At 57.9% G+C, this 57,671-nt stretch carries 30 protein-coding genes, 8 pseudogenes and 1 other annotated feature (2 of these 39 cut by a window edge); of the genes and pseudogenes, 22 read left to right on the top strand and 16 right to left on the bottom strand.

Features of this window, described 5'->3' with window-relative positions; genetic code table 11:
• The 12 genes from ACX3M4_RS12405 to ACX3M4_RS12460 all read left to right on the top strand — a co-directional run.
• A protein-coding gene (locus tag ACX3M4_RS12405) for a right-handed parallel beta-helix repeat-containing protein (RefSeq protein WP_459358890.1) crosses the window boundary here: on the top strand, positions 1 to 1,777 show its 3' end. 2,189 nt of this gene lie to the left of the window's left edge; the window shows 1,777 of its 3,966 coding nt (coding positions 2,190-3,966); the start codon falls outside the window, past its left edge; its stop codon occupies positions 1,775 to 1,777.
• 18 nt (positions 1,778 to 1,795) lie between these two features.
• Positions 1,796 to 4,852, top strand: a complete 3,057-nt coding sequence (locus ACX3M4_RS12410; RefSeq protein ID WP_459358891.1) for a tetratricopeptide repeat protein — start codon at positions 1,796 to 1,798, stop codon at positions 4,850 to 4,852.
• Between the two features lie 59 nt (positions 4,853 to 4,911).
• Positions 4,912 to 6,345: an MBOAT family O-acyltransferase gene (locus ACX3M4_RS12415; RefSeq protein ID WP_459358892.1), complete on the top strand. Its 1,434-nt coding sequence runs from the start codon at positions 4,912 to 4,914 to the stop codon at positions 6,343 to 6,345.
• 21 nt (positions 6,346 to 6,366) lie between these two features.
• The gene (locus ACX3M4_RS12420) at positions 6,367 to 7,476 is read left to right on the top strand and encodes an alginate O-acetyltransferase AlgX-related protein (RefSeq protein WP_459358893.1); all 1,110 of its coding nucleotides are present in this window, start codon (positions 6,367 to 6,369) and stop codon (positions 7,474 to 7,476) included.
• Positions 7,477 to 7,888: 412 nt separating this feature from the next.
• A complete protein-coding gene (locus ACX3M4_RS12425; RefSeq protein WP_459358894.1) occupies positions 7,889 to 9,385 on the top strand; it encodes a glycosyltransferase in 1,497 nt (498 codons plus the stop codon).
• A gap of 54 nt (positions 9,386 to 9,439) precedes the next feature.
• Positions 9,440 to 10,501: a PilZ domain-containing protein gene (locus tag ACX3M4_RS12430; RefSeq protein ID WP_459358895.1), complete on the top strand. Its 1,062-nt coding sequence runs from the start codon at positions 9,440 to 9,442 to the stop codon at positions 10,499 to 10,501.
• A 104-nt stretch (positions 10,502 to 10,605) separates the two neighbouring features.
• Positions 10,606 to 12,057, top strand: coding sequence for a mannose-1-phosphate guanylyltransferase/mannose-6-phosphate isomerase (locus ACX3M4_RS12435; RefSeq protein WP_459358896.1), 1,452 nt, complete (start codon positions 10,606 to 10,608; stop codon positions 12,055 to 12,057).
• A gap of 24 nt (positions 12,058 to 12,081) precedes the next feature.
• A complete protein-coding gene (locus ACX3M4_RS12440; RefSeq protein ID WP_459358897.1) occupies positions 12,082 to 13,173 on the top strand; it encodes a hypothetical protein in 1,092 nt (363 codons plus the stop codon).
• A gap of 58 nt (positions 13,174 to 13,231) precedes the next feature.
• The gene (locus ACX3M4_RS12445; RefSeq protein ID WP_459358898.1) at positions 13,232 to 14,641 is read left to right on the top strand and encodes an alginate O-acetyltransferase AlgX-related protein; all 1,410 of its coding nucleotides are present in this window, start codon (positions 13,232 to 13,234) and stop codon (positions 14,639 to 14,641) included.
• Positions 14,642 to 14,649: 8 nt separating this feature from the next.
• Positions 14,650 to 15,321 carry an alginate O-acetyltransferase AlgF gene (locus ACX3M4_RS12450; protein ID WP_459358899.1) on the top strand — a complete coding sequence of 224 codons (672 nt, stop codon included), beginning with the start codon at positions 14,650 to 14,652 and terminating at the stop codon, positions 15,319 to 15,321.
• Positions 15,322 to 15,457: 136 nt separating this feature from the next.
• Positions 15,458 to 18,286, top strand: a complete 2,829-nt coding sequence (locus ACX3M4_RS12455; protein ID WP_459358900.1) for a tetratricopeptide repeat protein — start codon at positions 15,458 to 15,460, stop codon at positions 18,284 to 18,286.
• A gap of 71 nt (positions 18,287 to 18,357) precedes the next feature.
• Positions 18,358 to 19,506 carry an alginate lyase family protein gene (locus ACX3M4_RS12460; protein WP_459358901.1) on the top strand — a complete coding sequence of 383 codons (1,149 nt, stop codon included), beginning with the start codon at positions 18,358 to 18,360 and terminating at the stop codon, positions 19,504 to 19,506.
• A gap of 68 nt (positions 19,507 to 19,574) precedes the next feature.
• Here ACX3M4_RS12460 and ACX3M4_RS12465 read toward each other — a convergent pair whose 3' ends face one another.
• Entirely contained in the window at positions 19,575 to 22,676 is a 3,102-nt protein-coding gene (locus ACX3M4_RS12465) for a calcium-binding protein (RefSeq protein WP_459358902.1), read from the bottom strand.
• A 285-nt stretch (positions 22,677 to 22,961) separates the two neighbouring features.
• Positions 22,962 to 23,057 (bottom strand): annotated as a pseudogene (locus ACX3M4_RS12470) (ATP-binding protein); the annotation flags it as partial.
• Positions 23,058 to 23,543: 486 nt separating this feature from the next.
• On the opposite strand from ACX3M4_RS12470, the pseudogene ACX3M4_RS12475 reads away from it, so the two are divergent.
• Both ACX3M4_RS12475 and ACX3M4_RS12480 read left to right on the top strand, forming a co-directional pair.
• Positions 23,544 to 24,722, top strand: a pseudogene (locus ACX3M4_RS12475) (IS481 family transposase).
• Positions 24,723 to 25,009: 287 nt separating this feature from the next.
• A complete protein-coding gene (locus ACX3M4_RS12480) occupies positions 25,010 to 26,236 on the top strand; it encodes a tyrosine-type recombinase/integrase (RefSeq protein WP_459358903.1) in 1,227 nt (408 codons plus the stop codon).
• Between the two features lie 260 nt (positions 26,237 to 26,496).
• Here the strand turns inward: ACX3M4_RS12480 and ACX3M4_RS12485 are convergent.
• The 3 genes and pseudogenes from ACX3M4_RS12485 to ACX3M4_RS12495 form a co-directional block, all read right to left on the bottom strand.
• Positions 26,497 to 26,988 (bottom strand): annotated as a pseudogene (locus tag ACX3M4_RS12485) (IS3 family transposase); the annotation flags it as partial.
• A gap of 67 nt (positions 26,989 to 27,055) precedes the next feature.
• Positions 27,056 to 28,597 carry a group II intron reverse transcriptase/maturase gene (gene ltrA, locus ACX3M4_RS12490; protein WP_459358904.1) on the bottom strand — a complete coding sequence of 514 codons (1,542 nt, stop codon included), beginning with the start codon at positions 28,595 to 28,597 and terminating at the stop codon, positions 27,056 to 27,058.
• Between the two features lie 630 nt (positions 28,598 to 29,227).
• Positions 29,228 to 30,035, bottom strand: a pseudogene (locus ACX3M4_RS12495) (IS3 family transposase); the annotation flags it as partial.
• Positions 29,594 to 29,703 (bottom strand) — a sequence feature (AL1L pseudoknot). It overlaps the preceding pseudogene by 110 nt.
• A gap of 775 nt (positions 30,036 to 30,810) precedes the next feature.
• Here ACX3M4_RS12495 and cysQ point away from each other — a divergent pair.
• The 4 genes from cysQ (at position 30,811) to ACX3M4_RS12515 (ending at position 35,263) form a co-directional block, all read left to right on the top strand.
• Complete coding sequence (cysQ, locus tag ACX3M4_RS12500; protein ID WP_459358905.1) at positions 30,811 to 31,653, top strand: 3'(2'),5'-bisphosphate nucleotidase CysQ; 843 nt, start codon at positions 30,811 to 30,813, stop codon at positions 31,651 to 31,653.
• 66 nt (positions 31,654 to 31,719) lie between these two features.
• On the top strand, positions 31,720 to 32,649 hold the full coding sequence (cysD, locus tag ACX3M4_RS12505; protein ID WP_459358175.1) for a sulfate adenylyltransferase subunit CysD: 930 nt from the start codon (positions 31,720 to 31,722) through the stop codon (positions 32,647 to 32,649).
• 1 nt (position 32,650) lies between these two features.
• Positions 32,651 to 34,573 carry a sulfate adenylyltransferase subunit CysN gene (gene cysN, locus ACX3M4_RS12510; protein WP_459358906.1) on the top strand — a complete coding sequence of 641 codons (1,923 nt, stop codon included), beginning with the start codon at positions 32,651 to 32,653 and terminating at the stop codon, positions 34,571 to 34,573.
• 435 nt (positions 34,574 to 35,008) lie between these two features.
• A complete protein-coding gene (locus ACX3M4_RS12515; protein WP_459359528.1) occupies positions 35,009 to 35,263 on the top strand; it encodes a hypothetical protein in 255 nt (84 codons plus the stop codon).
• 408 nt (positions 35,264 to 35,671) lie between these two features.
• Here ACX3M4_RS12515 and ACX3M4_RS12520 read toward each other — a convergent pair.
• Positions 35,672 to 35,818 (bottom strand): annotated as a pseudogene (locus ACX3M4_RS12520) (transposase); the annotation flags it as partial.
• A gap of 238 nt (positions 35,819 to 36,056) precedes the next feature.
• Between ACX3M4_RS12520 and ACX3M4_RS12525 the strand changes: the two are divergent.
• Both ACX3M4_RS12525 and ACX3M4_RS12530 read left to right on the top strand, forming a co-directional pair.
• Positions 36,057 to 36,506 (top strand): annotated as a pseudogene (locus ACX3M4_RS12525) (IS630 family transposase); the annotation flags it as partial.
• Between the two features lie 109 nt (positions 36,507 to 36,615).
• Positions 36,616 to 37,742, top strand: a protein-coding gene (locus ACX3M4_RS12530; RefSeq protein WP_459359420.1) for an IS630 family transposase whose coding sequence is annotated in 2 segments (ribosomal slippage) — positions 36,616 to 37,045 and positions 37,045 to 37,742 — 1,128 coding nt in all. Because the reading frame shifts where the segments join, the coding sequence is not laid out codon by codon here.
• A gap of 13 nt (positions 37,743 to 37,755) precedes the next feature.
• On the opposite strand, the gene ACX3M4_RS12535 is transcribed toward ACX3M4_RS12530, so the two are convergent.
• The 7 genes and pseudogenes from ACX3M4_RS12535 to ltrA (ACX3M4_RS12565) form a co-directional block, all read right to left on the bottom strand.
• Positions 37,756 to 38,787: a GDP-mannose 4,6-dehydratase gene (locus ACX3M4_RS12535; RefSeq protein WP_459358907.1), complete on the bottom strand. Its 1,032-nt coding sequence runs from the start codon at positions 38,785 to 38,787 to the stop codon at positions 37,756 to 37,758.
• Between the two features lie 217 nt (positions 38,788 to 39,004).
• Positions 39,005 to 39,163 (bottom strand): annotated as a pseudogene (locus tag ACX3M4_RS12540) (IS630 family transposase); the annotation flags it as partial.
• 65 nt (positions 39,164 to 39,228) lie between these two features.
• Positions 39,229 to 39,603 (bottom strand): annotated as a pseudogene (locus ACX3M4_RS12545) (helix-turn-helix domain-containing protein); the annotation flags it as partial.
• A gap of 193 nt (positions 39,604 to 39,796) precedes the next feature.
• Positions 39,797 to 40,390 (bottom strand): NUDIX hydrolase, encoded by a 594-nt coding sequence (locus ACX3M4_RS12550; protein WP_459358908.1) that lies wholly within the window; start codon positions 40,388 to 40,390, stop codon positions 39,797 to 39,799.
• A gap of 11 nt (positions 40,391 to 40,401) precedes the next feature.
• A complete protein-coding gene (locus ACX3M4_RS12555) occupies positions 40,402 to 40,632 on the bottom strand; it encodes a hypothetical protein (protein WP_459358909.1) in 231 nt (76 codons plus the stop codon).
• A gap of 206 nt (positions 40,633 to 40,838) precedes the next feature.
• A complete protein-coding gene (locus ACX3M4_RS12560; protein WP_459358910.1) occupies positions 40,839 to 41,210 on the bottom strand; it encodes a DDE-type integrase/transposase/recombinase in 372 nt (123 codons plus the stop codon).
• Positions 41,211 to 41,361: 151 nt separating this feature from the next.
• The gene (ltrA, locus tag ACX3M4_RS12565) at positions 41,362 to 42,903 is read right to left on the bottom strand and encodes a group II intron reverse transcriptase/maturase (RefSeq protein ID WP_459358904.1); all 1,542 of its coding nucleotides are present in this window, start codon (positions 42,901 to 42,903) and stop codon (positions 41,362 to 41,364) included.
• 1,035 nt (positions 42,904 to 43,938) lie between these two features.
• Between ltrA (ACX3M4_RS12565) and ACX3M4_RS12570 the strand changes: the two genes are divergently transcribed.
• Positions 43,939 to 45,065, top strand: a protein-coding gene (locus tag ACX3M4_RS12570; RefSeq protein WP_459359420.1) for an IS630 family transposase whose coding sequence is annotated in 2 segments (ribosomal slippage) — positions 43,939 to 44,368 and positions 44,368 to 45,065 — 1,128 coding nt in all. Because the reading frame shifts where the segments join, the coding sequence is not laid out codon by codon here.
• Positions 45,066 to 45,458: 393 nt separating this feature from the next.
• Here the strand turns inward: ACX3M4_RS12570 and ACX3M4_RS12575 are convergent.
• The 3 genes from ACX3M4_RS12575 to ACX3M4_RS12585 all read right to left on the bottom strand — a co-directional run bounded on the left by ACX3M4_RS12575 (position 45,459) and on the right by ACX3M4_RS12585 (position 54,189).
• Complete coding sequence (locus ACX3M4_RS12575) at positions 45,459 to 48,296, bottom strand: LysM peptidoglycan-binding domain-containing protein (RefSeq protein WP_459358911.1); 2,838 nt, start codon at positions 48,294 to 48,296, stop codon at positions 45,459 to 45,461.
• A gap of 264 nt (positions 48,297 to 48,560) precedes the next feature.
• On the bottom strand, positions 48,561 to 51,656 hold the full coding sequence (locus ACX3M4_RS12580; protein ID WP_459358912.1) for a LysM peptidoglycan-binding domain-containing protein: 3,096 nt from the start codon (positions 51,654 to 51,656) through the stop codon (positions 48,561 to 48,563).
• Between the two features lie 448 nt (positions 51,657 to 52,104).
• A complete protein-coding gene (locus tag ACX3M4_RS12585) occupies positions 52,105 to 54,189 on the bottom strand; it encodes a calcium-binding protein (RefSeq protein ID WP_459358913.1) in 2,085 nt (694 codons plus the stop codon).
• Positions 54,190 to 54,673: 484 nt separating this feature from the next.
• Between ACX3M4_RS12585 and ACX3M4_RS12590 the strand changes: the two genes are divergently transcribed.
• Positions 54,674 to 57,671, top strand: partial view of a beta strand repeat-containing protein gene (locus tag ACX3M4_RS12590; RefSeq protein ID WP_459358914.1) — the 5' portion only. The gene runs 230 nt beyond the window's last position; only the first 2,998 of its 3,228 coding nucleotides appear in the window; its start codon is at positions 54,674 to 54,676; its stop codon lies beyond the right edge, outside the window.

Here is a 57,671-nt window from a genome sequence, read left to right on the forward strand (position 1 = left end):
GGATGGCCTGCTGTCGCGAAACCATCCGCCCGCGATGGCACTCGTTCAGGCCGAAAACGTTTCGGCCCCGGGGGACCGGATCGCCGGCACCGAAGTCGCACCGCCATCTTTTCAGATCGATGACGCAAACACCTTGCGCGCCGGAGCCGGGGTCAGGCTCGTACACCAGGATGCCTTGCTTCCGGACTACGGCTACCCGGACCTCATCGCTGGCCTCGACACTACCGCCGACGATGTGCGAGCCATCGTGCCCCTGCTGCCGCGCGCAGGGCCGAGCGGGCTTTCCGTGGCTGGTCTAAATCGGTTTGCACGCCTGAACCGTTTCTCGTCCAAATTCTTTGAAGAAGTCGTCGGCATGAGTGCGCGCGACTATCTTTACAAGCGTCAGGGGACGATCAACCCGATATTCCTGTACCTCACCGAGGGCGTCTTTACGGCCGAAAAGCTGCTCTATCTGTCTGTCTCGGGCCGTTTCCGCACGGTCGACCGGGTGGAAGACGGCTTCATCTTCCGGGCACCGATCGTGGTTGGCCCGAATGCCACCCTTGTGCTTTCCGGTCAGGAGGCAAAAGCCTTTTACCTCAGCCAGAGCTACGGCTCCTTCATCGTCAATGCCGGCAAACTGTTCGTCGTCGACACAACGCTTGGCGCTTATGACGAAGACAAGCAGGATTTCGCTTTCTCCGACTACAATAACCGCAAGAATTTCCGTCCGTTCATTCTCTCGTGGAGCAACAGCGAAACCTATATCGGCGGCTCGAGAGTTGTCGGGCTGGGCTACTCCGCGGGCAAGTCCTATGGCCTTTCGCTGTCCTCCGGTCCGAAGGATTCCATCGACGAGAAGCGAAAGGATCGCAGGCCGTTCGGTATCGTGGCTGACAACAGCTTCGACAACATGCTCTACGGCTTCTATTCCTACGAGGCGGATGACGTCGCCGTCGTCGGCAACGAATATCGCAACAACATTACCTACGGCCTCGATCCTCACGACAGGTCCCAGCGGCTGACGCTGTCCTACAACACCGGCTACGATACCGAGAAAAAGCACGGCGGCATCATCTCGCGTGAGGTCGATGACAGCTTCCTTGTCGGAAACCTCATGTTCGACAATGCCGGTTCCGGGTTGATGGTCGACCGCGATTCCATGGCGACGACAGTCTATGCAAACACGGCTTTCGGCAACGAACAGGACGGCCTGACCTATTTCGAGAGCCCCTGTGCCCTTATCGACTCGAACCACTTCTTCAACAACAAGCGAGCCGGCATCAAGGCACGCAATTCCTGGGATCTCTCGATCACCCGCAACCGGATCAACGGCAACGCGGAGGCAGCGATCGACGGCTACATCTCGATCCTGGAAGACGGCGAAGCCGCCCGCACCCGCGACTTCGACATGGATCCCTACATTCCCTTCGGAAGTTTCTTTGCAGCAGGCAACGAACTCAGGGACAACAATATCGGCATCAAGGCCAACGGCCTGAGCGCGGTCACACTGAGCGACAACCAGTTCCTCTTCCAGCGAGAGGGCCTATACGGCGGCGATCTGAAGGAACAGTCGCTCTGGTTGCTGAAATACGGCTCCGAAGGCCAGGCGGTCACCATGGCATCGGCCTGCCTTCCGAAGATAAGCCATCACAAGGGATGCACACTGCAGCACAGGGGCCTGCTGGCCTCCCATGCGACGGCCTCCGCGTTCGACAGCTCACCGGTTACCGATTTCTGCCTCGGCGACAAGACGAGCGTGCAGGCCGGCGCTGTCAATCCGGTGACCCACTAGACCTTCATGAGCGCAAACATGTCAGTACCTCGTTCAGTCAAACCGGAACACCACGCCCGCTCCCGCAAGAGAGCATTGATCGGGTCCTGTGCAATCCTCGCAGCCTGCAGCGTCCTGGTCCTGCTGCCGTCGGCGTCTCCCGCCCTGGCTCAAGCTGCACCTGCAACGATTGCGGCAAAGCCGAACGCCGGCAGCACGCCGGTGATGCAGGTGAACAAACTTGAGATCACCGAGGACTACATCGCAACTTTGTCGCCGGAAGACAGGATTGAATTGGCCGACAGACTGCTTCGCGGCCTCCCCTATTCACCGACCAACCCGCTGCGCGTGAGCGATGTCGCGACCGGGACACGCTTGTTCGAGGAAGCGATCGCGGCCGCGACGGGTGAGGAACGGGCGCTGCTCGAATTTCAATACGGCAAGGCCCTGCTTGCAACATCGGAACCGGACAAGGGTCCAAGAGCGACGGAGCAACTTGAAAACGCCCTTCTGGCCGGCCGGAAGGATGCCGGCCTGAGACTGGCCATGGAATTCGTCTCCAACCCGGAAAACGTCAAGGGCTTCGTTGGACCGGACAGGGCACGAGAACTGTTTCAACCATTCCTCTCCGGCGGCGATCCAGAGACGCTGCTGGCCTATGCCAACCTGATCGCGACTGTCTCGCCCGAGGAAGCACGCTCTCTGCGCCTGCTTGCCCTTACCCAGTTGGCCGTCGAAGCGTCAAACGATGCACGCGCGGCCATCTTGGTCGGCAATGCATATCTCGATGGCACGATCGGTGAAGAAAACCTCCAGAAGGCAATTGAGCACTACGCGCAAGCCTTGACAGCGGGTTCTGCAGACGGGGGCTACCAGATCTATTCGGCGCTCCGCAACCAGCTTGATGACCGGAATATCGCAGGCCAGGTAAAGAACGCACTGGTCGCCTCCGTCACGCTCGGCTCGACAAAGGCGACCTTGCGCCTTCTGGACGACTACTCGGAAAAGGATCGGCTTGGCGTCACGCGTGCGGAAGCGGAACAGCTTGCAGGCCTGCTGGCGGAAACAGGCCATTCCGAAGGGCTCTACCATCAGATCCGGATCTTCGAGAAGTTGCTCAGAGACGGCCAGAAATTCTCCACCAGCGAAATGGACGCGACTGTGGCGAAGCTGCTGGCGAGCGGCACGAACCTTTCGGTGGAAGATGCGGAAAAACTCGGTGGACGGATCCTGCGCTCGACACTGCCTCAGGACATGCGTTTCGGCTATTCACTCCATTTCTTTGAATACGCTCTCGAGCTGGGATCGGTCACTGCCGCTTACGAATTAGGCGATCTGGTGCTCGGCCGTCTCTCCAGTTCGCAGTATTTCGCCAGGACCGGTAACACGGACCTGCAGAAAAAAGCGTTGAGCGCGCTCCAATATGCGGCTCAGCGGGACAACCAACTCGCAATGGTTCGCCTGGGCGATGTCTATCGCACCAATGAGTTCGTAGAGCTTTCGCTTGAAAAGGCCGAGGAGTGGTACACGAAGGCCGTAGAACTCGATCCGACACCGCGCGCCCTTGAGCGCCTGGCGTCCTTCATCAATGCGACCCGCGAAGATGCACAGTCGCTTGACGAAGCACTTTCGTTGCTTCAGAGCGCGGCAGCGCAGGACAGCGCGTCGGCCATGACGACGCTCGGTACCATCTATCTTCGCGGACGCCGAACGTTGACACCGGATGTACCGCGCGCGCTCACCTGGTTGAGCAGGGCGGTCGATGCAGGATCCACTCAGGCCCTTATCGTCCTGGGAGAATACTATCGCGACAGCGAAAAAGAATTCGTGAAGGCCCGGGACTCGTTTGAAGCGGCGGTCAAGGCTGGTAACGGCAAAGCCTGGATCGGCATCGCCTCGCTGTACGAACTTGCCGGCGAGCCGGAAAAGATGATGGCCGCGCTGAAATCGGGTTCCGACACGGAAAATCCGGAAGCGATGGTGGCCTACGCTTTCGCTCTTCTTCAGCGTTCGCCAACGGACCGGGAAGCATTTTTGCTGCTCCAGCGAGCCCAGTTGCTGGGCATCGACAGTTCGGGCACGAACCTGCGCATTGCCGAGACCTATATCGCGACCGGTGAAGCGGCAAATATCGGCATCGGCCTGGACATCCTCAACGTGTTGGTCGATCGCGGCTACGGACCCGCCGTCTCGCGCGCCGTCAGGATCTATCTCAGCTCTGAAGCCGGCACGCCGAATGTCGAACAGGCCCTTTCGATCGCTTCGGTCGGCCTGGCCCAAGGTTACACCGCGCCGATGATACAGGTCGCACTCGCAATTTCGGAAGGTGCTCCGGGGATTGAGGCAGCACCGCAAAAGGCGATCCTGCTCCTCAAGCAGATCTACCAGAAATCCCCGCAGACGCTCGATGTCGCGGTAAGACTCGGACAAGCCTATACGGAGGGCGCTTATGTCGAACGGGATCTCGACCTTGCCTTGCAATATTTCGAGGAAGCCGCGACCCAGGGCAGCGTGCGCGCCCAGCTTCGAACCGCAAAGGCCTATCTAGACGGGATCGGGACCGAACGGAACTCGACCAAGGCCATCGCCTGGTACCAGCAGGCAGCTGACGCCGGCTCGACGACGGCGCTGTTGCAACTGGGGCGGATCTTCGCCTCCGGGGGCATCACCGAAATCAACCCGGAATTGGCCTTTGTCTATTTCTACCGGGCTGCCGAGGCCGATTCCACTGAAGCCAAGGCGGAAGTCGGACGCTCGCTGCTTGCCGGATTTGGCATCGACCAGAACGTCAATCTGGGCGTGAAATGGCTCGAGGATGCCGGCGAAGACGGCAGCGCGCGGGCCATGTACGACCTGTTTTTCCACTTCATCTACCAGGACAGCCCTGACGCGCGGCAGGTCGCGATCAATTGGCTGCACCGGGCCGCGGAACACGGCAGCGCTGAGGCCATGTTCCGCTATGCGGCTCATTTGCGAGCGGAGGCCCGGGATGACAATGCCGAGGGCGTCAAGGAATGGCTCACCCGCGCCAGCGCGGCCGGCCATCAGTATTCGGCGGCAATTTTGAATTCGGGCTGGAAAGAATACGTCGAATGACTTGTTCATTCCTGAGCATTCACACAGGGCTAACCTGATCAACGGAAGAAATTGATAAAATGGTTTTCTCCTCTGCCTTCTTCATTCTGGCCTTCCTGCCGATTTTTCTGGTTCTCTATTTCCTGACACCGTTCCGTTACAAGTCAGCGATCATTCTCGCCGGGTCGTATTTTTTCTACGCCTGGTGGCGTGTCGACTATCTCGCCCTGTTGATCCTGGTGACGATCTGGAGCTATTTCGTCGGCCACCGGATCCATTCCTCGCAGCTGCAGGGGGATGCCAGGGCAGCGCAGCGCTATTGCACCATCGGCGTTGCCGGGAACCTGTCCGTTCTGCTCTATTTCAAGTACTTCAATTTCTTCGTCGACAGCGTCTCCCTCACCTTCTTTGCTGGCGAACCGCTGTCGCCCCTTTTCGGTCAGGTCATCCTGCCGATCGGGATATCCTTCTACGTGTTCCAAGCGATCAGCTATGTCGTCGACGTCGCCCGCAAGGATGCGCCGCCCGCGACAAACCTCTTTGACTTCGCTGCGTTCATCGCCCTCTTCCCGCAGCTCATTGCCGGCCCGGTTCTGCGCTACAAGGACCTCGCGGACCAGTTCGTGGAACGTGAACATTCCTGGGAGAAGTTCGGCGAAGGATCGCGCATGTTCATGCTTGGGCTCGCCAAGAAGGTCTTGATCGCCGACTCCGTCGCCCCGATCGCGGACACGATGTTCGGTCTTGATGCGCCGACCCTTTCGGAAAGCTGGCTCGGCATCACCGCCTATACCATCCAGCTGTATTTCGACTTCTCCGGCTACAGCGACATGGCCATCGGTCTTGGCCTGATGCTCGGCTTCCATTTCATCCGCAATTTCCACTTCCCCTATATTTCGCGGTCGATCACGGAGTTCTGGCGCCGCTGGCACCTGAGTCTCTCGGCCTGGCTACGTGACTATCTCTACATTCCGCTCGGGGGTAACCGCGTCGGTTTCGCACGGACCTATGTAAACCTGTTCCTGACGATGTTTCTTGGCGGGCTCTGGCATGGCGCGAACTGGACGTTCGCAATCTGGGGCGCCTGGCATGGCCTGCTGCTCGGGATCGAAAGGTATTTCGGCGTTTCGAGCACACGGAACAGATCGATCGTCTATCTGCCCATGACACTTGTGTTCGTGATGATAGGCTGGGTCTTCTTCCGTGCCGAGAACGTTCATTCTGCCTTCGCCATGCTTTCCGGCATGGCCGGCATGAACGGGTTCGGCATGACCGACATCGTCGCCTGGCAGATCACACGGTTCTCGCTGGCGATGCTCGCAGTCTCCATCGTCATCGTTTACCTCGAACCGTACCTGTCGCAATTCGGATCAAAACCCGCGAAGGGCGACACCTTCGTTAGCCCGGAGTTCATCTCCGTCCGCCAGGGGCTGCTGGTTTCGAGCCTGGGCGTCCTGTCGCTTGTCAAACTGACCGCCGACAACGATTCCCCTTTTCTCTATTTCCAGTTTTGACCGGGCAAAGGAACAAACGTCATGAGCAGCACGGGTTCCAAAATCATCTCCGCTTCGATGATCGGCATGTTCGCCGTCGGCTTCGCCTTCACCACCAGCTTTGCCATGTTCAGTGACATCGACTGGAAGAACAACGACGGGACACCGTCTGCGTTTCTGAAAGGCAAGGTCGCGCTCGATCTTGAAAACTCCTACAAGGACGAACTCTTCTTCCGCGATATTTCCATCAACCTTTACAACGTCGTTTCGCTGGGACTTTTCGGCGAAGCCAAGAAGGGTGCCCTGGTGGGCGATGACGGCTGGCTTTATTCGACCGAAGAGTTCTCATGGACGAAGGACTCGCCGCAGAACCTGAAGGCAGCCCTCGCGGCGGTCGAAACGACGAATGAAACTTTCGCACAGCATGGCACGAAGCTTGTCGTTGCCCTGCTCCCGACCAAGGCTGAGATTTACAGCGAACACCTCGGCTCGCTGCGTTGGCCGAAGGTTCACCACCCCCTTTATGACGAAGTTCGCGGGGAGCTTCAGGATCATTCCGTCCTGACCCCCGAGTTGAGGGCTCCGCTGATGGACGCCAAGGCAAAGGAACAGGTTTTCCTCAAGACCGACACGCACTGGACTGTCGAGGGCGCCGAGGTGGTTGCCAGGAACCTTGTGCCGGTGACGCTTGCGGAAACCCTCCCCTCTGCCGAATTGACGATGGAGCCCCAGAAGAAGACCAGCCACAGCGGAGATCTCCTGAAGTTCGTCAAACTCGGATCGATCATGCCATCGCTGGCCTATCCGGATGAAACTGTCCAGCCGATCCTCGTGCGGGCTGCGGTGGGAGATGTCGACAGCCTGCTTGACGAGAGCGACGAAGAACCCGTTCCCGTCGCGCTGGCCGGCACCAGCTACAGCGCCAACACGCTTTGGAGCTTCGAAAGCCACCTGCGCAACACGTTGCAGACCGACGTCCTCAATGTTGCGGAGGAAGGCAAGGGGCCGTTCGATCCCATGTCCGCCTACTTGAAGAAGCTCGAAGATGGCGAACTCGAATATCCGAAGCTGGTCATCTGGGAAATGCCGATCCGATACCTGGATGACTACAGCCCGCAAGCCCTCGAAAGCCTGAATTTCGAGGTCGATTGACGCTGCCGTGTAAGTTTGTCCAGCCAGACAAACACCGATCTCGCTCTAATCAGACAAATAGACGTTGAGTAAAATTTGGAACAATGGATAAAAAATAGGCATTAGAAAAATATTATGAATTTCAATTTTCAGAAAAATCGCGAAAATTTCAACAAGTTAGCCAATTTTTTATTGGCACAGGAATTGCAAAACCTTTTTGCAAAAGTGAAATTTCTGAAATCCAACGTGTCATATCCGCATTGACTGAGAAAATGTGACGATGAGATCAGGAAAAGTCGATGAGTAGGACGCAACAAAATCACCGTGACGGTTACGGCAGTGTATTGGACTCAAACCGAATGCAACGACAGGGTCGCAAGTTCACTTGCGCGGATCTGCAGGCCGAAAAGCTCATGAGCTCTCGGGGGACGGCATGATTTACCACGTCCTCTACATGCTCGTGATCGCGATCGTCGTGGTGCTGCTGCCGGACGAAGCCTTTTCGCACAAGACGCAGCAGGTTTTGCTGGTGCTCGGCCTGCTTGGCATCTGGCGCTACACCTGGGGTGTTATCCATCTGCTCCGCAGCCTTTGGTACAGGAAAATTGCGTTCCCGCGCATCCGCCGCGAAGCCGGGACGAAGGCCGCGGAAGCCGGGTACGGCCACGCCTTCTTCCTGATCACCAGCTTTCGCATCGACGCGCCGACAACGTTGAAGGTCTATCGCGGTGCGTTCGAGGCCGCCATGCGCGCTCCCGCCGGGGCGACCGTAATCGCGTCCATCGTAGAACTGGGCGACCAGAGGCTGATCGAACAGCTTTACCAGAGCATGTTCGGTGAAGAACGGCCATTCATCCTCGATTTCGTTCGCATTGCAGGCACCGGCAAGCGCGACGCGCTGACCTACGGCTTTGAAGCGATTTCGCGCTACAACCCAGGCCCCAACGACACCGCGTCGGTCATTGACGGTGACAGCATCGTACCGCCGGACCTCGTCGAGAAATGCGCCAATATATTCCTGATCAACCCGCGTATCGGCGCATTGACGACCGACGAGACCTGCACGGTCGAGGGCCGCGACATCTTCCGCAAGTGGTACTCTCTGCGCTTTGCACAGCGGCAGATCCTGATGAGTTCGAACGGGCTTGCCAAACGCGTGCTGACTTTGACGGGACGCATGTCCATGTTCCGGGCGCAGATCGTCTGCCGGCCGGAGTTCTACCGCCATATCAACGAGGACTTCATCGAACACTGGCGCCTCGGCCGCATCAAGATGCTGACCGGCGACGACAAGTCGTCCTGGTACTGGCTGCTGAAAAACGGCTACCTGATGTACTATGTGCCCGACGTCGTCGTCGAAACGATCGAACAGCCGCCCGTGGACGATTTCATCGCTTCGGCCAAGGTGCTGATGACGCGCTGGTTCGGGAACATGTTGCGGACCAACACGCGTGCGCTCGCACTTGGTCCGCATAGGGTCGGCCTCTTCACATGGTGGTCGGTCCTGGATCAGCGCATCAGCATGTGGACGTGTCTCTCCGGTTTGACGATCGCGTTCCTCGCCTCGATCTTCGTCTCACCCTTCGCCTTTGTGCTTTACCTGCTTTGGGTGGCGATCTCCCGGTATCTGGTGATGCTGACTTTCCTGACCGTTCGCAAGGAAGTCTCCATCTCCTATCCGTTCCTGCTCTACTTCAACCAGATCTTCGGCTCGTTCATCAAGGTCTACATCTTCTTCCGCATGGACCGGCAGAGATGGACCCGGCAGAACACGACGCTCGGCGGATCGGAGAGCCGGTTCAGGCACTACTACAAACTTGTCTCGTCCAACCTCGTCCACGCCTCGGCCATCCTCGTCTATGTCGCCGTGCTGGCCTACGTGATGGACATCTTTTCAACGAGCGATGCGATCGATGCCTTCTACCGCTGATCACGAGCCTCGCTCCGTAAACCTTTCGACCAACCTCTGGCTGGGAAATTGAACATGAGTACCGTAGCTTCAGAAGTCCAAGTCCAGCGGCAGCACCCCCGCTTCAAACTGCCCCTGATGGTCGTCATCAAGGACAGGAAGTACATGGCGGCCGATTGGTCCGTGGGGGGAGTGGCGCTTCAGAATGCGGATCAGGCGTTCAAGGCCGGGGAGCCGGTCGATCTGACCATGAGTTTCAATCTGCAGGGCTATGCCGTTAATCTGAAAATGAACGGCATCGTGCGCTACAACCGCCGCGACATCGGCCGGTGCGGCATCGAGTTCACCGATGTCACGCAGCGCCAGTTGACGCTGATCCGGTACATGATCGATTGCTACATCTCCGGTCAGCTCGTCGAAGCCGGCGATGTTCTGGAATTCATGAGCCGTGACAGTTCTGCAAAAGCGCGCAAGAAGGAACTGGACAAGGCCGCGAACGACGATCGCAGCCGCTCGTTGCTCGGCATCGTTCAGCAGGTCTTCGGGTTTACCCTGACGTTCGGCCTTGCCTTCCTTGCACTTGCATATCTCGGCGTCTCCGCGTTCAACCGTATCTTCGTGTTCGACGCCAATTCGGCAACGGTGGAATCCGAGCTCGTCTCACTGCCTGCACCTTCCAGCGGGTTCGTGACGTCCTTCGCCGACAAGACCTCGTTCAAGGCTGGAGAACAGGTCTACGTTTTCGTCGATATCAAGACCCAGGAACAGACGCCGGTCTTCAGCCCGTGCAATTGCGACGTTGTCGGCGAGGTCCCCGCGGAAGGCGACTATGTCGCCCGTGGACAATCGCCAGTCAAATTCTTCGACAGTTTCGCACCGAGTTTCGTGAAAGCGAAGATTTCCTTCGAGGACATTTCCAGGCTCGGCACGGATACGAACACCGCCATCAGCTTCATGGACGGTACCGAAATCAGGCTCGGCTATCTGCCCGAGAAGGTTCTGAAGAACATCGTCAATCCGGATGTACTCGATGACAACGTCTATCTCAGCATCCCGGTCGACAGGGAATTTTCTGCCGAAGATGTCGGGCTTCCTGTCCGGGTGCGTTTCAACACCTTCTCACTTCCAGGCATGTGAGCCCGGCCCCCTAGGTCCGAAGGCGCGCGAAATTACGAAACAAGCCACTGAATTTACTTTTAAAAATCTTGGTTGCCCAGTTACCCCGAAGATGAGGTTATGAGATGGCACAGATTATTCCTACGATCATGATCGGCGGCTCCGGGACCCGCCTCTGGCCGTTGTCGCGCAAAAACAGTCCAAAACAGTTTCTGCGGCTTTTTGGCGAAAAGAGCCTCTTTCAGGAAACGGTTGCCCGGTTTCCGGATAGCGAGTTCGCAAGCCCCTGGCTGATGACGAATGTCGACGTCCTCAATTTTGCCGTCGAGCAGTCAGAGGAGATTGGCATAAAGCCGGCCGGCATCTTCGTCGAACCGTTGATGCGCGGCACCGCTGCAGCGATCGCCGCCATGGCTGTGGCAGCCGAACAGCTCGATCCGCAATCGCTGATCCTGGCAGCTCCCGCCGACCACGTGATCGAGAATCCCGAAGAATTCCGCAGACAGATACAGCTCGCCAAGCCGCTTGCCGAGGACGGCGCCATCATCACGTTCGGAATTGTACCGACGGCGCCGGAAACGGGCTTCGGTTACATCAAGGGTGGCAAGACCGTCTCGACATCCTCGGGCGATGTCGGTTTCCGCGTGTCGAAAGGCGGTTTTCTGGAAAAGCCGGACCTTGCCACGGCACAGGGTTTCCTGGCGGCGGGCACATACTACTGGAACGCGGGTATCTTCCTCTTCTCCGCCAAGACAATCATCCGGGAGATGAAGACCTACGCCCCGGGCATCATGCAGGCTGCCGGTGAAGCCGTTGCGGCATCGCAGTCGGAACTGAGATCCGACATCCCGGTCTATTACCTGAACAAGGAATCGTTCGCCCAGGCACCGGAAATGTCGATCGACAATGCGGTGATGGAACATTCAGACAAGATTGTGGTCGTGCCCAGCGACATAGGCTGGAGCGATGTCGGTTCCCTTTCCGCCATCTGGGATATCAGTCCGAAGGATACGGATTCGAACGTCACCTCGGGCAAGGTTCTCACGATCGATTCACACGATTGCCTTCTGAAAGCCACCGCAGACCGCCGGATTGTGGCGCTGGGGATCGAAAACATCATGATCGTAGACACGGTCGACAGCGTTCTCGTCATGCCCCGCAGCCGCGCGCAGGACGTCAAGCAGATCGTCTCCGAGCTGAAGGCCATCGGCGCGAGGGAAGCGGTTTCCATGCCGGTCATCAATCACGATTGGGGTGATGCCGAGCAGAAATTCACCGACGAGGATCACAGCGTCACGCAACTCAAGATCCGTCCGGGAAATGTCATCCCGAACCGGCGGGTGACCGCCGAGCGCGAGATCTGGCTGGTCGTCAAGGGCACAGTCGACGTGATCGTCAACTACCAGCGACTTCGCAGGTCGAAGGGGGAAACCTTCACGTTGAAGAACAACGACACGATCACCGTCATCAATCCCGACGAAGACAAGAATGCCAAATGCATGATGATGGTTCAGGAAAACCGTGAATTCGAGCGGATATTCGAAGCCCTCAAACCCGCTGCAGTAGCAGCGGAGTGATCCAGGTTGATCGGGAACCACGCCATGAAACTCGGTGACCACGGATATTTCGTCGAATTCCCGGGACAATCAGTCTTCAAGATCACGGCTGTCGAGGGAACGACACTTTTCGTCACGCCGCTTGGAGAGGACGGCGAAACCGCAGCCGCCCCCCTCGACCAAATCAACGGCTCGATGCGCCCGGCAAGACTTCACGCCGTTACCGAAGAAATGTCCTGTACGCTCGACATTCCATGTTCCGTGACGGGAGCCAAGCTCGCGTTCACGGAAGCAGACGGTCGACTTTACAAGCTGATCGCGGACCAGCACCTGAAAGGCTCTGTCTCGGTCCCTGCCTTTTTCGACCACGCGATGAAGAAGCAACTTGCTGCTGTTGCTGCTCGTGAAACCGGCGAGATGCCACCCTATTACACCAACGCTGCGTCAGCGGACCTGGCGGCAACGAACCGACCGCTGAGACGGTTCGGTGCAGCTCTTTGTGTGATGATACTTGCCGTCACCTTCGGCTTTCTTTGGCTTCATCAGCACCTGACGATTTCCGAAACTTCGAGCCTGATCACGTCCGACTACAAGCTCGTCGCGAGCCCGGTGACGGGGACGGTCGTCTATGTCAACGACGACAAGTCCATCACCGCCGGCGAACCGATATTCGGTATCGAAGGGACATCCGGCCGGCCCGTGATCGTGAATGCCCCGATCGACACCACCAGTTTCGAGGCGGTTGCTTCGCCGGGGGCGCGGGTTGAAAGGGGCAAGGCACTCGGCTGGATCGCGGATGAGGCTGCCGCACCGCAACTGGTCACCTACGTCACCTTCAGTGAAGCGCTTGAAATCGCGAAGGGAGCGGTCGCAAAAGTCAACTTCCGGGATAACAGCGTTTCCTTCCTGCCACTCGGCCTTGGTGACATCCGCTATTCGGTCAGGGACCAGGACACGAGAGATCCCGTGATGAAAATCCAGGTGCAGTTGCCTGACAGGTACCGGGATCAGGTAGGAGCAACCGCCTCCATCCAGATCCGGCGTGAAGGCGACGTTTACAGGAAACTGTGCCGGTTCGCGGGCGGGCTCCCTCCGGTATCCGCATGGTGCAGCACGGCAAAAGATAACGCGACATGAGCAGGGTTGCCTTGCAGGGATCATTTGCGGGCACACACATGCAAAAGTGAGATGAATGATGGTTCAAGCTCAAATTTTGGCGAAGGCCGCACGGTTGTTGCCGGCCGCCGTCTTTTCAATCCTGGCAACCTTGTCCGCGGCCAATGCTCAAGGACCGGCAGCAAAACAGCGTGACCTATTCGCTTGCCCCGACCTTGCGGAGCGCAGCCTTGCCCAGGGGCTCACCCATCCGCTGGTCCAGGGGTATGGCGGCGCCTTCTATCGCGTCAACGCCGACCTGAGGGACTTCTATCTCTATTCCCGGTCGAACATTCAATATTTCGCTCGCCTGAACGAAGTTCTCAAAGAGAGGGACATTGACCTCACCCTGGTCTTCGTTCCTCCCAAATCCTTCATGGATGCGGCCTTCGTTCCGGACGACGTGTGGAAGGAATACGATTTCGACCGGGAGCTGGCGACGGAGACCTACAGACTGCTGAACGAAGACCTGATCGCAGCGGGGCTGCGCAGCGTCGATTTCCTGAAGCTGCGCGAACAGCTCGCTTCCGAAGGCGATGAAAGGTTCTTCTTCCTGCGCGATTTCCACTGGACGCCAAGGGGATCGCGCGCAACCGCCGGAGTGGTCGCCGAAGCACTGAAACAAACCGATGCCTATAGCGATCTGAACACCAAGGAATTCGAGACCGGGATCGTCGATCCGGAGCTGTTGCACCTTGCCGGAATGCACAAGATTGTCGACACTTTGTGCACCGGTCCCGTCGTCCAGGAATACATGGTCAAATACGAGACGACGGAAGCCTTGAACGACCTGGATTCCCTGCTCGACGACGACGCTACGCCCGTCGCGCTGATCGGCACCAGCTTCAGCGACGAGATCAACCCCTACAACTTCGCCGGTTTCCTGCGCGAATTCATGGACGTGGAAATCGCCAGCTACGCCATCAGCGGCGGCGGCATGGACTCCTCGGTCATCGACTGGACCCACAATGCCCTTCCGGAGAGCGAGGGAACGCGCTTTCTGATCTGGGAGTTGCCGATGACGGCAGGGATCGCCCGCTTCCCCGAGGTCACTTTCCGCCAGATCATTCCGGCGGTGGCGGGTTTCTGCGGGGCCGAAAGAATGATCGCGGAAGTCGACTACGACATCGAAGCCGGCGGCGCTGTAACGCTCGACCTGGCTGAGCTCGCACCGGGGCAGGATCATCTTCCGGGCTCCGACTATTACCTGGCCATGAGCCTGTCGGAGACGGATGTGCGCAGTTTCGCTCTTGATATTTCCCAGCGTGACGGCTCGAACGAAAACATCCTGATCAACCGGCCGGAACGCGTCACCAGTTTCAGTTCTCTGTTTTTCGAAATGTCCCAGACACAGATTTCCCCGCTGCGCTCCATCACGGTGAAGCCCGGTGGCGAAAAGGCCTTATCAGGCACACTCAGCCTCTGTCGATACGGCTCGTCCAACTCGTGAGAGAAAGCATGACCATGTTCAAGTACCTGTCCATACAGCCAAATCCCCTGGCACTCGCGACCCTCTTCTTCTCGCTGACCTTCGCGGTGCTCACGCCAGCCAGTGCCGGTGGTGACGAAGGGCTTTACGACAGCCCGCCGCCTCCTGGCTCCTCGTTCGTGCGCATCATCGACGGACAGCGTGCGTCCGGCGTCGCGAATGTCGGCTCGGTGGAATATCTGCTGAGCGAGGAGGGCCTGACCCCCTACAAGATTGTTCACGCGGGAACCTATGACCTGTCGATGCGCGACGCTTCTCCCAGCTTCAGCTTCGACGCGGGCAAGTTCTATACAATCGTGGCAGCCGCAGGGACTGATCCGGTACTTGTGGAAGACGAACCCATCAGCAACCCTTCCCGGGCGGGTCTTTATTTCTACAACGCTACCGGTGCGTCTGAGGTCGACCTTGCCCTTGTTCTGGGCGGCAAAGCCGTAAAGGCATTCGAAAAAGTTTCCGCAGACAGCGAAGCCTTCCGGCAATTGAAAGCGGCAACCGTGGGCTTCGAAGCCCAGCAGGCGGGTAACGCACTGGCGATCGCAGACGAATTCAGCCTGAAACGCAAGATCGGCACGACCGTCGTTCTTTTTCAGGACTCTGGAAACTACAAGCTGCTGGTCAGCAACAATTCCCTTGAACCATGACCTGCCCCCGGGCGGAGAGCTTTACTCCCTCCGCCCGTCTAATCCCCTGTTCAGTTGACGTGGTGACAGACAAATGGAATTTCTCTGGCGCGCAATGACGGTTTCACCCCGCCCCGGACCAGTATCCGGTGGTTCCTTGAGAAGGCTTGTGCTGACGGCCGCCTGTGTCGTCGCGCTTGATGCGGCGGGCATGTCCTCCTCCATTGCGGCAGCGAAAACCGAGAATCTGGTCGACGTGATCGGTATCATGCCGCCGGACGCGGACTACGAGACGGTTTGCGCACGCGAAGGTGAACGGGTCGCCCTGATCACTGACTGGGCGAAATGGGATGGTCTCCAGACTGATCGCAAGAGCGACGATCTTTTCAAGATAGCCCGCGAATACAGCAAGGGAAGCGATCGTTTGTTCGCAAATCCCGACACTGCCAGCCGGATCCTGGCCTACCTTGAGGCAAACCGGCACGATTTCGACGTCGAGGAGTTGCGCCTCGCCCAGGCGGAGAATGTTCTGAATGCCCAGCAGGACGCCTTCGGCACGGAAGCAATCGAAAGCCTGCAACAGGCCATCGACGCCGGTTCCGTGAAGGCTGCCACACTGATGGCCCGCTATATCGGTCCGGAAGCGCCCGCCAACCGGCAGGACCTTCAAAAGGCCGCCCAGCTTTATGCAGCTGCCGCGCGTGCGGGCAACCTGGAGGCCGAGCAGGGACTGGTCACGCTCGCAAATACCGGCAGGCCCGAATTCGCGATGACGGATGCCGAAAAGCGGCTGCGCCTGACGAATGTGCTCAACCGCATGATCCAGGAGATCATGAACGAGGGCACGTGCTCCTACCTTTCCCAGATCGGCAACCTCTATCTGCTGGAAAAATACATCACCAAGCAGAATGACGTCGCCCTTGCATGGTTGCGGGTACAGGCCGAACTTGGCGACGGTGTCCTTGCCGAGCTGCTCGGTCGGCGCCTGAAACTCGGCCGCTTCTTCGACTACCATCAGGAAAAGTCGATCGAGCTGTTCAAAATCGCCGCTGAAAAGGGGCGTCCAAAGGCGATGCTGGAAGTCGGACAGGCCCACATCAAGCGCCTGATCGCCAATCCCTCCGAACAGCTTGGCGAGGACTACCTTCTGCGCGCGGCCGACGCCAAGCTTCCGAAGGCCTACGAGTTGCTGGCGAAGTACTATCGTGGCTCTTACGGTCATCAATTCAGACCGGAACGATCGGCCGAGTTCTACGAAAAAGCTGCGGCCGCGGGCGAGAAACGGGAAGATATGCTGTTCGGCCTCGGCAAGCTGTTGATGCTGGATACGCCGGTTCACGATCCCAAGCGCGCGCTTGCGGCCTTCGAGGGTGCAGCCGATCTCGGGCACGAGGGTGCTGCCCGTGAAGCCGCAAACCTCTATTTGCAGGAGCTGATCCCGGGTCAATCTGCCGATTACGTGAAAGCGGTGCGCCTATTCCGGTTCGCCGCCATAAGCGGAGATTCTGCCGCTGCGAGAACACTGTCGAAGCTCTACCGCTGCGGCGAAGGCCTGCCCTACGAGCACCAGGTGTCGGAAACCTGGATGGACAAGGCCGCCTTTCTCGGTTCTTCGGAAAGCATGTATGAGCTGTCTCTGCAGATGTTGCGGAATGGCATGATTGAGCACGATGAGGAACAGTCGATGCGCGGCACAATGCTGTTGCGCAGGGCTGCCCATGACGGCTCTGCGAAAGCGATTGCAACGCTCGCTCTGGCTTATGAAAAGGGCACGAATGCCATTTCCGCCGACCCCGAGCGATACGGCCAGCTCATGGCCTATACTCTTCGCAATCCGTTCAACCATCAGAAAATCTTTCGGGAACTGGCTGTACGCCGTTTCACAGATGGCATGGACACGTCCGCGCGGGCCGAGATCATCAGAAAGACCGCGGAAGAGCTCAGGATTACGGATCTTGACCCCGTATTTGTCGAAGCGTTTGCTGAAAGAGCCTCGACCGCGAATGAAGCAAGCGATCAGTTCCAGCTCGCCCACACGCTGCTGACTTCAGGATCGAACCGTGCGACCACGCTTGAAGCGATCGATCTCCTGGAAGAGGCTGCGGACGATGGTTACGTGAAGGCAAAGATCGACCTGGTACGGTTTTCCACCAACGGGTATTCGGTCGACGCCCTTGAAGAGATCGGTCAGGAAGGTGTTTGCAGCGTCAGGGACGCACTGGCCCTTGCATCGGCCTTTGCCGAAATGGGAACGGAAGAAGCCGCTCCTCACCAGGACCGCTGGCTTGACAGAGCCGGCGAGATCGCAAAAGACGATCCCTTTTCCGCACTCGATATAGCCTTGGCCTACTGGAAGGGTGCCTTCGGCGAGATCAAACGAGCAGAAGCGGAGTCCTTTCTGCTCAAGTCACTTGAACTCGGTCAGGAAAAACCGCTGCTGATCCTGGCGGAGGGTCATATCAAGCATGTCTGGGAGAACGCCACCCCTGAAAAGGGAGCGAAGATTTACAGGGATCTGGCTGCTTCCGGACAAAGCGACGCCGCCCATTATCTTCTGCGCTTCATATCGCAGGGTAAGGTGAAGTCGGATTTCAGCGAGATAGAACAGCTTCTGTCACAAGTGAGAACCGTTCCCGACCTGAAATCCGAACTGGCACCCATCTATCTCAAGCTTGCCGACCTCTCCGGCAAGGGAGCGTTCGGCGATATCAACGGTCCTCAGACACTGTCCTGGCTTCAGGATGCCGCTGACGGCAACAGCGATCCCGTTTTGCTGCGGCGCATTGCCGAAATCTATCTGAACGGACAGATGGGTGTCTCGAGGGACCTTCAGGGCGGCATGCAATGGATGCTGAAGGCTGCGCAATCCGGTGACCGGATTGCGGCGGAACGTGTTGCCCGGTCGTACGAGTTCGGCTTCGTTTTCGAGAAGAATGCCTCCCTGGCTGCCGAATGGGACCAGAAAGCAGAAATCCTTCAAGAGTGAATGAAAGTCGGAAAATGCCAGATAAAGCAAACGCACCGCGTTCCCGGAATGTCCGGTGCGCGGCGCTCGTCGTGAGCCTCGCCGCAGTTTCGTGGGTCACTCTCAAAGCTGGGGCGGCAGCCGGCGAAATCGTCGTTGCGATTGGCAACGCGACTTCCGTCGCGGCGGGACAGACGACGGCCTCGAAGACCCAGGCAACAATGCTCGACTTCCCTTTCAAGGTGCGCACCGACGGCCCGTACCGGACACAAGAGCTGGTTTGTGCGAAACCAAGTCCGGAACCGGTCATCGATCTTGATGTCGGCAGCATCTACGACCCTGACGACGATACGCATTCGAAAGTCGATCCGAAGGCGCAGAAAATCTATCTGGAGAAGATGAATGCAGTGCGCAGCTATGCATCCGAAGTCGTTCGGATGGCCAACCGCTTCCATGCCAAAGGTGACCTTGAAGCCGCGGCGTGTGCGTTGACCTGGCTACAGGACTGGGCACGCGCAGATGCGCTATCCAGCATGAAGACACGCCAGGCCTACCTCACGTTGACACGGGTGCTGTCCGGGCTCGCCCTCGGCATGATGCAGGTGATGCCTGTCGCCGGCGAAATGGACGTCGACGTCAAGCTTGTCCAGGACTGGTTCGTAAGACGGGCAGAGCCGCTTATCGGCGAAGTCTACGGCGACCCCATGGACCGTGCGTCGAACCGGCAGAACCACCGCTACTGGGGAGGGCTGGCCGTCGCCTCGATAGGAGTGGTGACCGGGCGCAAGGATTTTCTCGATTGGGGCGTGGAAAGCTACCGTCTGGGCGTCTGCGAAATTGACGAAGATGGGACGCTTCCCCTGGAACTGGCACGCGGCAAGCGGGCGCGCCAGTATCACAACCATGCCCTTGCCCCGTTGATCCTGATTGCGGAAATCGCGGAAAGCAACGGCATCGATGCCTACGGGTTCTGCAATTCGGCGATCCACCGTCTTGTCGGCTTCCTGATGACGTCCGTGTTCGACGAGACGGAAATCGAACAGATGACCGGCCACAAGCAGCTACCGATCCCCACACGCCCCGGTGGCTATTACAGGGGGGACAGGTTCGCCTGGGCAGAACCCTATCGGGCCCGGTTTCCGGACAAGGCGGCAGAGTTCCGCATAGACGACCTGAAACTGCGCAGACCGCTCTATTCGACGAACCTCGGCGGCGCCACCAGCACACTTTTCCCGAACTGAAGTTCGACCCGACGGAAATGGCGCCGGCAAATTGCCGGCGCCTTCACGGTTTTGTTTTGCCGTCATTCTCAGAAAATAAAATCGCTCTGGTGAAGATCCGCCAGCCTGAAATCGTCGAGCACAATCGACGCCCCGTTGTCGAAGGAAATCTTGACCCCATCGCCATAGGTCGCGATCATCAGGTCCTGCAACCCGTCGAGGCCCATTCCGGAGATATCGATCACGTCGAGACCGCTCTGGAAATCCAGAATGCGATCGGCCTCATTTTTGGCCATGGCGGCAAAGACGAACTGATCGGCTCCCTCGCCGCCAACAAGCCTGTCATTGCCAAGGCCGCCGATCAGAACGTCATTGTCGTCGCCGCCGTCCAACCGGTCGTTGCCGGTTCCACCGTCGAGATAGTCGTTACCGGTTGCGCCGTAGAGACGGTCGTCACCGCTGTCGCCGAAGAGCTTGTCCGATCCGACTTCACCACACAGCGTATCGTCACCCGATCCGCCGTGCAGCCGGTCATGGCCGGTGTCGCCGTAGAGGAAGTCGTTACCGGCATCGCCGTACATCTCGTCTCCGGCCGCCCCGCCATAGAGCTTGTCGTTGCCGTTGCCGCCGGACATGTAGTCGGCCCCGGAATTGCCTTTCAGAATGTCATTGCCGTCGCCGCCGTCGAGGCGATCATCGCTGTAGCCGCCCGAAATCAGGTCGTCGCCAGCACCGCCTCTCAGGTCGTCCTCACCGGCACTTCCGTAGATCGTGTCGTTGCCGTCGCCACCTTCGATAAGGTCATTACCTGAACCGCCATTGATCCAGTCGTTCCCCTCGTCACCGAAGAGTTCGTCATCCCCACCGCTTCCATCGATCGTGTCGGCATCCGCGCCACCATGGACCACGTCGTTGCCGCTTCCTGAGTTGATATTGTCCTTGCCTCTTCCGCCACTGACGAAGTCCTGCCCCATCCCTGAAGAAATGGTGTCGTTACCATCGTTGCCGTAGAGGACGTCATGACCATGGTCATCGATGATGGTGTCGTTGCCGTTTCCCCCGGCAACATGGTCGCAGCCATTTCCGGCATAGATCACGTCATCGCCGTCCTCGCCGAGGATGTAATTGTCTCGAGCGTTCCCGTGCAGTTCGTCGTTCCCACCGCCACCGGCCATGAAGTAGAGCGTGTCGGAAGCGCAAAGGTAATCGTCCGCGTCGTGGCCCACCACATAGTTGAGAATAATCTTGTTCTCACCATAGATGTCGGTCTCGACATGGGCCTTGCCACCCGGCGAGATCGCGGTCCAGTAACCGCGCAGATCGCTGGTGTTCTGGTCCGGCTGATATTCCAGCACCAGCTTGTCGACGATTACGGTGTTGGAATGATCGAAACTGCCGTGGAAGTTGATGTCGCGGTTGGTTTCCGAGATGTGGATCGTGTTGTTGTCTTCAGCGTGCCACGATGAAAACAGGAAGGCGTGCCTGTTGTTGAAGAGTTCAAGATTTGAAAAGCTGCTGTGGAAGGTTTCGTAAAGCTGGACGCCGTATCCGTTGCCTGCCGTGCCCTTGTTGTAGCTGCCGTTGGTGTAAAGATCGTCCGCCCGCAGGGACAGGCTGTTCTGGATCCAGAAACCATGGCTTGCCGCATTGACGACTGAAACACCGCTCATGTCGAAACCGTAGGTGCTGAGTACATGCACTCCGGCCGCGTTCAGAAACTCCGGCAGAACATTTTCGAAGTCATTGTGATTGGGATTGTCCCGCAGGCTTTTCGGCAGATGGTCGCTCAGGTGATAGGTGATCGTAAGATCCTGGACACTCACGCCTTCGAGCAGGTCGACCTTGCCGACGGTTGCCTTGCCGGCATCGAATTCCTGACCGACTTCGTTTTCGAGGTAGACCTTGTTTCCGTCGACGGCAACGACTTTGACCAGCGTTTCGCGGAAGGGCGATTTCGCTGCCTGTTCGGAGTCGTACTCGGTATCCCCTTTCGACCTTAGATAGCTGGCTGTGTTTTCCTGGGAAATATAGAGATAATCGCCTTCGGAAATTTCGCTGGCGTCCTTCAGGAGCAGGACTTTCGAACCTTCCGACGTGTCGCGGGCAACCGTGGTGACATCTTCGGGGATCGAACGCGATCCGACGACAATTCCATCGACGGAAATTTCTGGATCGAGATCGAAGACCAGCTTCGTTCCGGCCTCGCTTTCGCCTTTCAACGTGATATCGGGCCGGTCGATGACCAGACTATCGGTAAACCGGTGAACACCTTCGCGAAGGATGATGGTGGATCCTGCCGGAGCATCGGCTATGAAGGCATTCAGGACATCGACGCTGACCCCTGTGTCGATGAAGTAAGTATTCCCTTCTCGTGAAAACATAGTATCACTCTTGGAAGTAATACCAGAATTATTGTAATTAGTGTTTGTCTGATATGTAACGTTGGCATCGTACAGCTCATCAAGATCTGAGTTTTCAAATATGATTACATCGTTGCCTGAAAGCTGAAGAATCACGTTCTCCCCCTCCTGCCTTGCAAGGGAAAACAGGTGATCCTGGTTAAAGAAGGAATAGCCCCGGAGATCCAGGACATCCTCGCCAACAGTAAAATCCCGAATTGTGAAACTGTCGTGGCCCTTGTCAAAAATAAAGGTATCCACACCGCCGCCGCCGGTTACAACGTCGTCACCACTGCCCATGTTCCAGACTGTATCTGCATCGTTGCCGACTACCGTCTCGCTGCCGCGGCTTCCTGTTACGTCGAAATCCGCGCTCTCTGCCAGATGGAAGGTCACCCCGGCCGAATTCGGCGCCTGCTGCAGACCGCGAAGCTCAAGTTGACCGGCACCATCGATAACGACATTTCCTGATGTCGTTTCCATAAGGTCGACGCGGTGATGACCCTGCTGCGAGAACTGGAGATCGATGCGGTTATCGTCCGACTGGTCCAGAATGTAGTTATCGATTCGGACGACGACGCCGCCGTTCGCTGCAGCCGAAAGGTCGAAGCGGTCTATATTCTGCAAGAGGGACGTTTGCCTGTAGTCCAGAACATAGCCAGTGGTCGAAAGGATGCGTAGTTCATCGACGTTGTTCGCCGAGCCCTGCTGTGCATATTTCGCGAGTGCCGAAATATAGAGATTTTGAATAAAATCAGCTTCCAGCTCCTGGAGCGATGTATTTTTAGTCATTTTCTACTTCTCTCTGCTTAATTTTTAAGCAGCAATATCGCCGCGTTACTAGCGTTTGTTATATCTCCTCCAATTTAATCCCTGATAAAATGCCTAGAATCATTTATTTTGACCAATTTAACTTTGAGTAAACCTTCAAAGCGGTGTTTGTTGCGCACCTTCCTCCATGAGATCTTTGTTGACAGCCATTTCCGCCCTTCAAATCAGAAAATCGGTCAAGATAACCTTCGGCGCTGGGAATCCGGCAGGGCAAAGGACCGGAAGCGATGAAGTCACCGGGTTCTCCTGGGCCTTCTCCTGTTCCAGTGCATTGACCAGCTCACCGGTTGAGAAGAACCGGACCCGCTTGTGGTGATGCTCGATAGCCTGGATGCGGATTGCGCCACCCCGTCCGCAGCAGCAGCTTCACCGCCAGGCAAGCCGCTAGAGCACGTCGCGAAAAAGTGGGATCCGGTTTTTCGCAAAAAGACGTGCGTCTAGAACGAGATAAAGCGGGTCACGTGAATTCAAATGAACGCGACACGGCTTAGAGGCTCTACTCACCAGGACTGACCTGACGCCTGGCCCGGCCAGAGTTCCCACGGGGCGATGCAGCCGGTGGTATGATGATCAGTTGAGGGAGATTTGCCGTAAAGGTGTCAAAGAAGGCAGTCAGGAAGCTGTCCAGCGTTCCGAGACAATCTCTCCGCACCGAATATGGCCTGTTGGGAAGCTTGAAATGACAGGAAATGAGTTGGGCGTCACTCGGACCTCACCAAATTTGGCGAGAATTAGTCTATAAGCTAAATCATTGTGCCCGACCTGAGACATAGGTGACAAAACGTTCCGGACACATAGGTAACACTTTCCGTTTTTCGGGAGGTGTCGATGCCGTGGCAAGAGGTGTCCAAAGTGGAGGAACGTCTTCGTTTCATCGCCCGTCTTCTTGATGGAGAAGGCATGAGTGGGGTTTGTCGCGATTTCGGTATATCCCGCAAGACGGGCTACAAGATCTGGAACCGTTATCAGCGGGACGGGATGGAAGCCTTGTGCGACCGGTCGCGTCGCCCGGTGCGCTAGGCCAACCAGCTTCCGGATCAGGTTGAACGGCTGATTGTCTCGACACGCAAGGAGAAGCCGCACTGGGGCGCGCGCAAGATCCGGGAGGTGTTGGTCAGGAAGCTGTCCGGCGATGTGCGTATTCCCGCGCAGAGCACGGTTCATGCGGTTCTGGACCGGCACGGCCTTGTCAGCAGAGCCCGCAAGAGGCGTCGCGCCAACAAGGCCGCAGGCACGCCTCTTTCGGCTGGTCTTGCCCCAAACGATCTTTGGGCCGCCGATTTCAAGGGCGAGTTCAAGCTGGGCAACCGGCTCTACTGTTACCCTTTGACGGTCACCGACCACGCATCCCGCTATCTGCTGAGCTGCGAGGCCTTTGACTCAACGAAGGAAAAGCCGGTCCTGGACGCCTTTCTTGCCCTGTTCAAAGAGCGCGGCTTACCCGCTGCGATCCGCACGGACAATGGCTTGCCCTTTGCATCACCAAACGGGCTTTACAATCTATCCAAGCTCTCGGTGTGGTGGCTCCGTCTGGGGATCGGCATCGAACGTATCAAGCCCGGCCATCCCCAGCAGAACGGCCGTCACGAGCGCATGCACCTGACCTTGAAGAAGGAAGCCACCCGGCCGCCGGGCATGAACAGCCTTCAACAGCAGGCCAAGTTCGACGCTTTCGTGAGGGAGTTCAATGACGAACGGCCCCATGAAGCGCTTGCCATGAAGACCCCTGCGGAAGTCTACACAGCCTCATCAAGGCAATATCAGGGCCTGCCGGATCTGGACTATCCCATCCATGACAGGGACGCCCTGGTCACCGCCTGCGGGCGGATCTGCATGCATCGCAAGAAGATCAACGTATCGACCGTGCTGGCCGGTCAGAAGCTCGGGATCAAGGAAGTGGAGGATGGTATTTGGCTGATCAGCTTCATGAGCTATGATCTGGGATACATCGACCTGGAGCAGAGAACACTACAGACAATCGACAACCCGTTCGGCACGAGGTTGTAACCCATGTCTCCGGTACAAACTGTTACCTATGTCTCCGGATCGGACATTGAGAAGATTGGCGCACCGGGGAAGATTCGAACTCCCGACCCCCCAGATTCGTAGATTACTTTTTGACGTTTTCCGAAGTTTCTTGAAATACGAATATTCTTAATATCTAATTGAATACATTACTCTTTCTTCCTGATCACTCTGGACGACGTTTCCGCCAATTTGCTTGCATTTGGACGCCATATGGACGCCACTTTGGGTTCCGACAAAACGCAAAGATCTTACCGAGAAGGTGCCACATGAAGATTTCAAAACGCACTGCAGACGCCCTCGCACCCAAAGGTGAACGTTACTTTGTCTGGGATGAAACGATTAGCGGGTTCGGCATCAGGGTCGGAGCCAACGGTCGCAAGACATTTGTATGCAGGTACCGCAATGGCAGCATCCGCCGCCAAGTCAAGCTCGGCAATGTGGGCACCATGACAGCAGAAGAAGCACGTGATGCTGCCAGGAAGGTTCTGGCCAACGTAACTCTTGGAGAGGATCCGGCCGCGGAACGTGATGCCAAACGCAATGCCTTGACGCTTTCGAAACTGCTGGAACTTTTCGTTGAAGGACATGGGCCGAAACTGAAGGCTGCGAGCCTGGAAAATTATGTGTCGACGTTGAAGAAACATGTGATGCCCAAACTCGGCAAGCGTCCTGTAGAAGAGATCACGACCAAGGATCTCAACAAGATCCACATCAGCCTCGTAGAACATCCTTATCACGCGAACAGGGTGATCTCCTATCTGGGCAGCGTCATCAGTTGGGGAGCTCGGAACGGCTATGTCCCTGAAACTTTCAATCCAACCCGTGCAATCAAGCGGTTTCGGGAGCAAGGTCGTCAGCGCTATCTGAGTGATGAAGAGCTGGCCCGGCTGGGCAAGGCGCTTGTTAAGGCGGAAACCGAGGGCCTGCCCTGGTCCATTCAGGTGACTGGCGATAAACGCAAGCACGTCCCTAAATGTAACCAGACGATTGTCTATCCAACCCACGTCACCAACGCCATTCGGCTGTTGCTTATGACTGGGTGCCGCGTTCGGGAAATCCTTCATCTGCGCTGGAAGGAAGTGGATCTCGGACGTGGATTGCTATTCCTTGCCGATTCCAAGACCGGTCGGAAAACCGTCATCCTGAACCGCTCTGCAATTGCGATCCTGGAAACAATGGAGCGCACGGACCGACATGTAATCCCAGGAGACATTCCAGGTCAGCCGAGGCACGATCTCAAGCGGCCATGGACCCACATTCGGGAAGCCGCTGAACTGGAAGATGTCAGATTGCATGACCTCCGGCATACGCACGCCAGTATCGGTGCGATGGCTGGTTTTGGACTTCCAATAGTTGGCAAACTTCTCGGCCACGCTTCTGCAATGACAACACAGCGGTATGCTCACATTGCTGACGATCCGGCTCGTCGTGCCTCAGATGCAATTGGTATGTCTCTCCAAAGGATGATGGAAGGTGCAAGCGCTACCGATTAGTTTGATAGAAACGTTTGGGAATTGCAGGGTTTGATACTGACGAGTGGATTCGAACCTTCTATAAAATTCAATAAATTCAATTATTTAATTGCCCCCGTGGAGAGTTGTAGTGCAATTTGTAGTGCAATTTTGTAGGTGACTGAATTGTAAATTCCCATTCTTTCAACGGCCGTATAGCGCCGCCAAGACGGTCGATCACCGACTCTCCACCGTATGCGGCGTGAACCGCGCCGGGTTTACTGGAGACCATTTGGCTTAAGTTATGCGGCCACGGCTGGTGCGTGTAGCATGGCGTAGTATCGTTCTTCGGCTTCAGCCGGAGGGATGTTTCCTATGGGCTCCAGAAGGCGCCGGTGGTTGAACCAGTCGACCCATCCGAGTGTTGCGAACTCGACGGCCTCGAGGCTGTGCCACGGTCCACGCCGATGAATGACCTCGGCCTTGTAAAGCCCGTTGATCGTTTCTGCGAGAGCATTGTCGTAGCTATCGCCGACACTTCCGACAGAAGGTTCGATGCCAGCCTCGGCCAGCCGCTCCGAATACCTGATCGACACGTACTGAACACCCCTGTCGGAATGATGTATGAGACCGCCGCCGTGAGCAGGTCGTCGATCATGAAGAGCTTGCTCCAGGGCATCGAGGACAAAGGTGGCATGCGCCGTCCGGCTGACACGCCAGCCGACAATGCGCCGGGCAAATGCGTCGATGACGAAGGCGACATAGACGAAGCCCTGCCAGGTGGCAAGTGGAGTAAGAAGCGCGGTTGCGCTTCTCCTCCCCGAACCGTACGTGCACCTTTCAGCGCATACGGCTCTCCATTCAAACTTGGCCCATGGCCATGGCAACATCCTGATAGCGTGAAGTGACGGTGCTGCGGGTTTCACTCCGGAAGATGTATGGATTGCCCTCCGGATTGCGCCACCGGAATTGAGCCTTCGGGCTTGAGACAAGCCGTTGCAGGTCTTTTCCGATGGCCTCGCCTCGTTCATTGCGACCGTAAACGAGCCAGGTTTTCGCCTTGCCCGTTTCCGGGGCCCTGAACCACTTCCGCATCAAGGGTTTGATACGGCTCCGGTACTTATGCCCCAGCCAGTGCGCCATTTTCCAGAACACGACATGGTCTATGTGCCGGAAGACATACGCCCTGAAGTCGGTGAACTTGTAGAACGCCGCCCATCCCGCCAACTGGCGGTTCAGATTGGCGATCATATCGACCGTACTGACACTATGATTGCCGGAAAGGGTCTCGGTCAGTTTGCGGGCAAACGCCTTGGCCTTTTCCCTGGGTATCGTCGTGACAACGGACATGCGTCCGTTCGACCCTCGCTTGCGAATGATCCGGTGCCCCAGAAAGACGAACCCGTCATCGACGTGCGTAATATGGGTTTTCTCCATATTCAGCGTCAACTTCAGGCGGCCCTCCAGAAAGACCCGGCACTCTTCACGGATTTCCTCAGCATGAGCCTTCGTCCCCTTGACGATGACGACGAAGTCATCGGCGTAGCGGCAATAGGCAATCGCAGGTTTCCATTGCCGGTTCTCCCGAACCGTAATGGGGCGTCCCTGCTGTATGCCGAAGTTCCATGCCCAACGATCCTTTCGGGCTTTCCGGTTCAGGTATTTCGCCTCCAGCCAGACATCGAACTCATGGAGCATGATGTTGGACAGGAGCGGTGACAGGACGCCACCTTGCGGAACACCCTCGCTGGCAGCCCTGAACAGGCCACGATCAATGTGACCTGCCTTGAGAATACGCCAGAGGAGATCGACAAACCGTCCGTCCCGCACCCGCCGCCGTACGCATTTAAGAAGCAGCCGGTGATGAACCGTGTCGAAGTAGCTTGCCAGATCACCTTCGATGATCCAGCGGCCCTTCGTGCCACCGCCATCTTGAAGCTGGATCTTCACGGTGCGGACAGCATGATGCACGCTGCGTTCCGGCCGGAAGCCATAGGAGAGGCGATGGAAGTCGCTCTCCCAGATCGGCTCCATGGCCATCAGCATGGCGCGCTGGACGATGCGGTCTGTCAGGGTCGGTATACCCAGCGGTCGTAGCTTGCCCCCCGAACTGGAAAAAGGGGCTTTCGGGATATAGATCCGCTTGACCGGCTTCGGGCAATAGCTACCCTTCAGCAGGTCAGTCCGCAGATCGGTCAGATGGTGATCCAACCCGGCCTGCATCCGTTGCTTATCTATTCCGTCTATGCCTGGGGTCCGGGCGCCGCTTGACGCCAGAACAATCCGGGCCGCTTCGGCAAGCCATTCCCGGTCGGCAATGAGCCGAAGAAGACGATCGAACCGGCGGTTCGGATCGGCCTCGGCCCATGTTGCGAGCTTGTGCTGCATTTCGCTGATTATCAAAGGTCTTCACCTCGTTCGGTCAGGTAGTTTGCACTCCAAGCAGATTGAACTGTTCCCCTTCGCCATGTGGCAGGCTTTCCCCGCCGCGGACTACTACGGGAACTCCGCCAGCATGATGGACATCAGGGTCAACTCCCTTGTGACGCAGAGCATCGTGGGCATTCCATCATGCCTTCCCTCGTTCATATGCTGGACGTCTTCGTATTGGTGAGGCTGCCGGTCGCAGTCTTTTCCCTTGCGTTCCGCAAGTCGATGCCGATGCCACGGTCTGGCTGCATTCTCCCCATGGCGCCCTGCGAACGGCCTACATATACGCTCGCACTCAAAGCCGCTGACATACGTGTCCAGCGCTCCATCGACATTCCGCCTGTCAAGCCGTGTAGGCGGAGGCGACATTCCAGCCCTCAGATGCGGGTGAACCGGTTCGTGTTCCTCAACCTTCCAATACTTCAGCCTCGGGAACCATCTCGGCGTAACGGCTTCGCCTCAATCCCCTTTACCTGCGGGCTACGTCACCCTGCCAGTTGACAACAGGTCACCGCCGCTTGGGCTCATGCCCCCTTGCAGCAGGGGGTAAGGCAATCTTCCAGTCCTCCTTTCTCAATGCATTCCAGACACATGCACCCCGGACCATCCGGGACGAGGCGCACCGTACGTGAAATCCGAAACCCAGAGCCTGTTCGGTGCCGGAGCCTTGAACTGGCGGTTCACACGGTCGGTTGGGCTGGGGGCTGACTTGCCCGGAACCGTCGTTTTGACAGGTTTGCCGCGGATGATCCCCTGAAGCCCCACGGCCTTCATAAGTCGAGCCACGGTGCATCGGGCGATATCGAAGCCCTCCCGCTGCAATTGCCGCCAGACCTTGCGCACGCCATAGACCCGGAAGTTCTCCTCGAAGACACGTCGGATCTCGATCTTCAGAGCGATATCGCGGCGGGCGCGGGCCGACAGGCGATCCACGTCCACCCGCTTGGCGATATTCTCATAATAAGTCGACGGGGCAATCGGCAGCAGTCGGCAGATCGACTCGCCCCCAAACACCGGACGGTGTTCATCGATGAAGGAAATCATCGCTTCAATGGGCGGTCGAGCTCCGCCCCAATGCCCGGCAGGTGGTTACCATGGAATCACCGAGAGGAGGCGCGAAATATGCAGACGCCTTGCGCAAGATCTCGTTGGCCTGGCGAAGTTCACGGTTCTCCCGCTCCAGGGCCTTCATCTTCTCGGCCACTTCGCTCGGCAGACCGGCTCTTGTGCCACTGTCGACTTCCGCCTTCTTCACCCATTCATTGAGCGTATGTGCCGAGCAGCCGAACTTGGCTGCGATTGAGGAAACGGCGGCCCATCGCGACGGATGCTCGGCTTCATGATCCGTCACCATCCGAACGGCGCGGGCACGCACTTCAGGGGAGAATTTGTTCGTTGTCTTGCTTGTCATAGACCCTACTTCTCACGAGTTGGGGTCTCCGGCAAACCCGGTGCAGTTCAGCGTCTCCACCCCATTGATTTCCCGATCGCAACGGTCAGATCTGGCGATTGCAGATGATCCTGTGACGCTCTGCAATTGCGATCCTGGAAACAATGTAGCGCACGGACCGACATGTAGTCTCAGGAGACATACCAGGTCAGCCAAGGCACGATCTCAAGAGCCCTTGGACCCACATTCGGGAAGCCGCAAACCTTGAGGATGTGAGGCTTCATGACCTTCGTCACACCCTTGCGAGTATCGGACCCAGGCTGGGTTTGGTTTGCCAATTGTTGGCAAACTTCTCGGTCCCGCTTCTGCAATGACAACACGGCGGTATGCTCACATTGCAGACGATCCGGCTCATCGTGCCACAGATGCAATTGGGATGTCTGTCCAAAGGATGATGACTGCAGAATTCGTCGACAAATCCTAGGCAACAAAAACTTCGCGCTCTTCACCTCTTCGATCTTTCGAAACCTCCGCCCCGTTAGAAAGATTGCCCATGTGCCACGTGTCTATCTGTGACTGCACTGATCAAACAACCCTCCGGATGCTTTCTCCTCCAAAGACGTGTAATCTGGCACTTCCCTCATTGCTCATCAAAATAGTTTTCAAAAATCAATGGTGGAAGACGCAATTCAGCGGACTAAGATCAATTCCGCATCCCAACCTTGATTTTGAACTTTTATTCCATTAGCGCTTCATGCGCGAAGAGGTCCTGTGAACGCTCTTGAGTTGATCCGCAATGATTGCCAACATCGCGAATTTTTTGAATCAACTCGCGATACGCGCGGGTGAGGAAATTCTGAAAATCTATGCCGAGCCATTCGAGGTTCAGAGCAAGGACGACGGCTCTCCTGTCACCAAGGCGGATGCTGCAGCCGAAAAGATCATTCTTGCAGGCCTTGCCGACCGCTTTCCGGACGTACCGGTAGTGGCCGAGGAGGCCGTCGAAGCCGGTGAACTGCCCGCGACCGGCAGCCGCTACTTTCTGGTGGATCCGCTCGACGGCACAAAGGAATTCCTGAAGAAGAACGGCGAGTTCACGGTCAATATCGCTCTTATCGAGGATGGGCGCCCGGTCTATGGGGTCGTCTCGGCGCCCGCGCTCGGCGAAATCTTCTGGGGCGGTCTCTTGCAATCGCAAGAGGGCGATCGGCCGGCAGCGTTCAAGGGCCGCATCGAGGGCGGCTCGATAACCGATGTCGCACCGATCAATGTCCGAACTCCGCCGGAAGCCGGCCTCAGCGTGCTTGCCAGCCGTTCGCACATGTCGGCGGAAACGGCCGCTTTGATCGACCGCCTGAAGGTGGCCGAACAGCTTTCGGTCGGCTCGTCCCTGAAACTGTGCTGGGTGGCCGAAGGCCGGGCGGATCTTTACCCGCGGCTGGCACCGACCATGCAATGGGACATTGCCGCGGGCGATGCCGTCGTGCGGGCCGCAGGCGGCGCGGTTGTTTTTGCCGCAAGCGGTGAAGATTTCACCTACCGTGTGCCGGAAAACGCCCGCAAGGACGACCTGCGCAATCCCCACTTCCTGGCCGTCAGCTGCAAATCCCTCTTGCCGGACCTGGCGCCTGCCGCCTGATCAGGCGGGCTCCGGCCTGCTGACCCAACGAGACGGCCGGACCGCCGGCCTAACGGAAAAGCGAACATGAATATGCAATCTCACGGGATCACACCCGAGCGTCTCAGCAACCTGAAACGTCTGGAAGCGGAAAGCATCCACATCATCCGCGAAGTCGCGGCGGAATTCTCCAATCCGGTGATGCTTTATTCCATCGGCAAGGACAGCGGCGTCATGCTGCATCTTGCGATGAAGGCGTTTTATCCCTCCAAGCCGCCGTTCCCGCTTCTTCACGTCGATACGACCTGGAAGTTCCGGGACATGATTTCCTTCCGGGATGAAACAGCGAAACGTCTGGGTCTGGATTTGCTCGTCTATACCAACCCGGAAGGGCTGGAGAAGAACATCAATCCGTTCGACCACGGCTCGTCCGTGCACACCCACGTCATGAAGACCGAGGCGCTGAAGCAGGCCCTCAACAAATACGGCTTCGATGCGGCTTTCGGCGGCGCACGCCGGGACGAGGAAAAGTCCCGTGCCAAGGAGCGTGTCTTCTCCTTCCGCAATTCCAATCACGGCTGGGATCCGAAGAACCAGCGGCCGGAACTCTGGAACCTCTACAACGCTCGCGTTGCCAAGGGCGAGAGCATCCGGGCGTTTCCGCTCTCCAACTGGACCGAGCTCGACATCTGGCAGTACATCCTGACGGAGAATATCCCGATGGTGCCGCTCTATTTTGCCGCCAAGCGCCCGGTCGTGAACCGCGACGGCATGCTGATCATGGTCGACGACGACCGCATGAAGCTGCAACCGGGTGAAGTGATTGAGGAAAAGACCGTCCGATTCCGTACGCTCGGCTGTTACCCGCTGACCGGCGCCATTGAATCGGATGCCGACACCCTGCCGGCGATCGTCCGCGAAATGCTGATTGCCCGCACCTCCGAACGCCAGGGCCGCCTGATCGACAAGGACGAAAGCGCGTCGATGGAAAAGAAGAAGCGCGAAGGATATTTCTAAGATGACCGACATCAACATCCAGGAAGCGACTGAAACGGCGGTCACCGACTACATCCTTGCCCAGGAAACCAAGGACCAGCTGCGGTTCCTCACCTGCGGCTCCGTCGATGACGGCAAGTCGACGCTTATCGGCCGCCTGCTCTACGACACCAAGTTGATCTTCGAGGATCAGCTGGCTGCGCTCGAACGCGATTCCAAGAAGCACGGCACGGTCGGCGAAGAGATCGACCTGGCGCTGCTGGTCGACGGCCTTGAGGCGGAGCGCGAGCAGGGCATCACCATCGACGTCGCCTACCGGTTCTTCGCCACCGAAAAGCGGAAGTTCATCGTCGCCGACACGCCTGGCCACGAGCAGTACACCCGAAACATGGCGACCGGCGCTTCCACCGCCGATCTCGCCGTGCTGCTCGTCGATGCCCGCAATGGCCTGATGGTGCAGACGCGCCGCCATGCCTTCATCGCATCTCTCCTGGGCATCCGGCATGTGGTGCTGGCGATCAACAAGATCGACCTCGTGAATTTCTCGCAGGAACGCTTCGAGGAAATCCGCAAGGACTTCGAGACCTTTGCCAACGGTTTCGACTTCGAGACCCTGCAGGCGATCCCCATGTCCGCCCGCTTCGGCGACAACGTCACCATCCGCAGCGACAAGATGGCCTGGTATGCCGGTCCGACACTGCTGGAGCATCTGGAGACCGTCCAGGTCGGCGAACATGTTCTGGAGGCACCGTTCCGCTTCCCGGTTCAGTGGGTCAACCGGCCGAACCTCGATTTCCGAGGCTATTCGGGCACCATTGCCAGCGGCCGTGTCGCTGTTGGTGACGAACTGGTCGTTGCAGGTCCCGCCAAGATCTCGAAGGTGAAGACCATCGTCGGCGCCGGCGGCGAAGTGCGCGAGGCCCGTGCGGGCGAGGCGGTCACGCTGACGCTGGAAGACGAGATCGACATATCCCGCGGCGATCTGTTGTCCTCCACCGCCCACCGTCCGGACGTTGCCGACCAGTTCGCGGCCCATGTCATCTGGATGTCCGACGAGCCGCTGCTGCCGGGCCGTCCGTATCTTCTGAAGATCGGTACGCGCACCGTTACTGCGACGGTGTCAGAGATCAAACACAAGATCAACGTCAACACCTTCGAACACGTTGCCGGCAAGACGCTGACGCTGAACGAGATTGCCTTCTGCAATTTCGCCTTGTCGTCTTCGGTTCCGTTCGACCCCTATGAGGCCAACCACACCACCGGGTCCTTCATTCTCATCGACCGCATGTCGAACGCGACGGTCGGCGCCGGCATGATCTGGTTTGCGCTGCGCCGGGCGAGCAACATTCACTGGCAGGCGCTCGACGTCGACAAGAAGGCCCGGTCGGAAAAACTCGGCCAGAAACCGGCGGTGCTCTGGTTCACCGGGCTCTCCGGCTCGGGCAAGTCGACCATTGCTTCCATCGTGGAGAAGAAACTCCATATCGACGGCCGTCACACCTATACGCTCGACGGCGACAACGTCCGCCACGGCCTCAACAAGGATCTCGGATTCACCGATGCCGACCGGGTGGAGAACATCCGCCGGGTGGGCGAGGTCGCCAAGCTCTTTGTCGATGCAGGCATGATCACGCTGGTGTCGTTCATCTCGCCGTTCAGATCCGAGCGTCAACTGGCGCGCGACCTGATGGGGGAAGGTGAATTCATCGAGGTGTTTGTCGATACACCCATCGAGGAATGCCGCAAGCGCGACCCGAAGGGGCTTTATGCCAAGGCGGATCGGGGTGAGATCAAGAACTTCACCGGCATCGACAGCCCCTATGAGGCCCCGGAAAACCCGGAGCTCCATGTGCGCAATGTCGGGCGGGATCCGGAAGAGGTCGCCGAGGAAATCGTCGCCTATCTGCGCGAGCGCGGCTATTGCGGACTGCGAGCGGGACAATAGATTTAAGGGATCCCGGTAGGACGATGGTTACCCATCGGCCCTACCGGGATCCTTGGAATAAGCATTCCAATGACACATCAATCCCGGCAAAATTATCCATGGTCGTCGCTCTTGGATGTTTGGCGCTGGCTTCAGCCATGACGCCGTTCACACTTTGATTGTGAGAGACGACCGCCGCGACCTAAAAACTGGCTGCGGTGCAATAGGCCTGTTATCCCATTTTGCACCTGAAATGACTGGAATTCTGCTGACTGGGTCAGGCTTATCTCATCGACGTACATTCTTGACGATGGCAGGCTGAACATCCTACCAATTCCCTAGCAAACCTGTCCCGAGCACCGATTCTAGCAGACAGTGACAATCGACCAGGAATCTGGACATGGTGCGTTTGGCAGATTGGATTGGCTTTGGCTAGGTAACAGATTAGAGGAAAAAATGGCCAATTCTCTACTTTTTGTAGTTTATGCTTTTCAGAAGCAAGGGCGACGAATAACAATTGCAGAGCAAGTCCCTGTTAGCTCGATAGACGACGGAAAACGCCGTGCTGAGCGTTTTTTGAAACATTATGTTGGATCTGCAGTATTAGCATTGAATATTGATCATGAAAGTGGAGAAGCCAGTGACGAGCCTCGGATTGTGTTGGCTTTAGGTGTAGTCCCTCAAGAAATCGAGGAATATTCGTCTTTTTAAGATGGGACAATGATGTGCTGAAGCACACCGTGGCTGTCACGGGCTCAGCACGGAAGGCTGTCTCCAGCTCCCGGGCGGCCAGCAACAGTCTGGATGATGCCAGCCGTAAGACGCGCTGGCCGTTGGCGAGGAAGCCGTAGTGGCGGATCTGTTGATTTACACGAAGAACTGAGCCGATGGGGGCGCGCAAAATGTGGGCTACGGCATGTGACACCCGCCTCGGATCGCGCGGATCACGGATCGCCGCGGCAAGCCTATCAACCAGGTGCACGGGTAATCATCTCCAAAACCCAATGGGTTGAAAATTGGACTCCTCCGGCCTTTGATACGCTTGGAGAACGACATGAAGAAATCGAGATTTACGGAAAGCCAGATCCTGGCAATTTTGAAGCAGTGTGAGAACGGTGCGCGACGAGCGGAAGCGCCTGCCAGGTACATCACTATCGGGGCTTTTTCGACGCTGCATTCCGGCCGCTGGTAACGCTCGATGATCGCTGTCTCGAACGTCTGACGCGGAAACTTCGGCATCTTCAGCTTCACTTCACCCGATTTGGTGTGAGGGTGTTGATTTTCACCGAGAACTGACCCGGTAGAGCCTGATTTTTTCACTGAGAACTGACCCATGTTTAAACCCACCCCTGCGTGATTTCGGCGGGGGAATACGGAGTGATAGACATGCTGGCGAACGCCCGAAGCTCAACCGAAAACTGGCACGGCTTCCTAGACGACTTCGTCTCAGATCCTGATGTCATTGCACGCGTCAGGACTCAATCGCCGCGGTAGCAATCGGCCGGTTACGGGAGAGCGTTGCCGGGCGGGCGTTCCACATGGCCATTGGAAAACGACAACCTTCACCGGAGCCTTGCGCCTGAGCGGCATGACGGCGCCGATGGTGCTCGACGGTGTCATGAACGGCGCTGCTTTCCTGGCCTATGTCGAGCAGGCCCTCGTGCCTACTCTCACACCCGGCGACATCGTCGTGATGGACAACCTGCCGACCCACAAGGCGGCCGGTGTCCGGGAGGCCATTGAAAGCGCCGGTGCTGAACTGCGCTATCTGCCGCCTTACAGTCCCGACTTTAATCCGATCGAGATGGCGTTTTCGAAGCTAAAGGCGCTGTTGCGCGCCAGGGCGGAGCGCACTGTCGATGCCCTGTGGAACTCTGTTGGCGATCTCATCGCCCAGTTCAAACCACAAGAATGCGCCAACTACTTTGCGGCCGAAGGATATGAACCAACGTAAAGTGGATGGGCTCTAGTCCATTGCATCATTCAATTTGATTAGTTGCTGTTTGCTGTGTGTTCTGATTCCCTTTTCCGGTTCGAGCACCGGGAGACATGTTTTGGCAAACATCAAATATGTGGTTGAGCTCACGTTGGATGAGCGCGAGGCGCTGCTTTCGAAGATCAGGAAGGAGACACTGTCGGCGCGTGCCAATTCCAAGGCTCGCATCCTTTTGAAAGCCGACAGGGGACCGCACGGCGAAGGCTGGACGGATCGCGCAATCTGTCAAAGTCTGGAGACATCGCCGTCTACGGTCGCCCGCGTGCGCGAGGCCTTCGTGATGGAAGGGCTGGATGCGGTGTTTGCCCGCAAGCAGCGCACCCATCCGGCCATCCAGCGCATTTTCGACGGCGAGGCGGAGGCGAAGCTGATCGCGCTGGCCTGTTCGCAGCCGCCGGAAGGTCATGCGCGCTGGACCATCCGGCTCCTGGCCGAAAAGGTGGTCGAGATGAACATCGTCGAGGCTGTCCACTTCAACACCGTCGGGCGCGCGCTTAAAAAAACGAACTTAAACCTCATCGAAGCCGCTACTGGGTAATCCCGCCTAAACAGAACGCGGCCTTCGTCGCCAACATGGAGAACGTGCTGGCGATTTATCAGCGCCCTCGTGACCCGAAGCGGCCATTGGTCTGTCTGGATGAAGCGGCCAGGCAGCTGGTCAGCGCGACGCGCTTGCCGATCTCCATGACGCCAGGACACATTGCCCGGCACGACTATGAGTACAAGCGCGCAGGAACGGCCAATCTGTTCATGGCCTTTGCACCGCTCGAAGGGGTTCGATACGTCAAGGTCACGAGCCATCGCGGCAAGTCGGATTACGCGCACTTCCTCGCAGAACTCGCCGACATCCATTTTGCCGACGCCGAAAAGATCGTGCTGGTTCAGGACAATCTGAACACTCACAGCCCGGCTTCACTCTATGCCACCTTCGAACCGGTGAAGGCCAGACGCCTCGCCGAAAAGTTCGAATGGAACCATACGCCCAAACACGGATCCTGGCTCAACATGGCCGAAGCGGAACTATCGGTCCTGTCGCGACAGTGTCTGAAAGAACGTATCGCCAGTCAGGAAGACCTGGCGCGCGACGTCAACGCATGGGTCGACGCACGCAACACAAAACAATGCATTGCCGAATGGCAATTCAATAACCAGGACGCGCGCGTCAAACTCAAAAAACTATACCCGTCAGTCTGATTGATTCAGAGGACTAGAACGTTCGAGAGTGAATAGCGGCCTTCTTGAGGTCATAGATAGCCATTCTACGAGCAATCTCAGGTGTAAAAACCGTTGGTTTCCAGTCAAGTATTTTTTTCGCTTTTGTATTATCGCCACGAAGGTAAACAACATCAGATGCTCTGAAGTAACGCGGATCTACATACGCGACAAGCTTACCCGTTCGGCGATCAAAGCATTTTTCCTCTACACCTTCTCCTTCAGAGTATAGGTCAAAGCCCATTTCTCCCGCGGCGATGAAAAGAAAGTCTCGAACCGAGTATTCCGTATTCGTTGAAATGATGAAATCATCCGCTTTTTCTTGATCTAGCATCTTAATCATAGCTTCGACATATTCAGGGGCGTAACCCCAGTCTCGAACGCTGTCCATATTGCCTAGTGGCATGGCTTTCGCGTCTAATAGTTTTATATTAGCAAGCCAACTTGTGATCTTTCGCGTAACAAATTCACAGCCACGTAGCTCAGACTCATGATTAAATAATATGCCAGAAGACGCAAAAATATTGTAAGCTTGTCGATAGTTTAAAACTAGCGAATGAGCTGCAAGTTTCGAAACCGCATAAGGACTCAGAGGGTTGAACGGAGTACGCTCGGATTGTGGTTTCTCCAAGACGTCTCCAAACATCTCCGATGTTGATGCTTGATATATTTTTGTATCTAATTTCATTTGACGGGTCGCCTCAAGAATATTTAGCAGACCCTTGCAGTTTACTTCCGATGTATACCGTGGAAATTTGAAGCTGTCAGCAACAAAACTTTGCGCTGCGAGGTTAAAAATTCTTTCGGGCCTAATCTCATTTAAGACTTCTTGTACATTCGCGAATTCAGTCACCTCAAGGGTGCAAAATTTGATCTTTTCCCGAATACCAAGCTCTTTAAGACGACTTGTTTTTGAAGTACTTCCTCGACGCATGCCCCCATATACTTGGTAGCCTTGACGCAATAATAAGCCAGCAAGAAATGCACCGTCTTGACCTGAAATGCCAGTAATCAACACGTTTGTCATAGATTCACTCCAAGCCAAATTAATTCCAAGTCTGCTTTCTACCCTTTAGTAAGGGCAACCTTACAGTGAGCTCTAAAGTGCGCAAACTGAACGTGGGAATCGCAAACATGACACAATCACATGAGTATCACTACATCGAATTTATTAAAAATTTCAAGTCTGAATATTTACTCAAAAACAATATTAACTGAATTGTCACTACTAGAACACTTCCCACTTACTCGGGTTCATAGCCTGCAGCTGTGAAGTAGTTTCTCGCCTCTGCGGGTGTGACTGCGTCTATGGCTGTTGCAGTGGCCGCCCACAGATCCTCGACGGTTCTGGCGGCAGCTTTCTTCAGGAGGGCCTTGATCTTGGAAAAGGCCATCTCGATCGGTAAGCATCCTGTGATGCTTGCTGTTACCCATAAGTTCACGGTTCATGATGGGGCAGTTGCGCGATGCGGGCTCTGCTGACAAGGCCGTGCCGGTCAAGAACCGCATGAACCGTACTTTGTGCCGGAATTCGAACGTCACCGGACAGCTTGCGAACCAGGACCTCCCGGATCTTGCGTGCCCCCCAATGGGGCTTCTCCTTCCGCGTCGCGATGATCAGGTGCTCAACCTGTTCCTGTAGCTGATTGGCATAGCGCACCGGCCGACGCGACCGGTCGCAAAGCGCTTCCATCCCATCGCGCTGGTAACGGTTCCAGATCTTGTAGCCGGTCTTGCGAGAGATCCCGAACTCCCGACAAACCCCGCTCATGCCTTCTCCATCCAGCAGGCGGGCAACGAAACGAAGACGTTCCTCCACCTTGGACACCTCTTGCCACGGCATCGACACCTCCCGAAAAACGGAAAGTGTTACCTATGTGTCCGGAACGGTCTGTTACCCATCTCTCAGGTCGGGCACAATAAATTAGCATGTGGATAATTTTCCGCCTACATCGCCGGCGTCCAAGTGGCGTCCAAGCGTAGTGTAGCGCGCAACTTCGTTTGCCAAATCGCGCAACTTCATTTGGCACCCAGTTCTATGCCGGCATGGCGCTTATAGCAGGATCGATTTTGTGTTGGATTTGAAGCAGCTGTGAATGGGCTAGATATAGACACGCGATATTGGAGCTTTGTCTTAAAAAACCCGGAGAGGTCACTGTCTCTATCGAGTGCAAAGTGACCGAAATGTCTTCCACCCCATCCAGACATTGCTCTGCCACTTTCTCGGCATCTCTAACCAAGAAATGATGAACTCGGTTGGTTTGCCGCGCGGCGTTAGCAAAGGTGTAGCCGAGGTATTCGACTTGGAGGCCGCGATAGCCTGTTTCCTCTAGCAATTCGCGCTCAGCAGCAGCTTGAGGCCCGGCATCCTCTTGATCAACTATGCCACCGGGCAATCCTGGAATTACCGATGCAGCGCCGTGCCGGTATTCATTGGTCACGACAATCTTTCCGTCATGTGTGAGTGCAAGCACGCACACGCAATCCGATGCCTCTTGGATGTAAAAGGGATCGATAATCAGGCCATCCGGACGTTCACACCGATCAGCTCGTAAACGAAACCATTGGTCCGCAATCAACACTTTGCTCGAAAGGAGCTTCCAGGGCATAATCACACCGTTTCGCTTCAAAATTTTCTTCCTTATTTCGGCTTCAACGTGATCTGTCCCGCTGGCCGTCTACACACTGAGCACCTAAGCGCTCTCAGGATCGGCGTTTCGTTGATGAACACATAGTCCTCACCGAACCGCTCGATCAGCAGATCCAGGTCGAGGATATCTGCGTGACCGCAATAGCAGTGGCCACAAAGCTGGTAGCCGGCGCTCTTCAGGTCACCGAGGGTAGTGAGCGTTCTGGAGACCTTCGGTTCCATTGCTATCCAACGAGCGTTTCGATCAAGCAGAGCCCATTGCATTCACGTTCGAATTGCCATCTGAGCTACTCCCCGTCCGTTGGACAGTTTCCGGCGTAAATTAGGCTACTCTCTGCACCTGCCGATCGGGTTGGTTTTGTTCGTTGCGCTGCCAATAGAACACGGCAGGCGGCTTGCCGCCAAGGGCTGAGTGCGGGCGTTTCCGGTTATAAAAATCCATCCATTATCGGACACCGTCCCTGGTCTGTGAGCCGGTATCCCAAGCGTGCAGATAAACACACGCGTATTTGGGCGTGCGCCACAGCCGCTCGACGAAGATATTGTCGAGGAACCGTCCCTTGCCGTCCATCCATTGCCCGGCAGTGCATGTTTACATGCACGAGAGGGGAGATGCGCACGCCCATCCGCCGTAGCTGGTCCGTCCATGCAAACGACGTGAACTGTGATCCCTGGTCCGTACTCATGATTTCCAGCACGCCGAATTTGTGGATCGCTTCATTCAACGCCTCGACGCAGAAGTCGGCGTCCAGCGTACTGGAGATGCACCAGGCCAGCACCTTGCGGGTGAACCAGTCCATCCCTCTCGTGGCTTGCAAGCAAACCACTGACGGGCAGCGGATCGCGCCCAGGTAGAGGAATCCGCGGCGCATCGGCAGTGGAGTAAGAAGCGCGGTTGCGCTTCTCCTCCCCGAACCGTACGTGCACCTTTCAGCGCATACGGCTCTCCATTCAAACTTGGCCCATGGCCATGGCAACATCCTGATAGCGTGAAGTGACGGTGCTGCGGGTTTCACTCCGGAAGATGTATGGATTGCCCTCCGGATTGCGCCACCGGAATTGAGCCTTCGGGCTTGAGACAAGCCGTTGCAGGTCTTTTCCGATGGCCTCGCCTCGTTCATTGCGACCGTAAACGAGCCAGGTTTTCGCCTTGCCCGTTTCCGGGGCCCTGAACCACTTCCGCATCAAGGGTTTGATACGGCTCCGGTACTTATGCCCCAGCCAGTGCGCCATTTTCCAGAACACGACATGGTCTATGTGCCGGAAGACATACGCCCTGAAGTCGGTGAACTTGTAGAACGCCGCCCATCCCGCCAACTGGCGGTTCAGATTGGCGATCATATCGACCGTACTGACACTATGATTGCCGGAAAGGGTCTCGGTCAGTTTGCGGGCAAACGCCTTGGCCTTTTCCCTGGGTATCGTCGTGACAACGGACATGCGTCCGTTCGACCCTCGCTTGCGAATGATCCGGTGCCCCAGAAAGACGAACCCGTCATCGACGTGCGTAATATGGGTTTTCTCCATATTCAGCGTCAACTTCAGGCGGCCCTCCAGAAAGACCCGGCACTCTTCACGGATTTCCTCAGCATGAGCCTTCGTCCCCTTGACGATGACGACGAAGTCATCGGCGTAGCGGCAATAGGCAATCGCAGGTTTCCATTGCCGGTTCTCCCGAACCGTAATGGGGCGTCCCTGCTGTATGCCGAAGTTCCATGCCCAACGATCCTTTCGGGCTTTCCGGTTCAGGTATTTCGCCTCCAGCCAGACATCGAACTCATGGAGCATGATGTTGGACAGGAGCGGTGACAGGACGCCACCTTGCGGAACACCCTCGCTGGCAGCCCTGAACAGGCCACGATCAATGTGACCTGCCTTGAGAATACGCCAGAGGAGATCGACAAACCGTCCGTCCCGCACCCGCCGCCGTACGCATTTAAGAAGCAGCCGGTGATGAACCGTGTCGAAGTAGCTTGCCAGATCACCTTCGATGATCCAGCGGCCCTTCGTGCCACCGCCATCTTGAAGCTGGATCTTCACGGTGCGGACAGCATGATGCACGCTGCGTTCCGGCCGGAAGCCATAGGAGAGGCGATGGAAGTCGCTCTCCCAGATCGGCTCCATGGCCATCAGCATGGCGCGCTGGACGATGCGGTCTGTCAGGGTCGGTATACCCAGCGGTCGTAGCTTGCCCCCCGAACTGGAAAAAGGGGCTTTCGGGATATAGATCCGCTTGACCGGCTTCGGGCAATAGCTACCCTTCAGCAGGTCAGTCCGCAGATCGGTCAGATGGTGATCCAACCCGGCCTGCATCCGTTGCTTATCTATTCCGTCTATGCCTGGGGTCCGGGCGCCGCTTGACGCCAGAACAATCCGGGCCGCTTCGGCAAGCCATTCCCGGTCGGCAATGAGCCGAAGAAGACGATCGAACCGGCGGTTCGGATCGGCCTCGGCCCATGTTGCGAGCTTGTGCTGCATTTCGCTGATTATCAAAGGTCTTCACCTCGTTCGGTCAGGTAGTTTGCACTCCAAGCAGATTGAACTGTTCCCCTTCGCCATGTGGCAGGCTTTCCCCGCCGCGGACTACTACGGGAACTCCGCCAGCATGATGGACATCAGGGTCAACTCCCTTGTGACGCAGAGCATCGTGGGCATTCCATCATGCCTTCCCTCGTTCATATGCTGGACGTCTTCGTATTGGTGAGGCTGCCGGTCGCAGTCTTTTCCCTTGCGTTCCGCAAGTCGATGCCGATGCCACGGTCTGGCTGCATTCTCCCCATGGCGCCCTGCGAACGGCCTACATATACGCTCGCACTCAAAGCCGCTGACATACGTGTCCAGCGCTCCATCGACATTCCGCCTGTCAAGCCGTGTAGGCGGAGGCGACATTCCAGCCCTCAGATGCGGGTGAACCGGTTCGTGTTCCTCAACCTTCCAATACTTCAGCCTCGGGAACCATCTCGGCGTAACGGCTTCGCCTCAATCCCCTTTACCTGCGGGCTACGTCACCCTGCCAGTTGACAACAGGTCACCGCCGCTTGGGCTCATGCCCCCTTGCAGCAGGGGGTAAGGCAATCTTCCAGTCCTCCTTTCTCAATGCATTCCAGACACATGCACCCCGGACCATCCGGGACGAGGCGCACAATACGTGATGTCGGACGCCCAGACCTGGTTCGGCCGTTCCACCCTCAATCCCTTGAGCAGATATGGCCAGATCTTGTGTCCCTTGGCCGGCCTGCTTGTATTGGGTTCGTCGTCAACGATGTGCCCTCCGCTCGGTTCCGATGAAACCATCATGGCATACGAGATGCCGCTGGGTGGGGGCATCCACCGCATCAGTTCAGAAGTATGCAGCCGGCAATAACAAAGAAGATTTAAAACTACCGGCTGTGATGAACCTTTTGAAAGTCTCGAAATTTGCCAAATGTGGACTAGTCCATTGCATCATTCAATTTGATTAGTTGCTGTTTGCTGTGTGTTCTGATTCCCTTTTCCGGTTCGAGCACCGGGAGACATGTTTTGGCAAACATCAAATATGTGGTTGAGCTCACGTTGGATGAGCGCGAGGCGCTGCTTTCGAAGATCAGGAAGGAGACACTGTCGGCGCGTGCCAATTCCAAGGCTCGCATCCTTTTGAAAGCCGACAGGGGACCGCACGGCGAAGGCTGGACGGATCGCGCAATCTGTCAAAGTCTGGAGACATCGCCGTCTACGGTCGCCCGCGTGCGCGAGGCCTTCGTGATGGAAGGGCTGGATGCGGTGTTTGCCCGCAAGCAGCGCACCCATCCGGCCATCCAGCGCATTTTCGACGGCGAGGCGGAGGCGAAGCTGATCGCGCTGGCCTGTTCGCAGCCGCCGGAAGGTCATGCGCGCTGGACCATCCGGCTCCTGGCCGAAAAGGTGGTCGAGATGAACATCGTCGAGGCTGTCCACTTCAACACCGTCGGGCGCGCGCTTAAAAAAACGAACTTAAACCTCATCGAAGCCGCTACTGGGTAATCCCGCCTAAACAGAACGCGGCCTTCGTCGCCAACATGGAGAACGTGCTGGCGATTTATCAGCGCCCTCGTGACCCGAAGCGGCCATTGGTCTGTCTGGATGAAGCGGCCAGGCAGCTGGTCAGCGCGACGCGCTTGCCGATCTCCATGACGCCGGGACACATTGCCCGGCACGACTATGAGTACAAGCGCGCAGGAACGGCCAATCTGTTCATGGCCTTTGCACCGCTCGAAGGGGTTCGATACGTCAAGGTCACGAGCCATCGCGGCAAGTCGGATTACGCGCACTTCCTCGCAGAACTCGCCGACATCCATTTTGCCGACGCCGAAAAGATCGTGCTGGTTCAGGACAATCTGAACACTCACAGCCCGGCTTCACTCTATGCCACCTTCGAACCGGTGAAGGCCAGACGCCTCGCCGAAAAGTTCGAATGGAACCATACGCCCAAACACGGATCCTGGCTCAACATGGCCGAAGCGGAACTATCGGTCCTGTCGCGACAGTGTCTGAAAGAACGTATCGCCAGTCAGGAAGACCTGGCGCGCGACGTCAACGCATGGGTCGACGCACGCAACACAAAACAATGCATTGCCGAATGGCAATTCAATAACCAGGACGCGCGCGTCAAACTCAAAAAACTATACCCGTCAGTCTGATTGATTCAGAGGACTAGGTCCTGTTGACAAAGTGGATTGAACGAACCCGCTGACGCGGGATGGGTGAGGCTGTTGGCGGGAATGGCCGGTTAAAACCGCCAAAAATCAGATAATCCCGGCTAATCCCGTTTTTTGCTGACCATTCCCGATTATTAAAAACATATCTACAGGGCACCCTGATCGACTTCACTGAAACCGCGGCGCATCTGAAGGCGAACGTAATTCGGGGCAGGTTTGATCCGCCCCTATGGCGATTGAATGCCAGTGCAGCTTGTTGACGACAACACCGGTCCGGCAATCGCAACGTCAAACCGCCTGCCGCTCGACGATCCGCTGAAGCCCGCGACGGCGGGGGCAGGTCCGAGGTTTGTGCCGCGGACCTGCCGGCCGGCCTCAGGTGAAGCTGAAGTCGTCCTCGGTGATGAGGGCTGTGTTGATGCCGTTGAGGCGGACGGTTGTACCGGTGAAGTCGATCAGCGTGTCGCCGCCGTCGGCGGTGATGACGAGGTCGGCGAAGCTGCTGGCGCCGCTGGCGATAAAGATCGTGTCGCTGCCGTCCTCGAAGTCCAGCACCGTGTCGGAGCCGTGGAAGGCGGCGAAGAAGAACGTGTCGCTGTCCGACCCGCCCAGCAGAACGTCGTTGCCGGCATCGCCGCGCAGTGTGTCGGTGCCGTTGCCGCCCTTCAGCACATCGTTGCCGGCGCCGCCGCGCAGGTAATTCGCAAGGCCGTTGCCGGTCAGCGCGTCGTTGTGGGCGGACCCGAACAGGTTCTCGATGTTGGTGAGCGTGTCGCCCTCCGCATGGCCGCCCGACTGGGCGCCGCTGCCCACAAGGGTAACCGTCACCCCGACGTTGGAGGCGCGATAGTCGGCCCAGTCGGAGCCCGCGCCGCCATTAAGGATATCCGCACCGGCGCCGCCGATCAGCACGTCGTTGCCGTCGTCTCCGCGCAGCGTGTCGTCGCCGCTGCCGCTGTTCAGCGTGTCGTTGCCGGCCCCACCCCGCAGGTAGTTGTCAAGGCCGTTGCCCGACAGGACGTCGTTGTGGGAGGAGCCGAACAGGTTCTCGATGCCGCTCAGCGTGTCGCCTTCCGCGTGCCCGCCCGACTGGGCACCGCTGCCGACAAGGGCCACGTTCACCCCGGCGTTGGAGCCGCGGTAGTCGGCCCAGTCGTTGCCCGCGCCGCCGTCGAGGATATCCGCACCGGCGCCGCCGATCAGCACGTCGTTGCCATTGTCGCCGCGCAGGTGATCGTCGCCGCTACCGGTGTTCAGCGTGTCGTTGCCGTCACCGCCCCGGATGTAGTTGTCAAGGCCGTTGCCCGACAGGACGTCGTTGTGGGAGGAACCGAACAGGTTCTCGATGCCGGTCAGCGTGTCGCCCTCGGCGTGTCCGCCCGACTGGGCGCCGCTGCCGATCAGGGCCACCGTCACTCCGGCGTTGGACGAGCGGTAGTCGGCCCAGTCGTTGCCCGAGCCGCCATCGAGGATATCCGCGCCGGCGCCGCCGATCAGCACGTCGTTGCCGGCATCGCCGCGCAGCTGGTCGTCGCCACTGCCGCTGTTCAGGGTGTCGTTGCCAGCCCCGCCCCGGATGTAGTTGGCAAGGCCGTTGCCGGACAGGACGTCGTTGAAGCTGGAGCCGAACAGGTTCTCGATGCCGGTCAGCGTGTCGCCTTCCGCATGCCCGCCCGACTGCGTTCCGCCGCCCGCAAGGATCACATTCACAGCCGCGTCGGATGACCGGTAGTCGGCCCAGTCGTTGCCCGAGCCGCCGTCCAGCGCATCAGCACCCGACCCGCCATCAAGAACGTCGTTGCCATCATCCCCGAATAGAGCTTCCCTCAGGAAGCTTCCCAGTAGGATGTCGTTTCCGCTCGTCCCGACGATGTCTCTGACCGGAATATTGTCGGCGGCCAGGTCCACCAGATTCAGCATAATTGGCGGATTGCTGCTCAAGAAGGTGTCGTCCGAATCAGAGACCGCAAAGGTGCCTTCCGCTGTTCCGTCAGTCACCCAAACGGAATCTTCGTCCGGGCCGGCGCCGATTGTGAAATAGGCAAGCCCGTTGTCGGACAGATAGAATACCGGCGCGGTGCTGGACGAGCCGGTCGCGATCTCAACGAGAAGACGCGTTCCGTCGATCGTTCCGTCGGTGATGAAGATTTCCAGGCCGCTGCCGGTACTGGCGCTGAACAGCAGTTCATTGCCAAGCGCGATCGAATTGACGAAATTCCCGAAGCCCAACGGCCCGACAGCTGTTCCGGTGCCACTGAGCGCAAAGGTGCTGGCTTCAGTGCCATCCGAGACCCAGAGCTCCCCGCCGTCTCCGTTACCAGAATCCGCCACGAAAAATAGCTTGTCACCGATCGTCCTGGGAGAGGTTTGGCTGCCCTCATAAGACGTGTTGTTCCCCGGACGGATGTCCTTTACGAGATGAGTGCCCGCTGCGGTGCCGTCACTTACGTAAAGTTCGGTGTGGGTCGGGGTTGAGCCGCTGCCGCTGGTGCCGCTCCACCAGAAGAAAAATTGGTTCTCGGCAACTCCATCAAACCAGAAATAAATAGAATCTCCGCCCGTGTTCTGGCCAATATCGAGGTCACTAATCGCATTCGTCTCGGGGTCCACGCGATAGAAGTCGTTGACCAGGGACTGGTCACCCCTGAGATAGAGTTCTCCATTGAACTCGAACATGTAGTCAATGTTGAGGTTGTTACCGGACCCCTGGCGGTCATAGATCACCGAGTAGGATCCATCTTGTTCGATGCGGAACAAGTCGCCGCTGTCGTAGCTCAGGGCGTAGAGGCTGTTTCCGACGATCAATGCCTGGGAAATCCGTTCCGGCACAAGTACTGAAGGAGCATCGCTGCCATTGGTCATCAGCAGGGAGCGGGGTGGAAGGGACGCGGAAACGCTGGTCGTCGAAGCGAAAAAGACTGTCTGTGATCCGAAGATGCCGAATGAGTGCGGGTCAACTATTTCATTGCCGTTCTCATCGTTGAGCAGGAGGGTTGTGCCAGAGCCAGCGCTGAAAACCAGCCCGTCTTTGGTTCCGTTGGTGTCCTTGGCCCGAAACACGAAGCCGTCGCCGGCTTGAGAAAACCCGTTGGAGATCCCCACGTTGTCCGTGTCGAGATCGGATATCTTGTAAGTATAGTCCGCATCTACGACATAGCCATAGATTGCGACCCCCTCAGACCCCCAGCCGCGGTAAACTAATACATCAACCATCAAATAATTCCCAAATCAAGCCTTTTATTTTTTAATTATAATTTGGTTTCTGAATAAAATTTCTTTCTATTTTCTTCTACTAAATATAATTCGTCGCATTTGACATGCCGACTTTTTCAGAAAATCATAGCTTTAACGAGGCATCAAGGAAAAATAAGCGTTTTCAGGTGCGCATCGGCATCCTGAGAAAGCTTTTGTTCTTTCGTGGTTAAGGACAGCTCCGTCGGAAGAGCTGCCGAAATCGATACATTAACGCGTTGCTCGTCACGCAAACTGAAAGTCGCCTGAATCGATCAGTGCGGTGTTGATGTCGTTGAGGCGGACGGTTGTACCGGTGAAGTCGATCAGCGTGTCGCCGCCGTCGGCGGTGATGACGAGGTCGGCGAAGCTGCTGGCGCCGCTGGCGATAAAGATCGTGTCGCTGCCGTCCTCGAAGTCCAGCACCGTGTCGGAGCCGTGGAAGGCGGCGAAGAAGAACGTGTCGCTGTCCGACCCGCCCAGCAGAACGTCGTTGCCGGCATCGCCGCGCAGTGTGTCGGTGCCGTTGCCGCCCTTCAGCACATCGTTGCCGGCGCCGCCGCGCAGGTAATTCGCAAGGCCGTTGCCGGTCAGCGCGTCGTTGTGGGCGGACCCGAACAGGTTCTCGATGTTGGTGAGCGTGTCGCCCTCCGCATGGCCGCCCGACTGGGCGCCGCTGCCCACAAGGGTAACCGTCACCCCGACGTTGGAGGCGCGATAGTCGGCCCAGTCGGAGCCCGCGCCGCCATTAAGGATATCCGCACCGGCGCCGCCGATCAGCACGTCGTTGCCGTCGTCTCCGCGCAGCGTGTCGTCGCCGCTGCCGCTGTTCAGCGTGTCGTTGCCGGCCCCGCCCCGCAGGTAGTTGTCAAGGCCGTTGCCCGACAGGATGTCGTTGTGGGAGGAACCGAACAGGTTCTCGATGCCGCTCAGTGTGTCGCCTTCCGCGTGCCCGCCCGACTGGGCGCCGCTGCCCACAAGGGCCACGTTCACCCCGGCGTTGGAGCCGCGGTAGTCGGCCCAGTCGTTGCCCGAGCCGCCGTCGAGGATGTCCGCGCCGGCGCCGCCGATCAGCACGTCGTTGCCATTGTCGCCGCGCAGGTGATCGTCGCCGCTACCGGTGTTCAGCGTGTCGTTGCCGTCGCCGCCCCGGATGTAGTTGTCAAGGCCGTTGCCCGACAGGACGTCATTGTGGGAGGAACCGAACAGGTTCTCGATGCCGGTGAGCGTGTCGCCTTCCGCGTGGCCGCCCGACTGGGCGCCGCTGCCGACAAGGGCCACCGTCACTCCGGCGTTGGACGAGCGGTAGTCGGCCCAGTCGTTGCCCGAGCCGCCATCGAGGATATCCGCGCCGGCGCCGCCGATCAGCACGTCGTTGCCGGCATCGCCGCGCAGCTGATCGTCGCCGCTGCCGCTGTTCAGGGTGTCGTTGCCAGCCCCGCCCCGGATGTAGTTGGCAAGGCCGCTGCCGGACAGGACGTCGTTGAAGTTGGAGCCGAACAGGTTCTCGATGCCGGTGAGCGTGTCGCCTTCCGCATGACCGCCCGACTGGGCGCCACTGCCGACCAAGGCTACGACCACCGCGGCACTGGAACCGCGATAGTCGGCCCAGTCGTTGCCCGAGCCGCCGTCGAGGATGTCCGCGCCGGCGCCGCCGACCAGTACGTCGTTGCCATCGTCGCCGCGTAGCTGGTCGTCGCCGCCGCCGCTGTTCAACGTGTCGTTGCCGGCGCCGCCCCGGATATAGTTGGCAAGGCCGTTGCCCGACAAGACGTCGTTGAAGTTGGAGCCGAACAGGTTCTCGATGCCGGTGAGCGTGTCGCCTTGCGCATGCCCGCCGGACTGCGTTCCGCCGCCGGCAAGGGCCACCGTCACGCCGGCGTTGGAGCCGCGATAGTCGGCCCAATCGCTTCCCGATCCGCCGTCGAGGACGTCCGCGCCGGCACCACCGATCAGCACATCGTTGCCGGCGCCGCCGTCCAGCTGATCGTCGTCGCCGCCGCTGTTCAGCGTGTCGTTGCCGTTTTCGCCCCTGAGGTGGTTGGCAAGGCCGTTGCCCGACAGGACGTCGTTGTGAGCAGAACCAAACAGGTTCTCGATACCAGAAAGCGTGTCGCCTTGCGCATGCCCGCCGGACTGCGTTCCGCTGCCGGCAAGGGCCACCGTCACCCCGGCGTTAGACGAGCGGTAGTCGGCCCAGTCATTGCCCGGGCCACCGTTGAGTACATCCGCGCCTGCGCCGCCGCGCAGTTGGTCGTCGCCGGCATTACCACTCAGTTGGTCATCGCCGCTGCCGCCGTCCAGCGTGTCGTTGCCGTCATTACCGCGTAGAATGTCATTGCCGGAATATCCAAGCAGCTCGTTGGCGGCCGCATTGCCGAGTATGGTATCATTTCCGGACCCGCCCCACGCAGCTTCGATGAGCGACCGGGCGTCGTTGTTGAACTGATATGCGTTGGCAATGTTGCCACGGGCAAAGATAGTGGTTCCGAGACGCGCAAGCTGACCCGAATTGAACGTGCTCCATGCGCCCGGAGCAAGGTTGATCGACATATTGCTGCTGTAGTTTCTGAAGTCATAGACATCGAAGCCGTTTCCATCCCATATGGTCAGGAATACCTTGCCGTCCTTGGACGCGATAGATTGTGAGTTCCCGTCGGTGGTATCGGTCGTCGTCATCTGCCCATTGGCATTGAAACTGTAGACCGTGTTGCCAGGATTTGATCCCGCTCCGAAGTTCGCCCCATAAAGATACTGGAGGGCTGCCACGTCGTTGAGCATATATGTCCACGGGTAGTCGACTTGGCTTAGTGGAATGTCTTCGGCTTCGGTTCTGTCAGCCTGTACGTCTCCAATCCAGACCGCGTAGGTCATGACGGAGAACTCCTGCCCGTTCTCGTCTAGCGGCAAATCAGGCGCCTTGGCCACCTCAACGGGATCGGCAAATCGATTTCCGAACTGATCGAACTGGATGTTTGTCATGTTGTAAATCGGCTGCGGAGAATAGTTTCCGTTGCCGTCAAAAACTCTGTGTCCGTGCTTGAGACCCAGCGCGTGGCCGAACTCATGCAGTAGGCCGGCCGCATTCGCGAAGCTTCCAGGAATCGGCTGCGAATAAGCATTCGCGATGTACCAAGTATCGCCGGTGGCCCGCCAGTTCATCTGAAACGGATCGGGGACAGCAGCTTCTGCCGATCGCCCTCCTCCCGGGCCATGTGGATTGTAAGGCTGCCCGATCGGAGAGTTTCCAATGCCGTAGTCGATCGTCTCCGCGATCGCGAACCGGAACACAACGGGAGCGTCCTGACCCAGCGACGAGTTTTCGCGAAAGGTCACAGGCATGAAAGTTTCAATGTTTTTTACTGCCTGAACAATTTGACTTTGCTGCAGGCTGTTGAAGGCCTCAAAGCCTGAAACCGATTCATAGGCCGCACCGAAGTATTGTCCTTCCGGGGTAAATGGCCCCGGCTGAACATACTCGTTCGGGCTGGTTGGAAAAGAATATCCCCAATTGGTAGCACCCCAATGCCATCCCCACAAAATGCCATCAATGCTCTGATTTCCGGACGGTGACGTCTGGGCAAGGTTGTTTGGAATGAAAAAAGGCATGTCGCACTCCAGTCGCGTGATCAAAAATCCAAAAATTTACCTTAGGTAATAATACTTTGGAAATTTAAGATTTTAAAGAGATGCATTTCAAGCGTCCTGTGGCCAGCCGCTCGACGAAGCGCTGAAGTGCGCGCCGCCGGGCGCGGGCCCGCGGCGGGTGCCGCGGACCTGTCTGGCGGCCTCAGGTGAAGATGAAGTCTCCTGCATCGATCAGCGCGGTGTTGATGCCGTTGAGGCGGATGGTTGTTCCTGTGAAGTCGATCAGGGTGTCGCCGCCGTCGGCGGTGATGGCGAGAGCGGCGAAGCTATTGGCGCCGCTTGCGATGAAGAACCTGTCGCTGCCGTTCTGGAAATCCAGCACCGTGTCGGAGCCGTGGAAGGCGGCGAAGAAGAAGATGTCGCCGCCGGCCCCGCCCAGCAGCACGTCGTTGCCGGCATCGCCGCGCAGCGTGTCGGCCCCGTTGCCGCCCTTCAGCACATCGTTGCCGGCCCCGCCCCGCAGGCTGTTGTCAAGGCCGTTGCCCGTGATGGCATCATTGAAATTGGAGCCGAAGACATTCTCGATGTTGGTGAGCGTGTCGCCCTCCGCATGGCCACCCGACTGGGCGCCGATGCCGGCCAGGACCACGGTGACCGCGGCGTTCGAGGTGCGGTAGTCGGCCCAGTCGGCGCCGGTGCTGCCGTCCAGGACGTCGGCCCCCGCGCCGCCGATCAGGATGTCGTTGCCGTTCTCGCCCCTGAGCGTGTTCACAAGGCTGTTGCCGGTGAGGGTGTCGCCCTCGGCGTGGCCGCCCGAGGGCGCGGTGCTTCCGGCAAGGGCCACCGTCACCCCGGCGTTGGAGCCGCGATAGTCGGCCCAGTCGGTTCCCTCGCCCCCGTCCAGGGTGTCCGAACCGGCGCCGCCGCTCAGCACATCGTTGCCGTCGCCCCCGCTCAGCGTGACGGTGCCGCTGTCACCGTAGAGCTTGTCCTCGCCGTCCTCGCCATCCAGCGTATCGTCGCCAGTACCGCCGAAGAGCTGATCCCGCCCCTCCAGGCCGTTCAGCGTGTCGGCGCCGTCGCCGCCGAACATGTCGTCGTTGTTGCGGCTGCCGAAGAGGGTGTTGTCGCCGCCGTCGCCGAAGATGTTGCCGTCGCGCGGGTCGATGATCTGCACGCGCACGTCAGTGGTGAGATCGGCGCCGAAGAGGGAATAGGAGACGACGATGCGGCCGTCCTCCAGCACGTCAGCCTCCACGGCGTCAAAGCCGGTTTCTCCAAGAACGCCATGACCGGTGACCTGGAACTCCTGGCCAAGCCTGTTGCCGAGGTTGTCGAAGAACTGACCCCTGAAGTCGTCGCCAGCGACTGACATGTAAAACACCGCGAAGCCGTCGGATTTGAGCGGCACGGCGACCGGATCGAACTGGAAGGAAGTCACGTTGCCGTTGACGAGGAAGGGCGCGGCACTGAAGGCGCTGCCATCGGGCGCGTAGATCCGGCCCCAGACGTAAGAGCCGGAGCCTGGAAAGGCGGAGTTGTCATCGCTCCAGGTGATGAGGAAGCCGCCGTTTTCCAGCGCCAGCACATGGGGCTTGCCATGGGTATTACTGGCCGCATCGCTGCCGGCGACGGTCACGACGGTGTCGCTGAGGGTTACCGCCGCGCGGGTATCGGTAACGATGCGGAATTCGATATTCGCGCCCTCGCGCCAGGCGAGGACAACGTTGCCGTTGGCGATCTGGGCGCCGGCCGGATCGGTCTGGGTACCGGTGATGTCCGTCTGGGCGGTGGAAAGACTGTTGGTAACGTACGCATTGCCGCTGAGGATGTTGTTGAAGACGTCGATCTCGTTGTCCGTCCCGCTGTCGGCTTCCATGATCCAGTATTCGTCACCGACCATGAAGCCGTCGAGATGGGTATTCGCCTCGGTGCCAAGGGGATAGCTGAGAAAGGACGACGCGTTCGATGCATCCGTGTTGAAGGTGAACATGGCCCCGCCGCCACCGGCCACGTGGGCGGCGGCGATCGCCCAGCCGCCGACCGGCAGGGCGGTGACGACCGGATTGGCGAGATCGTTGCTGGGATCCTCGATGGCGACCAGTTCGTCCGTCGCCGCGCTGCCGTCGGCGTTGAAGACGCGCTGCATGATGTGGCTCGTGCCGGTGGAATCGTCCCTCCAGACGACGAAGCGGCCGTCGGCGAGAACGGCGATATCAGCGCTGGCTTGGTCGCCGGTGGTGGTTGTGTTGACGTCGATGGGTCCGTTCCAGAGCTGGACTGGCATGGATAATTCCTTTCAAAAGGCAATAACTTGAATAGCGCGGCGGAGATGCCGTTAGGATTCCGTTAGGGAATGTACAGAAGCGCCCGGAAAACTGCCATTTCTTCCGCGCGAACAATAGTCGCGGAGGGGGTGAAGTATTGTGGCAGGCCTGACGTCTATGGTCAGCATCTCAAAACAGCAGGATCTTCAAATCCTCAAGCTCAAAATAGCGGCTCATATGACGATGAGCCATTTTACAAATATCACAATATCAAAATTCTAATAAAAATAGATGGTATATTTTAATAAACAAAATATATAATGAGTTGTTCAATTTAAATACTTAAACTTTATTTGTATAATTGTAATTTTTCCGGCGAAAAGTGAAAAATTTTTAAAAAATTGTATGTATAAATTTTGATAGGCAATCAGAAGATTGACACTTTCGCGGAAGGAGTAGTATTAAATTTACGCTTTATATTAATTGAATTTTGGGGGAATTTAGATGCCCGTCGCAACCCTAACGCAGTTTGCCGCCAGTGATATCGAAGCGCTGCTCGATGCGTTCGCTTACTCAGAGCTGACCTCGGGAAACGCGACTACAGCAACGACGGAGAATACGGGTGCAACTCTTACTTTTGAGATCTTCGGTTCTGGATTTACATATGACGGAACGTCCACGTTCAACGACGGGGAAAACGTAACAAGCGGAACCATTACCCGGCTTGATATTTATAGCGGCAGCACGCTGCTTTTGAGAATCACGGACCTCTCCATCTCCGCAACAGCGCTTGCGGCGGCCTTCGAGGACGTGCAGACGAGCGATGATTTCACCGCCTATGATGCGCTGATCGACGCCTACACCATCAACTACGACGGAACGAACGTCCCATCCGGGGCGGAGGTATCCGTTCCCGGCTCCGAGGAGAATGATACCTACACGCTCGGTGCGGGTGACTATTACATCTCGCCAGGCGATGGCGCGGATACCATCACAGCCGGTACGAGTTCGTATTACGCCCAGATCAACTATTCAAACGAGTCGGGGGGCGGCATCACCGTCAACTGGGCCGCTGGCAACATCACCGATCCCTACGGTGAGACGGACACCTTCACGGGACGGATTGACAGTATTCGCGGCACCAGTTCAGCCGACTCAATCACCGGCGATAGCAGCAACAACTCAATCAGAGGCCTGGCTGGCAACGACTTCTTCGACGGTGGCGATGGCTTCGATGAGGTCCGGTACGATCGCGATGCCAATTACGGCGGAACATCGGGCGTTACGGTCAACCTGGCGACCGGAACGGCAACGGACGGGTTTGGTGATACCGATACCCTGGTCAGCGTGGAGCGCGTGCGCGGCAGCAATCTGGCCGACACAATAACCGGCAACGACGCCAACAACCGGCTGCTTGGACTGGGTGGCAACGACATCATCGACGGTGGCGCCGGCAACGATGAACTCGACGGCGGCGAAGGCAACGATACGATTGCGACGGGAAGTGGTTTCGACACTGTCATCGGCAGCATTGGAAACGACTCAATTGATACGACATCGGCAACAGACGTCTTTGTCGACTACTCGGGGCTTTCTGAGGCGATTTCCGTTCAGGTGAACACCACCACGGCGACCGTCAACAAGGGCTCCAACGGCACCGACACCATCACCAACATCGACGACATCGACTACGTGAATGGCGGCCTCGGGTTCCTCGGCACCGCTAACGGCGACAGTTTTGCGATCAATGGCCCGTCTGATCAATGGGTCGGCGTTGTGGGCGGCAGCGGCGATGACACCATCACCAACACCGGATCAGGCAATGTCCGTGCCGACTATCGATCAGACGGGGCGAGCAGCGGCAGTGGCATTACCTATACAAGCAACAACGGGACGCGGGTCAGCGGCACGGTGACGGGAGCGGGCACTGGTACCGACACTCTGTCCGGCGTGAACGAGATCCGCGGCACGGACTTTAACGACACCTTCAACGGCGGCGACGGCAACGAGCGGTTCATCCTGCGCGGCGGCAACGATACGGTTGACGGGGGTGGAGGGACGGATACCGTCCGCTTCGACAGGAGCGGCATGGGCGCCGTCGCCGTGGATCTGATTTCAGGCACGGCAACAGGAACATTCAACGGAAATGCCTTCTCCCACACGCTCGAGAACGTGGAGCAGATCAGAGGCTCGTCCAACGGCGACGAGCTTTCAGGTTCCGACGCGGACGAACGGTTCGAGGGCAAGGGGGGCAATGATAGCCTGTCCGGTCTTGGCGGCAACGACGTGCTTTTCGGGGATGATGGGAACGACATTCTTGATGGCGGTGCGGGTGCTGATGCGTTGGACGGCGGTTCGGGCAATGACTGGGCCGACTACCGGTCATCCGACGCGGCTGTGAATGTGATCCTTGCGGGCAGCGGAACGCAGTCCGGAGGTGACGCGGAAGGCGATACGCTCACCGGCATCGAGAACCTGTTCGGTTCGATATACAACGACGTCCTGTCCGGCAACGGCCTTGCCAACTACATCCGGGGCGGTCATGGCAACGACACGCTGAACAGCGGCAGTGGCGACGACCAGCTGCGCGGCGATGCCGGCAACGACGTGCTGATCGGCGGCGCCGGCGCGGATATCCTCGATGGCGGCTCGGGCAACGACTGGGCCGACTACCGCTCGTCCAACGCCGGAGTGACGGTGGCCCTGATCGGCAGCGGCGCCCAGTCGGGCGGACACGCCGAGGGCGACACGCTGACCGGCATCGAGAACCTGTTCGGTTCCTCCCACAATGACGTCCTGTCGGGCAACGGCCTTGACAACTACATCCGGGGCGGTGACGGCAACGACACGCTGAACACCGGTAGCGGCGACGATCACCTGCGCGGCGACAATGGCAACGACGTGCTGATCGGCGGCGCCGGTGCGGATATCCTCGACGGCGGCGCGGGCAACGACTGGGCCGACTATCGCGGCTCCAACGCCGGGGTGAACGTGGCCCTTGTCGGCAGCGGTGCCCAGTCGGGCGGGCACGCGGAAGGCGACACGCTGAGCGGCATCGAGAACCTGTTCGGCTCCTCCCACAACGACGTCCTGTCGGGCAACGGCCTTGACAACTACATCCGGGGCGGCGACGGCAACGACACCCTGAACAGCGGCAGCGGCGACGACACGCTGCGCGGAGACGACGGCAACGACGTGCTGATCGGCGGCGCCGGCGCGGATATCCTCAATGGCGGCGCGGGCTCCGACTGGGCCGACTATCGCGCCTCCAACGTCGGGGTGACGGTTACCCTTGTCGGCAGCGGCGCCCAGTCGGGCGGCCATGCGGAGGGCGACACGCTCACCAACATCGAGAACCTGTTCGGGTCCGCCCACAACGACGCGCTGACCGGCAACGGCCTTGCGAATTACCTGCGCGGCGGCGCCGGCAACGATGTGCTGAAGGGCGGCAACGGCACCGACACACTGCGCGGCGATGCCGGCAACGACGTTCTGCTGGGCG

The sequence above is a fragment of the Roseibium sp. M-1 genome (assembly GCF_054515675.1).

Excerpts from the sequence above, each read along its gene's own strand:
- ACX3M4_RS12425 (WP_459358894.1), top strand. The coding sequence starts at position 7,889 with ATGATTTACCACGTCCTCTACATGCTCGTGATCGCGATCGTCGTGGTG.
- ACX3M4_RS12585 (WP_459358913.1), bottom strand. The coding sequence starts at position 54,189 with ATGCCAGTCCAGCTCTGGAACGGACCCATCGACGTCAACACAACCACC.
- ACX3M4_RS12410 (WP_459358891.1), top strand. The coding sequence starts at position 1,796 with ATGTCAGTACCTCGTTCAGTCAAACCGGAACACCACGCCCGCTCCCGC.
- ACX3M4_RS12575 (WP_459358911.1), bottom strand. The coding sequence starts at position 48,296 with ATGGTTGATGTATTAGTTTACCGCGGCTGGGGGTCTGAGGGGGTCGCA.
- ACX3M4_RS12445 (WP_459358898.1), top strand. The coding sequence starts at position 13,232 with ATGGTTCAAGCTCAAATTTTGGCGAAGGCCGCACGGTTGTTGCCGGCC.
- cysN (WP_459358906.1), top strand. The coding sequence starts at position 32,651 with ATGACCGACATCAACATCCAGGAAGCGACTGAAACGGCGGTCACCGAC.
- ACX3M4_RS12450 (WP_459358899.1), top strand. The coding sequence starts at position 14,650 with ATGACCATGTTCAAGTACCTGTCCATACAGCCAAATCCCCTGGCACTC.
- ACX3M4_RS12430 (WP_459358895.1), top strand. The coding sequence starts at position 9,440 with ATGAGTACCGTAGCTTCAGAAGTCCAAGTCCAGCGGCAGCACCCCCGC.
- ACX3M4_RS12555 (WP_459358909.1), bottom strand. The coding sequence starts at position 40,632 with ATGGAACCGAAGGTCTCCAGAACGCTCACTACCCTCGGTGACCTGAAG.
- cysD (WP_459358175.1), top strand. The coding sequence starts at position 31,720 with ATGAATATGCAATCTCACGGGATCACACCCGAGCGTCTCAGCAACCTG.
- cysQ (WP_459358905.1), top strand. The coding sequence starts at position 30,811 with ATGATTGCCAACATCGCGAATTTTTTGAATCAACTCGCGATACGCGCG.
- ACX3M4_RS12515 (WP_459359528.1), top strand. The coding sequence starts at position 35,009 with ATGGCCAATTCTCTACTTTTTGTAGTTTATGCTTTTCAGAAGCAAGGG.
- ACX3M4_RS12435 (WP_459358896.1), top strand. The coding sequence starts at position 10,606 with ATGGCACAGATTATTCCTACGATCATGATCGGCGGCTCCGGGACCCGC.
- ACX3M4_RS12465 (WP_459358902.1), bottom strand. The coding sequence starts at position 22,676 with ATGACTAAAAATACATCGCTCCAGGAGCTGGAAGCTGATTTTATTCAA.
- ACX3M4_RS12440 (WP_459358897.1), top strand. The coding sequence starts at position 12,082 with ATGAAACTCGGTGACCACGGATATTTCGTCGAATTCCCGGGACAATCA.
- ACX3M4_RS12560 (WP_459358910.1), bottom strand. The coding sequence starts at position 41,210 with ATGGACTGGTTCACCCGCAAGGTGCTGGCCTGGTGCATCTCCAGTACG.
- ACX3M4_RS12535 (WP_459358907.1), bottom strand. The coding sequence starts at position 38,787 with ATGACAAACGTGTTGATTACTGGCATTTCAGGTCAAGACGGTGCATTT.
- ACX3M4_RS12580 (WP_459358912.1), bottom strand. The coding sequence starts at position 51,656 with ATGCCTGTGACCTTTCGCGAAAACTCGTCGCTGGGTCAGGACGCTCCC.
- ACX3M4_RS12420 (WP_459358893.1), top strand. The coding sequence starts at position 6,367 with ATGAGCAGCACGGGTTCCAAAATCATCTCCGCTTCGATGATCGGCATG.
- ACX3M4_RS12415 (WP_459358892.1), top strand. The coding sequence starts at position 4,912 with ATGGTTTTCTCCTCTGCCTTCTTCATTCTGGCCTTCCTGCCGATTTTT.
- ACX3M4_RS12480 (WP_459358903.1), top strand. The coding sequence starts at position 25,010 with ATGAAGATTTCAAAACGCACTGCAGACGCCCTCGCACCCAAAGGTGAA.